At 58.7% G+C, this 57,671-nt stretch carries 51 protein-coding genes, 1 tRNA gene, 1 other RNA gene and 1 pseudogene (2 of these 54 cut by a window edge); 22 read left to right on the forward strand and 32 right to left on the reverse strand.

The annotated features are described in order from the left end of the window. The 7 genes from A8O26_RS19750 to rlmE form a co-directional block, all read right to left on the reverse strand. Positions 1-64: transfer RNA gene (locus A8O26_RS19750), tRNA-Leu, on the reverse strand (it extends 22 nt beyond the left edge of the window). A 22-nt stretch (positions 65-86) separates the two neighbouring features. After that, positions 87-473 (reverse strand): preprotein translocase subunit SecG, encoded by a 387-nt coding sequence (gene secG / locus A8O26_RS19755; RefSeq protein WP_016986497.1) that lies wholly within the window; start codon positions 471-473, stop codon positions 87-89. Between the two features lie 4 nt (positions 474-477). Then, the gene (gene tpiA, locus A8O26_RS19760) at positions 478-1,233 is read right to left on the reverse strand and encodes a triose-phosphate isomerase (RefSeq protein WP_016986498.1); all 756 of its coding nucleotides are present in this window, start codon (positions 1,231-1,233) and stop codon (positions 478-480) included. A gap of 65 nt (positions 1,234-1,298) precedes the next feature. Beyond that, positions 1,299-2,636 carry a phosphoglucosamine mutase gene (gene glmM, locus A8O26_RS19765; RefSeq protein WP_064119464.1) on the reverse strand — a complete coding sequence of 446 codons (1,338 nt, stop codon included), beginning with the start codon at positions 2,634-2,636 and terminating at the stop codon, positions 1,299-1,301. A 16-nt stretch (positions 2,637-2,652) separates the two neighbouring features. Further along, positions 2,653-3,504, reverse strand: coding sequence for a dihydropteroate synthase (gene folP / locus A8O26_RS19770; protein ID WP_064119465.1), 852 nt, complete (start codon positions 3,502-3,504; stop codon positions 2,653-2,655). Positions 3,505-3,512: 8 nt separating this feature from the next. Then, complete coding sequence (gene ftsH / locus A8O26_RS19775) at positions 3,513-5,420, reverse strand: ATP-dependent zinc metalloprotease FtsH (protein WP_016986501.1); 1,908 nt, start codon at positions 5,418-5,420, stop codon at positions 3,513-3,515. A gap of 202 nt (positions 5,421-5,622) precedes the next feature. Then, positions 5,623-6,252, reverse strand: coding sequence for a 23S rRNA (uridine(2552)-2'-O)-methyltransferase RlmE (gene rlmE / locus A8O26_RS19780; protein ID WP_064119466.1), 630 nt, complete (start codon positions 6,250-6,252; stop codon positions 5,623-5,625). A gap of 101 nt (positions 6,253-6,353) precedes the next feature. Here rlmE and A8O26_RS19785 point away from each other — a divergent pair, with 101 nt between their 5' ends. After that, complete coding sequence (locus tag A8O26_RS19785; RefSeq protein WP_064119467.1) at positions 6,354-6,662, forward strand: YhbY family RNA-binding protein; 309 nt, start codon at positions 6,354-6,356, stop codon at positions 6,660-6,662. A gap of 9 nt (positions 6,663-6,671) precedes the next feature. Here the strand turns inward: A8O26_RS19785 and A8O26_RS19790 are convergent, their stop codons facing one another. The 8 genes from A8O26_RS19790 to grpE form a co-directional block, all read right to left on the reverse strand. Continuing rightward, entirely contained in the window at positions 6,672-7,076 is a 405-nt protein-coding gene (locus tag A8O26_RS19790; RefSeq protein ID WP_064119468.1) for a hypothetical protein, read from the reverse strand. 28 nt (positions 7,077-7,104) lie between these two features. Next, a complete protein-coding gene (greA, locus tag A8O26_RS19795; RefSeq protein ID WP_064119469.1) occupies positions 7,105-7,581 on the reverse strand; it encodes a transcription elongation factor GreA in 477 nt (158 codons plus the stop codon). Then, positions 7,578-10,799: a carbamoyl-phosphate synthase large subunit gene (gene carB, locus A8O26_RS19800; protein ID WP_064119470.1), complete on the reverse strand. Its 3,222-nt coding sequence runs from the start codon at positions 10,797-10,799 to the stop codon at positions 7,578-7,580. The genes greA and carB overlap by 4 nt, the downstream gene beginning before the upstream one ends. Positions 10,800-10,924: 125 nt before the next feature. Continuing rightward, positions 10,925-12,061: a glutamine-hydrolyzing carbamoyl-phosphate synthase small subunit gene (gene carA, locus A8O26_RS19805; protein WP_007915228.1), complete on the reverse strand. Its 1,137-nt coding sequence runs from the start codon at positions 12,059-12,061 to the stop codon at positions 10,925-10,927. Positions 12,062-12,318: 257 nt separating this feature from the next. Next, a complete protein-coding gene (dapB, locus tag A8O26_RS19810; RefSeq protein WP_064119471.1) occupies positions 12,319-13,125 on the reverse strand; it encodes a 4-hydroxy-tetrahydrodipicolinate reductase in 807 nt (268 codons plus the stop codon). A gap of 9 nt (positions 13,126-13,134) precedes the next feature. Further along, positions 13,135-14,259: a molecular chaperone DnaJ gene (gene dnaJ / locus A8O26_RS19815; protein ID WP_064119472.1), complete on the reverse strand. Its 1,125-nt coding sequence runs from the start codon at positions 14,257-14,259 to the stop codon at positions 13,135-13,137. A 297-nt stretch (positions 14,260-14,556) separates the two neighbouring features. Beyond that, a complete protein-coding gene (gene dnaK / locus A8O26_RS19820; protein ID WP_064119473.1) occupies positions 14,557-16,473 on the reverse strand; it encodes a molecular chaperone DnaK in 1,917 nt (638 codons plus the stop codon). Positions 16,474-16,575: 102 nt separating this feature from the next. Beyond that, the gene (gene grpE / locus A8O26_RS19825) at positions 16,576-17,142 is read right to left on the reverse strand and encodes a nucleotide exchange factor GrpE (protein ID WP_064119474.1); all 567 of its coding nucleotides are present in this window, start codon (positions 17,140-17,142) and stop codon (positions 16,576-16,578) included. 241 nt (positions 17,143-17,383) lie between these two features. Here grpE and recN point away from each other — a divergent pair, with 241 nt between their 5' ends. Further along, positions 17,384-19,057 carry a DNA repair protein RecN gene (gene recN / locus A8O26_RS19830; protein ID WP_064119475.1) on the forward strand — a complete coding sequence of 558 codons (1,674 nt, stop codon included), beginning with the start codon at positions 17,384-17,386 and terminating at the stop codon, positions 19,055-19,057. Positions 19,058-19,132: 75 nt separating this feature from the next. On the opposite strand, the gene fur is transcribed toward recN, so the two are convergent. Next, positions 19,133-19,537: a ferric iron uptake transcriptional regulator gene (gene fur / locus A8O26_RS19835; RefSeq protein ID WP_064119476.1), complete on the reverse strand. Its 405-nt coding sequence runs from the start codon at positions 19,535-19,537 to the stop codon at positions 19,133-19,135. A gap of 97 nt (positions 19,538-19,634) precedes the next feature. Between fur and A8O26_RS19840 the strand changes: the two genes are divergently transcribed. After that, the gene (locus tag A8O26_RS19840; protein ID WP_016986508.1) at positions 19,635-20,162 is read left to right on the forward strand and encodes an outer membrane protein assembly factor BamE; all 528 of its coding nucleotides are present in this window, start codon (positions 19,635-19,637) and stop codon (positions 20,160-20,162) included. Between the two features lie 60 nt (positions 20,163-20,222). Here the strand turns inward: A8O26_RS19840 and A8O26_RS19845 are convergent, their stop codons facing one another. From A8O26_RS19845 to A8O26_RS19855, 3 genes are read right to left on the reverse strand one after another with little or no spacing between them, the layout of a single operon-like run. Continuing rightward, entirely contained in the window at positions 20,223-20,537 is a 315-nt protein-coding gene (locus A8O26_RS19845) for an RnfH family protein (RefSeq protein WP_064119477.1), read from the reverse strand. Next, positions 20,530-20,964, reverse strand: coding sequence for a type II toxin-antitoxin system RatA family toxin (locus A8O26_RS19850; RefSeq protein ID WP_016986510.1), 435 nt, complete (start codon positions 20,962-20,964; stop codon positions 20,530-20,532). The genes A8O26_RS19845 and A8O26_RS19850 overlap by 8 nt, the downstream gene beginning before the upstream one ends. 7 nt (positions 20,965-20,971) lie before the next feature. Continuing rightward, positions 20,972-22,375: a sodium-dependent transporter gene (locus tag A8O26_RS19855; protein WP_064119478.1), complete on the reverse strand. Its 1,404-nt coding sequence runs from the start codon at positions 22,373-22,375 to the stop codon at positions 20,972-20,974. 119 nt (positions 22,376-22,494) lie between these two features. On the opposite strand from A8O26_RS19855, the gene smpB reads away from it, so the two are divergent. Next, positions 22,495-22,977, forward strand: coding sequence for an SsrA-binding protein SmpB (gene smpB / locus A8O26_RS19860; RefSeq protein WP_007915208.1), 483 nt, complete (start codon positions 22,495-22,497; stop codon positions 22,975-22,977). A 119-nt stretch (positions 22,978-23,096) separates the two neighbouring features. Here smpB and A8O26_RS19865 read toward each other — a convergent pair whose 3' ends face one another. Further along, positions 23,097-23,864 carry an FCD domain-containing protein gene (locus A8O26_RS19865; protein ID WP_007915207.1) on the reverse strand — a complete coding sequence of 256 codons (768 nt, stop codon included), beginning with the start codon at positions 23,862-23,864 and terminating at the stop codon, positions 23,097-23,099. A gap of 262 nt (positions 23,865-24,126) precedes the next feature. On the opposite strand from A8O26_RS19865, the gene A8O26_RS19870 reads away from it, so the two are divergent. The 13 genes from A8O26_RS19870 to A8O26_RS19925 all read left to right on the forward strand — a co-directional run bounded on the left by A8O26_RS19870 (position 24,127) and on the right by A8O26_RS19925 (position 38,709). Beyond that, entirely contained in the window at positions 24,127-25,821 is a 1,695-nt protein-coding gene (locus A8O26_RS19870; protein ID WP_064119479.1) for a lactate permease LctP family transporter, read from the forward strand. Positions 25,822-25,971: 150 nt separating this feature from the next. Beyond that, entirely contained in the window at positions 25,972-26,796 is an 825-nt protein-coding gene (locus A8O26_RS19875; protein WP_064119480.1) for a (Fe-S)-binding protein, read from the forward strand. After that, positions 26,793-28,247, forward strand: coding sequence for a LutB/LldF family L-lactate oxidation iron-sulfur protein (locus A8O26_RS19880; protein ID WP_064119481.1), 1,455 nt, complete (start codon positions 26,793-26,795; stop codon positions 28,245-28,247). Before A8O26_RS19875 ends, A8O26_RS19880 begins: the two co-directional genes overlap by 4 nt. Continuing rightward, a complete protein-coding gene (locus A8O26_RS19885; RefSeq protein WP_064119482.1) occupies positions 28,247-28,918 on the forward strand; it encodes a LutC/YkgG family protein in 672 nt (223 codons plus the stop codon). Before A8O26_RS19880 ends, A8O26_RS19885 begins: the two co-directional genes overlap by 1 nt. Beyond that, positions 28,915-31,725, forward strand: a complete 2,811-nt coding sequence (locus A8O26_RS19890) for an FAD-binding and (Fe-S)-binding domain-containing protein (protein ID WP_064119483.1) — start codon at positions 28,915-28,917, stop codon at positions 31,723-31,725. The genes A8O26_RS19885 and A8O26_RS19890 overlap by 4 nt, the downstream gene beginning before the upstream one ends. Before the next feature lie 130 nt (positions 31,726-31,855). Beyond that, a complete protein-coding gene (locus tag A8O26_RS19895) occupies positions 31,856-32,134 on the forward strand; it encodes a hypothetical protein (protein ID WP_064119484.1) in 279 nt (92 codons plus the stop codon). Positions 32,135-32,229: 95 nt separating this feature from the next. Then, positions 32,230-32,618, forward strand: a transfer-messenger RNA (tmRNA) gene (ssrA, locus tag A8O26_RS19900). Positions 32,619-32,902: 284 nt separating this feature from the next. Further along, entirely contained in the window at positions 32,903-33,112 is a 210-nt protein-coding gene (locus tag A8O26_RS29490) for a hypothetical protein (RefSeq protein ID WP_081265222.1), read from the forward strand. Positions 33,113-33,414: 302 nt separating this feature from the next. Next, positions 33,415-34,452, forward strand: coding sequence for a helix-turn-helix transcriptional regulator (locus A8O26_RS19905; protein ID WP_064119485.1), 1,038 nt, complete (start codon positions 33,415-33,417; stop codon positions 34,450-34,452). A 26-nt stretch (positions 34,453-34,478) separates the two neighbouring features. Next, entirely contained in the window at positions 34,479-35,579 is a 1,101-nt protein-coding gene (locus A8O26_RS19910; RefSeq protein ID WP_064119486.1) for a hypothetical protein, read from the forward strand. A 66-nt stretch (positions 35,580-35,645) separates the two neighbouring features. After that, on the forward strand, positions 35,646-37,268 hold the full coding sequence (locus tag A8O26_RS19915; protein WP_064119487.1) for a hypothetical protein: 1,623 nt from the start codon (positions 35,646-35,648) through the stop codon (positions 37,266-37,268). Continuing rightward, on the forward strand, positions 37,265-37,537 hold the full coding sequence (locus tag A8O26_RS19920) for a YkgJ family cysteine cluster protein (protein ID WP_064119488.1): 273 nt from the start codon (positions 37,265-37,267) through the stop codon (positions 37,535-37,537). Before A8O26_RS19915 ends, A8O26_RS19920 begins: the two co-directional genes overlap by 4 nt. A gap of 245 nt (positions 37,538-37,782) precedes the next feature. Further along, complete coding sequence (locus A8O26_RS19925) at positions 37,783-38,709, forward strand: hypothetical protein (RefSeq protein WP_064119489.1); 927 nt, start codon at positions 37,783-37,785, stop codon at positions 38,707-38,709. Between the two features lie 40 nt (positions 38,710-38,749). Here the strand turns inward: A8O26_RS19925 and A8O26_RS19930 are convergent, their stop codons facing one another. Beyond that, positions 38,750-40,621: a hypothetical protein gene (locus tag A8O26_RS19930; RefSeq protein WP_064119490.1), complete on the reverse strand. Its 1,872-nt coding sequence runs from the start codon at positions 40,619-40,621 to the stop codon at positions 38,750-38,752. 409 nt (positions 40,622-41,030) lie between these two features. On the opposite strand from A8O26_RS19930, the gene A8O26_RS19940 reads away from it, so the two are divergent. Continuing rightward, a complete protein-coding gene (locus A8O26_RS19940; RefSeq protein WP_064119492.1) occupies positions 41,031-41,363 on the forward strand; it encodes a DUF6124 family protein in 333 nt (110 codons plus the stop codon). Positions 41,364-41,514: 151 nt separating this feature from the next. Here A8O26_RS19940 and A8O26_RS19945 read toward each other — a convergent pair whose 3' ends face one another. After that, positions 41,515-42,087: a GNAT family N-acetyltransferase gene (locus A8O26_RS19945; RefSeq protein WP_064119493.1), complete on the reverse strand. Its 573-nt coding sequence runs from the start codon at positions 42,085-42,087 to the stop codon at positions 41,515-41,517. A gap of 167 nt (positions 42,088-42,254) precedes the next feature. Here A8O26_RS19945 and rimJ point away from each other — a divergent pair, with 167 nt between their 5' ends. Next, positions 42,255-42,842 carry a ribosomal protein S5-alanine N-acetyltransferase gene (rimJ, locus tag A8O26_RS19950; RefSeq protein WP_064119494.1) on the forward strand — a complete coding sequence of 196 codons (588 nt, stop codon included), beginning with the start codon at positions 42,255-42,257 and terminating at the stop codon, positions 42,840-42,842. Positions 42,843-42,911: 69 nt separating this feature from the next. Further along, entirely contained in the window at positions 42,912-44,351 is a 1,440-nt protein-coding gene (locus A8O26_RS19955; protein WP_064119495.1) for an ArnT family glycosyltransferase, read from the forward strand. Between the two features lie 68 nt (positions 44,352-44,419). On the opposite strand, the gene A8O26_RS19960 is transcribed toward A8O26_RS19955, so the two are convergent. Further along, complete coding sequence (locus A8O26_RS19960; RefSeq protein WP_064119496.1) at positions 44,420-45,235, reverse strand: phosphatase PAP2 family protein; 816 nt, start codon at positions 45,233-45,235, stop codon at positions 44,420-44,422. After that, positions 45,232-45,903 carry a hypothetical protein gene (locus A8O26_RS19965; protein WP_064119528.1) on the reverse strand — a complete coding sequence of 224 codons (672 nt, stop codon included), beginning with the start codon at positions 45,901-45,903 and terminating at the stop codon, positions 45,232-45,234. The genes A8O26_RS19960 and A8O26_RS19965 overlap by 4 nt, the downstream gene beginning before the upstream one ends. Positions 45,904-46,293: 390 nt before the next feature. On the opposite strand from A8O26_RS19965, the pseudogene A8O26_RS30670 reads away from it, so the two are divergent. Both A8O26_RS30670 and A8O26_RS30675 read left to right on the forward strand, forming a co-directional pair. Continuing rightward, a pseudogene (locus A8O26_RS30670) lies at positions 46,294-47,220 on the forward strand (methyl-accepting chemotaxis protein); the annotation flags it as partial. A 144-nt stretch (positions 47,221-47,364) separates the two neighbouring features. After that, entirely contained in the window at positions 47,365-48,078 is a 714-nt protein-coding gene (locus tag A8O26_RS30675) for a methyl-accepting chemotaxis protein (protein ID WP_371042694.1), read from the forward strand. Positions 48,079-48,223: 145 nt separating this feature from the next. Here A8O26_RS30675 and A8O26_RS19975 read toward each other — a convergent pair whose 3' ends face one another. The 8 genes from A8O26_RS19975 to A8O26_RS20010 all read right to left on the reverse strand — a co-directional run. Beyond that, entirely contained in the window at positions 48,224-48,697 is a 474-nt protein-coding gene (locus tag A8O26_RS19975) for a helix-turn-helix domain-containing protein (protein ID WP_007911534.1), read from the reverse strand. A 53-nt stretch (positions 48,698-48,750) separates the two neighbouring features. Further along, positions 48,751-49,104 (reverse strand): type II toxin-antitoxin system HigB family toxin, encoded by a 354-nt coding sequence (locus A8O26_RS19980; protein ID WP_253756959.1) that lies wholly within the window; start codon positions 49,102-49,104, stop codon positions 48,751-48,753. Between the two features lie 156 nt (positions 49,105-49,260). Beyond that, the gene (locus tag A8O26_RS19985; protein WP_064119498.1) at positions 49,261-50,634 is read right to left on the reverse strand and encodes a DUF1329 domain-containing protein; all 1,374 of its coding nucleotides are present in this window, start codon (positions 50,632-50,634) and stop codon (positions 49,261-49,263) included. Positions 50,635-50,783: 149 nt separating this feature from the next. Beyond that, on the reverse strand, positions 50,784-52,742 hold the full coding sequence (locus tag A8O26_RS19990; RefSeq protein WP_064119499.1) for a DUF1302 domain-containing protein: 1,959 nt from the start codon (positions 52,740-52,742) through the stop codon (positions 50,784-50,786). Between the two features lie 49 nt (positions 52,743-52,791). Next, a complete protein-coding gene (locus A8O26_RS19995) occupies positions 52,792-54,081 on the reverse strand; it encodes a hypothetical protein (RefSeq protein ID WP_064119500.1) in 1,290 nt (429 codons plus the stop codon). Positions 54,082-54,321: 240 nt separating this feature from the next. After that, entirely contained in the window at positions 54,322-55,890 is a 1,569-nt protein-coding gene (locus A8O26_RS20000) for an FGGY-family carbohydrate kinase (protein WP_064119501.1), read from the reverse strand. A gap of 20 nt (positions 55,891-55,910) precedes the next feature. Further along, complete coding sequence (locus A8O26_RS20005; RefSeq protein ID WP_064119502.1) at positions 55,911-57,506, reverse strand: glycerol-3-phosphate dehydrogenase/oxidase; 1,596 nt, start codon at positions 57,504-57,506, stop codon at positions 55,911-55,913. A 5-nt stretch (positions 57,507-57,511) separates the two neighbouring features. Further along, positions 57,512-57,671 carry the 3' end of an FAD-binding oxidoreductase gene (locus A8O26_RS20010; RefSeq protein WP_064119503.1) on the reverse strand. It continues 1,436 nt past the right edge of the window, so only the last 160 of its 1,596 coding nucleotides appear in the window; its start codon lies beyond the right edge, outside the window; the stop codon is at positions 57,512-57,514.

A 57,671-nucleotide genomic window follows, 5' to 3' on the forward strand; every position in this document is an offset into this window, starting at 1 on the left:
ACCCCTACACCCTATGGGCACAACCACCTCAAGGTTGCGTGTCTACCAATTCCACCACCTCGGCAAAACTACGTTTGAAACCCTTCTTACTTCTGCTCTTGAGCTGGAGGCACGTCAGTCGCTGGAGTAGCCGACTTTTGCTCTTGAAGCACCGGGACATCATCAGAAGCCGGTTGTTGTTGCTTAGGTACTTCCAACACTGCTGGATTTGGGAGACCTGCTTGAGTCAGCTGGTGAGCCTTCTCTTTAGCAAAGTAACCTAACCCCAAGCTGGTTATGAAGAAACCGGCGGCAAGTATAGCAGTAAACTTACTAAGAAAGGTAGAGGAACCTTGGCTTCCGAACACAGTATTTGAAGCACCTGCTCCGAAAGACGCGCCAGCGTCCGCACCCTTACCCTGCTGCAGCAAAACCAGAGCAACTACGCCCAATGCACCCAGCAGATGAAAAACGACTACGACTGTTTCCAGCATTTTTTCAGTTTCCCGCGGCGCGACAAATCGCACCGAACTCATCTGCATTCAGGGAAGCTCCACCAATGAGCCCCCCATCGATATCCGGCATGCCGAACAGTTCGACCGCATTGGCCGCCTTCACGCTGCCGCCGTATAGAAGCCGCACACCTCGTGCGACTTCAGAATTCTCTGCCGCCAACTGCTCACGAATGGCTTTATGCACATCCTGAGCCTGTTGTGGCGTTGCAGTCAGCCCGGTGCCAATGGCCCAGACCGGCTCGTAAGCAATCACTGCCTTGGCAAAAGCACCAACACCCAGCTCCTCAATGATGCTGCCCAGCTGACGCCCGACAACCTCAAGAGTTTTTCCAGCTTCGCGCTGCTCAAGGGTTTCCCCAATACACAACACCGGAATCAAGCCACATGCCTGTGCCGCTGCGAACTTGCGATTCAGCATTCCGTCTCGCTCGCCCATTATCTGGCGGCGTTCGGAGTGTCCGACAAGAACCAGGGAACAACCTGCATCCACCAACTGACTCGGTGCAATCTCACCGGTCAATGCACCTTGCATCGATTCCACCGCAGAGTTCTGCGCGCCGACCGAAATCGACTTACCTTTCAAGCCATCAATCACTTGATTGATATACAAGCAAGGCGGGAACACTGCGACATCAACACCGCTTGGCAAGGCCAGATGACGAAGGCCGTTGATCAGCTCAGCGACGCTGGCGCGGGTACCGTGCATCTTCCAGTTACCAGCTACCATAGGGCGACGCATGCTGTACCTCGTCGGTCAAAGTGGGCGCAGATGTTACCCAACACAATCATGGCTTGCAAGCCGAATCAGGCAGAAACTTCAGTTACCAGTTTTGCCAGCTCTTCGGCGTAGTTGCGAACCTGAGTTTCGTCCTCACCTTCGACCATTACACGCACCAGAGGCTCTGTACCGGACTTGCGCAAAAGTACACGCCCACGCCCCGCCATTGCCTGGGTGACACGCGCGCTGGCCTCCTTGACAGCCGGATGCTCCAGCGGACTTTCGCCACCACCGAAACGCACATTGATCAGAACCTGAGGGCACTTGCGCAACGCTTGCCGGGTTTGCGCCAGGCCTTCATTACGCGTCTTGAGCGCCATCAAGACCTGCAGCGCAGCGATGATCGCGTCGCCGGTTGTGGTGTGATTGAAGCAAACGATATGCCCCGAATTCTCACCACCAACCAACCAATTACGTTCCAGCAACTCGGCGATCACATAACGGTCGCCAACGTTGGCACGAATAAACGGAATCGAAAGATCCGCCAACGCGAGCTCCAACCCCAGATTACTCATCAGGGTCCCCACCACACCGCCCTGCAATTTGCCGCGCTCATGCAGATCACGCGCGATGATGAACAACAACTCATCACCATCGACAATGGCGCCCGTGTGATCAACCATCAACACCCGATCACCATCACCGTCGAAGGCGATACCCAGATCGGCGTGCTCAGCCAGCACCGCTGCCTGCAACTGCCCCATATGGGTCGAGCCACAGTTCTCATTGATGTTCAGGCCATTTGGCTGAGCCGACAGCACGACGACTTCAGCGCCCAGCTCTCGGAACACGCTTGGTGCTACCTTATAGGTGGCGCCATGCGCACAGTCGATAACGATCTTGAGCCCGGAAAAGCTGGTCCCGGTAGGCACACTGCTCTTGCAGAATTCGATGTAGCGACCCGATGCGTCGTTGATCCGCGAAACCTTGCCGATCTTGCTCGACTCGACCACGGTCATCGGAGTATCGAGCAATTCCTCGATCATCAACTCCAGCTCATCCGGCAATTTGGTGCCTTTACCGGAAAAAAACTTGATGCCGTTGTCGTCATGCGGGTTGTGCGAGGCGCTGATCACGATACCGGCTTCAGCCTGGAACGTGCGTGACAGATAGGCGATCGCCGGCGTCGGCATAGGCCCCAACAGCATCACATCGGCACCCGCCGATGTCAGACCGGCCTCCAGTGCCGACTCGAACATGTAACCGGAAATCCGTGTGTCCTTGCCGACCAGCACCTTGCAGGCACCCATCTTGCGGAACGCCATGCCGGCAGCCCAGCCGAGCTTGAGCATGAAGTCAGGAGTAATCGGGTATTCACCGACTCGACCACGAATGCCGTCAGTACCAAAGTATTTCTTGCTCATAAGTGCTCCATCATTCTTATTCGGCTGATTCAACGGCTGCGATCATCCGCACCACATCTACCGTTTCCGCCACATCATGGACACGCAATATACGCGCGCCCTTGACTGACGCCAGTGCCGCCAGTGCCAGACCACCATGCAGACGCTCGCCCACAGGACGATTCAGCGCGTGGCCGATCATGCTTTTGCGCGAGACACCGACCAACAATGGCCGACCCAATGCATGCAGGGCTTCCATATGCTTGAACAAGCTTAGATTGTGCTGCAGGGTTTTGGCGAAGCCGAAACCAGGATCGAGAATGATTCGCTCGGCAGGAATACCCGCTTGCGCACATTGAGCCATGCGCTCGGCGAGAAACACCCCGACCTCTCGAGTGACGTCCTGATAATGCGGATTGTCCTGCATGTCGCCGGGCTCACCCAGCATGTGCATCAGACACACCGGCAGCCCTGTGGCTGCTGCAGCATCCAGCGCACCATCGCGTTGCAGCGAGCGGACATCATTGATCAGCCCCGCCCCCAATCGCGCGGTTTCGCGCATCACGGCAGGCGTCGAGGTATCGACGGAGATGATCACATCGAGCTCGCGATTGATCAGCTCAACGATCGGCGCCACACGCTCCAGCTCCTCCAGAGGAGAAACTGCACGCGCACCAGGCCGAGTGGATTCGCCACCCACGTCAATCAGCGTTGCGCCGGCCACAACCATCGCTTCGGCATGACGCAGGGCCACGTCGAGCTGGTTGTAACGACCACCATCGGAGAAGGAATCGGGAGTGACATTGAGAATGCCCATGACATGCGTCCGGGCCAAATCAAGAACCCGGTTGCCGCAAGGCAACCGGGTCAGGGACTGTACAGAAGTCATTTCAAACCTTAAACGTCAGCAGCCGGACCGCCAATCGGTGTTTCCGGACGCTCGTCACGAACTACCGGAGGTGGCGGTGTACCCGTGCCACCTGACCAGTCGCGAGGCTCACGCGGCGTACGACCCGCCATGATGTCGTCGATCTGTTCAGCGTCGATCGTTTCATACTTCATCAGGGCATCAGCCATGGCGTCGAGCTTGTCACGGTTGTCCGTGAGGATCTGCTTGGCCGTGCCGTAGCACTGGTCAATGATGCTACGCACTTCGGAGTCGATCAGCTTGGCTGTCTCACCGGAGAAGCTCGCAGCCTGACCACCACCGCCGCGACCGAGGAACACTTCGCCTTCTTCTTCGGCATACATCAACGGACCGAGTTTTTCCGACAACCCCCACTTGGTCACCATGTTCCGTGCAATCTGACTGGCACGCATGATGTCGTTGGAGGCGCCGGTGGTCACACCGTCGAAGCCCAAAGTCATTTCTTCAGCGATACGGCCGCCGTACAGCGAGCAGATCTGGCTGATCAACGCACGCTTGGACAGGCTGTAGCGATCTTCTTCGGGCAGGAACATGGTCACACCCAGCGCACGACCGCGCGGAATGATCGATACCTTGTAGACCGGATCATGCTCGGGCACCACACGACCAACGATGGCGTGGCCGGCTTCGTGATAAGCGGTGTTCTGCTTTTCTTTCTCGGACATGACCATTGATTTGCGCTCGGCGCCCATCATGATCTTGTCTTTGGCCAGCTCGAATTCTTTCATCTCGACGATGCGCTTGCCGCTGCGCGCAGCGAACAGCGACGCTTCGTTGACCAGGTTGGCCAGGTCAGCACCGGAGAAACCCGGAGTACCACGCGCGATCACGGCCGGCGCGACGTCGTCACCCATTGGCACCTTGCGCATGTGCACCTTGAGAATCTGCTCGCGACCACGGATGTCCGGCAGACCAACGACAACCTGACGGTCGAAACGGCCCGGACGCAGCAGCGCTGGGTCGAGTACGTCTGGACGGTTGGTTGCAGCGATAACAATGATGCCGTCATTCATCTCGAAGCCGTCCATCTCAACCAGCAACTGGTTGAGGGTCTGCTCGCGCTCGTCGTGACCGCCACCCATGCCGGCGCCACGATGGCGACCAACGGCGTCGATTTCATCGATGAAGATGATGCAAGGCGCGTGTTTCTTCGCTTGCTCGAACATGTCACGAACACGGCTGGCACCAACACCGACGAACATTTCGACGAAATCAGAACCGGAAATGGTGAAGAACGGCACCTTGGCTTCGCCAGCAATGGCCTTGGCCAGCAAGGTTTTACCGGTACCCGGAGGACCGACCATCAGCACGCCGCGAGGAATCCGACCGCCCAGGCGCTGGAACTTGCCCGGATCACGGAGGAACTCAACCAGCTCGCCGACTTCTTCCTTGGCTTCGTCGCAACCGGCAACGTCAGCCAATGTGGTTTTCACCTGATCTTCGGAGAGCAGGCGTGCCTTGCTCTTGCCGAAGCTCATTGGCCCGCCCTTGCCACCGGCACCGCCCTGCATCTGGCGCATGAAGAACATGAACACCGCGATGATCACCAGGATCGGGAAGCTGGCCACCAGAAGCTGGGTCCAGATGCTTTGCTGTTCAGGCTGCTTGCCTTCAACCACAACGTGATTGTCGACCAGATCGCCGATCAGGCCATTGTCCTGAATCGCCGGACGAATGGTCTTGAAGCTGTCGCCATCGTTGCGCTTGCCGGTAATCACATAGCCGTCAACGGCTACGCGCTCGACCTTGCCATCCTTGACCTGCTGGATGAAGTCGGAATAGTTGAGGGTCTGCGGCTCGTTAGGGCTGGAGAAGTTGTTCATCACCGTCACCAGGACAGCCGCGATGATCAACCACAGGATCAGATTCTTTGCCATATCGTTCAATTAACTACCCTCTGAAGCAAGCTCCGCTACTGGCGCGCGCTTCGCATGATATTCACCGGCCTAACTTACTACATTACCTACGGCTCTGGCAGGCGCCGTCTGTAACCCTTTGTGAAACACTTTCCACACAATATTCGTTAATGCTAGCCGGGCGAAATACTAAAAACCTATCACCCTGCCTAAAAACCTCGTTTTACTCGCTACGCCCGCGATAGCCCCAAGCCAGCATGTATTGCTCGCGGGATGTGCCACGAGAGGAATCCGGCTTGATCATCTGGATCTTGTCGAACTTCTTGCGAGCGTCCTTCAGGTAAATATCAAACCCTTCACCCTGAAAGATCTTGATCACAAAATTACCACCTGGCTTGAGGATCCGCTCCGCCAAATCAAGTGCCAGCTCGCAAAGGAACATGGCTTTGGGCATATCCACTTCAGGCGTACCACTCATATTGGGGGCCATATCGGAAATCACAAGGTCCACCTGCGAATTACCCACGGCTTCAAGAATGCGCCCGAGCACTTCGTCCTCGGTGAAGTCACCCTGAATGAAGGTAACGTCCGGAATGCTGTCCATTTCCAGGATGTCCGAAGCGATCAAACGCCCCTGACCACCGATCAGCCGGCTAGTGACCTGCGACCAGCCACCCGGGGCGGCGCCAAGGTCGACAACGCTCATGCCGGGACGGATCAGCCTGTATTTCTCCTGGATTTCCAGAAGCTTGTAACTCGCACGCGAGCGGTAACCATCCTTTTGTGCTTGCTTCACATAGGGATCGTTGACATGTCTTTTCAGCCAACCAAGGCTTGTCTTGGAACGCGCCATTGGGCACCTCGATGATTAGGGTCGTGATTAATTGGGCGGATCCACGAGCCCTCGGGTAAAATGGCCGCCATTTTACAGAATCCAGACGAAAGGGTCAGATTATGCCGCTCACTCCAGAGCAGAAGAAACAGTACAAATCCATTGGCCACCACCTCAAACCAGTTTTGACGGTGGCTGACAACGGTTTGACTGAAGGTGTTTTAGCCGAACTTGAACGCGCCTTGGCGGATCACGAGCTGATCAAAATCAAGCTCAACATCCTCGATCGCGAATCGCGCATCGCGCATATTGCAGAACTGTGCAAGGTCGGAAAAGCGGATCTGGTGCAGGTCATCGGCAAGATGGCACTGGTTTACCGCAAGAACTTCAGCGCCAACAAACAGCTGTCGAACGTTCATCGCTTCAAGTGATGACAAGGGTCAAGGGTGTGCTTCGCGCACCCTGCCACTCCATCCCGGCACCGGCTGCAGCACCAGCACCAATCCGGAAAAGCCCAGAATCAGAAAGCTGAATACCTGCCAGCGCTGCGCATCCGGCCAGCCGACACGCACTGCGACAAACATCGCACACGCATACAACGCCATCAACAGCACCTGCCCGCGAAAATCTCGCCATAGACTGGCAAGGCCCTCGGCCTGAACCAGCACCAAAGCCTGAAAAATCACGCATGCGGCGGCAAACCCCACCACCAGCACTTCAAATGCACTGGCCACTTCATCGATCAACAACGGTGCCAGGCCAATCTCGCCCAGCGCCGGTTGCAAACCGAGATGAATCAACCATAGACCGCCGACCCAAAGCATCTGGGTCAGCTGCCAAAGCATGGCACCCGCACGCAGCGGGCGCCCACCTTCAGATGTGACGGACTTCGACAATCTCGTACTCGATAACGCCACTTGGCGTTTTCACGGCAACCACGTCGCCCTCTTCCTTGCCGATCAGGGCACGGGCCAAAGGCGAGCCGACGGAAATCTTGCCGAGTTTGAAGTCAGCCTCATCCTCACCCACGATGTGGTAAGTGACGCTTTCATCCGTCTCGACGTTGGCGATTTCGACGGTAGTGCCGAAAATCACCTTGCCGGTATGCGGGATGGACGTGACATCAATGATGACCTGATTCTGAATCCGGCCTTCGATGTCACGAATCCGCGCTTCAACCATGCCTTGCTGTTCGCGCGCCGCATGGTATTCAGCGTTTTCTTTCAAGTCTCCCAGCTCGCGGGCCGTACCGATGTCCTGGCTGAGCTTCGGACGGACGACCTTGGTCAGGTGAGCGTGTTCTTCTTCCAGGGCTTTGGCGCCCTGGACGGTCATTGGGTATTTGATCATGCCTTCAATCCTGCGTGTAGATCCTGCAAGCGGCGTACGGTCTTCTCGGGACCGAACTTCAGCGCTTCACAGATAGCTTCGCCAGCAGCAATGGTGGTGGTGCAGTAAATCTTGTGCTGCAAGGCATTACGACGAATGGAGTACGAATCAGCGATCGACTGACGGCCTTCGGTGGTGTTGATGATCAGCGTGACTTCGTCATTCTTGATCATGTCGACCACGTGCGGACGACCCTCGGTCACCTTGTTCACACGGCGCACTTTCAGGCCTGCCGCTTCGATCAGCTTGGCAGTACCGGCAGTGGCAACCACTTCGAAGCCCAAGTTGATCAGATCACGGGCCACGCCTGCAACCAGTGGCTTGTCGTCATCGCGCACGCTGATGAACGCGGTGCCGCCAGTCGGCAGCACTTCGCTGGCGCCCATCTGGGCTTTGGCGAATGCTTCACCGAAGGTGTCGCCGACGCCCATCACTTCACCGGTCGACTTCATTTCTGGGCCGAGGATCGGGTCAACGCCAGGGAATTTGGCGAATGGGAACACCGCCTCTTTCACGCTGTAGAAGTTCGGGATGATTTCTTTGGTGAAGCCGATTTCTTTCAGGGTCTTACCGGCCATCACGCGGGCAGCGATCATCGCCAGGGAAACACCGATGCACTTCGACACGAACGGTACGGTCCGGGACGCGCGCGGGTTGACTTCGATGACGTAGATGTCTTCGCCTTGCAGCGCCAACTGCACGTTCATCAAGCCGACAACGCCCAGTTCCAGGGCCATTTTCTTGACCTGTTCGCGCATCTCGTCCTGGATGTGCGCCGGCAGCGAGTACGGCGGCAGCGAGCACGCGGAGTCACCAGAGTGAACGCCAGCCTGTTCGATGTGCTGCATGATCGCGCCGATGACTACATCTTTGCCGTCGCAGACCGCATCCACGTCCATTTCGATGGCGCAGTTGAGGAAGTGGTCGAGCAGCACCGGGCTGTCGTTGGACACTTGCACCGCGTCACGCAGGTAACGCTTGAGCTCGTCTTCTTTGTAAACGATTTCCATCGCGCGGCCGCCCAGTACGTAGGACGGGCGCACCACCAGCGGATAACCGATCTTCGCAGCCGCACGAACAGCTTCGTCTTCGCTGCGCACGGTGGCGTTTGGCGGCTGACGCAGGTTCAGACGCTCAACCATTTGCTGGAAGCGCTCACGGTCTTCGGCACGGTCGATGGCATCAGGGCTGGTGCCGATGATCGGCACGCCAGCAGCTTCCAGAGCGCGAGCCAGTTTCAGCGGAGTCTGGCCGCCGTATTGGACGATCACGCCTTTCGGCTTCTCGACGCGGCAGATTTCCAGCACGTCTTCCAGGGTTACCGGCTCGAAGTACAGACGGTCGGAAGTGTCGTAGTCAGTGGATACGGTTTCCGGGTTGCAGTTGACCATGATGGTTTCGTAGCCATCTTCGCGCAGAGCGAGGGCAGCGTGAACGCAGCAGTAGTCGAACTCGATGCCCTGGCCGATACGGTTCGGACCGCCACCCAGAATCATGATCTTGTCGCGACCCGACGGCGCGGCTTCGCACTCTTCCTCGTAAGTCGAGTAGAGGTAAGCGGTGTCAGTGGCGAACTCGGCCGCGCAGGTGTCAACGCGCTTGTAGACCGGGAACACTTCGAGTTTTTGACGGTGCGTGCGCAGGTTTTTCTCGGTGACGCCCAGCAGCTTGGCCAGACGCTGATCGGAGAAGCCTTTGCGCTTGAGCTTGAACATCAGGTCGCGGTCGATAGAGGACAGACCGAGGGTCTTGACCTTCTCTTCGTCCTTGATCAGATCTTCGATCTGCACCAGGAACCATGGGTCGATCATGTTCATTTCGAAGATTTCTTCGACGGTCAGGCCGGCGCGGAACGCGTCCGCCACGTACCAGATACGCTCGGCGCCCGGCACGGTCAGTTCGCGCTTGAGCACGCTCATGCTTTCCGGGTTGCTCAGATCGAGTTTCTCGTCCAGACCGCAGACGCCGACTTCCAGACCGCGCAGCGCTTTCTGCAGGGATTCCTGGAAAGTACGACCGATGGCCATGACTTCGCCGACCGACTTCATCTGAGTGGTCAGGCGCGCGTCAGCATTAGGGAATTTCTCGAAGGCGAAACGTGGCAGCTTGGTCACGACGTAGTCGATCGACGGCTCGAAGGACGCCGGGGTCTTGCCGCCGGTGATGTCGTTCGACAGTTCGTCGAGGGTGTAACCCACAGCCAGCTTGGCCGCGACTTTGGCGATCGGGAAACCGGTGGCTTTCGAAGCCAGTGCCGAGGAACGCGATACGCGCGGGTTCATTTCGATCACGACCATGCGGCCAGTGTTCGGGCAGATACCGAATTGAACGTTGGAACCGCCAGTCTCGACGCCGATCTCGCGCAGTACCGCCAGCGAGGCGTTACGCAGGATCTGGTATTCCTTGTCGGTCAGGGTCTGAGCGGGAGCGACGGTGATCGAGTCACCGGTGTGCACGCCCATCGGGTCGAAGTTTTCGATCGAGCAGACGATGATGCAGTTGTCCTTTTTGTCGCGGACAACTTCCATCTCATATTCTTTCCAGCCGATCAGCGATTCGTCGATCAGCAGCTCTTTGGTCGGCGACAGGTCCAGACCACGGGCGCAGATTTCTTCGAACTCTTCACGGTTGTAAGCAATACCGCCACCGGTGCCGCCCATGGTGAAGGACGGACGGATGATGCACGGGAAGCCCAGGGTTTCGAGAACCGCGTAGGCTTCTTCCATGCTGTGGGCAATACCGGAACGCGGGCACGCCAGACCGATGGATTTCATCGCCTTGTCGAAACGCGAACGGTCTTCAGCCTTGTCGATGGTGTCGGCGTTGGCGCCGATCATTTCTACGCCGAACTTCTCCAGAACGCCTTCGCGCTCCAGGTCCAGGGCGCAGTTCAGAGCGGTCTGGCCGCCCATGGTTGGCAGCACCGCATCCGGACGCTCTTTTTCGATGATCTTGGCAACGGTCTGCCATTTGATCGGTTCGATGTAGGTGGCGTCGGCCATGTCCGGGTCGGTCATGATGGTGGCCGGGTTGGAGTTCACCAGGATGACGCGGTAACCCTCTTCGCGCAGGGCTTTGCAGGCCTGGGCGCCGGAGTAGTCGAATTCGCAGGCCTGGCCGATAACGATCGGGCCAGCGCCGAGAATCAGGATGCTTTTAATGTCTGTACGTTTTGGCATGGGTTTGTCACTCAAATCCGCAGGTCAGTCGGCAAGCCGTCTTGATCGATTTCTGAAGTCCCGAAGGGGCCACCGGTGTCGGGGCCGCCCTCGAGGGCTTCTCTCTACAGTCTCAAGGCGAACGCTTAGCGTCGCTTGGCCATCTCGTTGATGAAGCGGTCGAACAGTGGCGCGACGTCGTTCGGGCCCGGGCTCGCTTCAGGGTGACCCTGGAAGCTGAACGCGCTCTTGTCGGTGCGCTCGATGCCTTGCAGGGTACCGTCGAACAGCGACTTGTGGATCGCACGCACGTTGGCTGGCAAGGTTTCTTCATCTACCGCAAAACCGTGGTTCTGGCTGGTGATCATTACGACGCCAGTGTCCAGATCCTGCACCGGGTGGTTGGCACCGTGGTGGCCGTGGCCCATTTTCAGGGTCTTGGCACCGGAGGCCAGCGCCAGCAGTTGGTGACCGAGGCAGATACCGAATACCGGAATTTCGGTTTCCAGCACTTCCTTGATCGCCTTGATCGCGTAGTCGCATGGCTCCGGGTCACCCGGGCCGTTGGACAGGAACACGCCGTCCGGCTTCAGTGCCAGCACATCAGCGGCTGGGGTCTGGGCAGGCACCACAGTGACGCGGCAGCCGCGCTCGACCAGCATGCGCAGGATGTTGACCTTGACGCCGTAGTCGTAGGCAACCACGTGGTAAGGCAGCTCGGAAGCGTCGATGGTCGCGTGGCTGTCGGTTTTCAGATCCCAGACAGTGGAGCGCCATTCGTATTGAGTCTTGGTGCTGACGACTTTCGCCAGATCCATGCCCTTCAGGCCCGGGAAGCCTTGCGCAGCGGCGATTGCCGCTTCTTCGGAGATGTTGTCGCCGGCCATGATGCAGCCGTTCTGTGCGCCTTTTTCACGCAGGATGCGGGTCAGGCGACGGGTGTCGATACCAGCGATTGCCACAACGTTGTTGGCTTTCAGGTAGTCGGACAGGGACATCGTGTTACGCCAGTTGCTCGCTACCAGCGGCAGGTCACGGATGACCAGGCCAGCGGACCAGACGCGATCGGACTCGGCGTCTTCCGGCGTGGTGCCGGTGTTGCCGATGTGCGGGTAAGTCAGGGTAACGATCTGTTGGGCGTAGGAAGGATCGGTAAGGATTTCCTGATAGCCGGTCATTGCGGTGTTGAACACCACCTCACCAACGGTTTGACCGTCGGCACCAATGGCTTCGCCGCGAAAAATGCTGCCATCAGCAAGGGCAAGTATGGCTGGCTTAGTCAAGAAGACCTCCCGTAAATAACGCATGAAAGGGCGATCGCAGGTTGTAAAAAAGCGGAGTGACGTATGGACACGTCACCCCGCTTCTTCACTGAATTATTCTGCGCGCTTTTAGTGGACACACTAAAGCTGTAGCTTACAGAAAAAGGCTTTTTTGGTCCACCGCTAAAGAGCCTAAAAGGCCGGAGAATGCGACAGGACGTCGGCTAGCGGAGAAAAACCAGCGCAAACAGGGCGTTTGCGCCGGGTTCAACAATGAATCAGCGCAGGTCGAGCACGTCTTGCATGTCGTACAGACCTGGCTCGCGAGCATCCAGCCACAGCGCGGCACGTACCGCACCCTTGGCGAACGTCATGCGGCTCGACGCCTTGTGCGTGATCTCCAGACGCTCACCTTCGCAGGCGAACAACACGGTGTGATCACCCACCACGTCACCACCACGCACGGTAGCGAAACCGATGGTTTCACGCTCACGGGCACCGGTGTGACCTTCACGACCGTAGACCGCGACTTTCTGCAAATCACGATCCAACGCACTGGCGATCACTTCACCCATGCGCAACGCCGTACCCGACGGCGCATCGATCTTGTGGCGGTGATGGGCTTCGATGATTTCGATGTCGGCCTCATCACCCAACACCCGCGCCGCCATATCCAGCAGCTTCAGCGACAGATTGACGCCGACACTGAAGTTGGCCGCAAACACGATCGGAATGTCCTTGCCCGCCTCGGCCAGCAACTGCTTCTGCGCGGCGTCCAGCCCGGTGGTGCCGATGACCATGGCCTTGCCGGCCTTGCGGCAGAAGGCGAGGTTTTTCAGCATCACTTCCGGCAGCGTGAAGTCGATCAATACGTCGAACTCTTCCGCCACGGCCTCGATATGCCCGGACAGCGGCACACCGATGCGACCCAGCGACGCCAGCTCACCGGCATCGACGCCGATCAGTGTGCTGCCAGGACGAACCACGGCGGCGGTCAAACCGGTCAGCGGCGCGCGCTGCTGCACGGCCTCGACCAGAATCTTACCCATGCGCCCAGCAGCGCCCATCACAGCTATACGTCGCATGCCGACTCCTTACAGATCGCCGAAGAAGCGCTTCACACCGTCGAACCAACCGGTGGTTTTTGGCGAATGGCTGTTGTCGTCCGCCAGCGAGCTGCGGAATTCTTCCAGCAATTCACGCTGACGACGGTTCAGGTTGACCGGCGTCTCGACCGCCACACGGCACATCAAGTCGCCCGCACCACCGCCACGCACCGGCGCCACGCCTTTACCGCGGACACGGAACTGCTTGCCGGTCTGCGTGCCTTCAGGGATTTTCAGTTTGACGCGCCCGTCGAGGGTCGGAATTTCCAGCTCGCCGCCCAGCGCCGCGTCGACGAAGCTGATCGGCACTTCGCAGAACAGATGCTTGCCATCGCGCTGGAAGATATCGTGCTCGCGGACATTGATGACCACATACAGGTCGCCCGTCGGACCGCCCTGCGTACCCGCCTCGCCTTCGCCGGACAGACGAATGCGGTCGCCGGTATCGACACCAGCCGGCACCTTGACCGAGAGGGTTTTGTACTCTTCGACACGACCGTCACCGTGGCAGGAATCGCACGGATCGGAAATGATCTTGCCTTGGCCATGGCAGCGCGGGCAGGTTTGCTGCACCGAGAAGAAGCCCTGCTGCATGCGCACCTGGCCGATGCCGCCGCAAGTCGGGCACGTCGACGGCGAAGAGCCTTTCTTGGCGCCCGAGCCATCGCAGGGCTTGCAATTGACCAATGTCGGAACGCGGATATTCACGGTCGTGCCGCGTACCGCTTCTTCCAGATTCAACTCCAGGGTGTAGCGCAAGTCGCTGCCACGCTGAGCGCCGCCACGGGCACCGCCGCGACCGCCACCGAAGAAATCACTGAAGACATCGCCAAAGATGTCCGAGAAGTTCTGGCCGCCGAAACCGGCGCCACCGCCGCCCATGCTCGGGTCGACGCCGGCATGACCATACTGGTCGTAGGCCGCACGCTTGCTCGAGTCGGACAGCACTTCATAGGCCTCGTTGGCCTCTTTGAACATTTCTTCCGACGCTTTGTCGTCGGGATTACGGTCCGGGTGGTGCTTCATTGCCAGACGACGGTAGGCCTTCTTCAGGTCCGCATCGCTTGAGCCGCGCTCAACACCCAACACTTCGTAATAGTCACGCTTTGCCATAAGTCTTCTGCACTCTTGAGGACGTTCGACAAACCCCTCCTGAGGATCGCCAAACTCGTTGAGCCCCAATACAGGCCCGGACCCAACTCACGTCAATTCAACGATCCTGGTCTTTGTTTCTTGCAGTACTTTCGGCACGAAAAGCAGGAGCATTCTCGGCCATACCGCCAACACACAAGGCTTGTCGCATGCTGTAAAAATTCGCGTATTCCAGATACGCCAACGCGGGAGCTAGCTCCCGCGCGGCGACATCCTACCAGTCACTGCCTAAAGGCAGTCAACCGGCCGACCAACAACTTACTTGTGGTCTTTGACTTCTTCGAACTCAGCGTCGACCACGTCGTCAGCCTTTTCAGCTTTCTCGTCGTGCGGCGCTGCGCCTTCAGCAGGCTGAGCCTGTTCGGCGTACATCTTCTGAGCAACCGGAGCGGAGACTTTCGACAGCTCTTCAACCTTCGCTTCGATAGCAGCCTTGTCGTCGCCTTTGACAGCAGCTTCCAGAGCAACCACAGCCGCTTCGATCGCAGTCTTCTCTTCGGCGGTGACTTTGTCGCCCGCGTCAGCAATCATTTTGCGCGTCGAGTGAACCAGTGCGTCGCCCTGGTTACGGGCAGCGGCCAGCTCTTCGAACTTGCGGTCTTCCTCAGCGTTGGCTTCGGCGTCACGCACCATGCGCTCGATTTCTTCGTCGGACAGACCGGAGTTGGCCTTGATCACGATCGACTGGGTCTTGCCGGTCGCCTTGTCTTTCGCACCCACGTGCAGAATGCCGTTAGCGTCGATGTCGAAGGTCACTTCGATCTGCGGCACGCCACGTGGAGCAGGTGGAATGTCGGCCAGGTCGAACTTGCCCAGGGACTTGTTCTGGGTGGCTTGCTTACGCTCGCCCTGCAGCACGTGAATGGTCACAGCGCCCTGGTTGTCGTCGGCAGTCGAGAACACTTGCGATTTCTTGGTAGGAATCGTGGTGTTTTTCTCGATCAGCGCGGTCATCACGCCACCCATGGTTTCGATACCCAGGGTCAGCGGGCTGACGTCGAGCAGCAGAACGTCTTTCACGTCACCGGCCAGAACGGCGCCCTGGATCGCAGCACCCATGGCAACAGCTTCGTCCGGGTTAACGTCTTTACGCGCTTCTTTACCGAAGAAGTCGGTAACCAGCTTCTGAACCAGCGGCATGCGGGTCTGACCACCGACCAGAATCACGTCGTTGATCGCGCCAACGTCCAGACCGGCGTCTTTCATGGCGATGCGGCAAGGCTCGATGGTGCGCTGAACCAGGTCTTCAACCAGTGCTTCGAGCTTGGCACGCGAGATCTTCACGTTCAGGTGCTTAGGACCGGTCGCATCTGCAGTGATGTACGGCAGGTTGACGTCGGTCGACTGAGCGGACGACAGCTCGATCTTGGCTTTCTCAGCGGCTTCTTTCAGGCGCTGCATGGCCAGCGGATCACCTTTGAGGTTCATGCCGCTTTCTTTCTTGAATTCGTCAACGAGGTAGTCGATCAGACGAATGTCAAAGTCTTCACCGCCGAGGAACGTGTCACCGTTAGTGGCCAGTACTTCGAACTGGTGCTCGCCATCAACTTCAGCGATCTCGATCACGGAAACGTCGAACGTACCGCCACCCAGGTCATAAACGATCACGGTGTGATCGCCCTTGGCCTTGTCCATACCGTAAGCCAGAGCAGCTGCGGTTGGTTCGTTGATGATACGTTTTACGTCCAGACCGGCGATGCGGCCGGCGTCTTTGGTCGCCTGACGCTGGCTGTCGTTGAAGTAGGCCGGAACGGTGATCACCGCTTCGGTCACTGGCTCGCCGAGGTAGTCTTCGGCGGTCTTCTTCATTTTCTTCAGAATTTCAGCCGAGATTTGTGGCGGCGCCATTTTCTGGCCGTTCACTTCAACCCAGGCGTCGTTGTTGTCAGCCTTGACGATCTTGTAAGGGACCATCTGGATGTCTTTCTGCACAACTTCTTCGTCGAAACGACGACCGATCAGACGCTTTACTGCGTACAGAGTGTTGTGCGGGTTGGTCACAGCCTGACGCTTGGCCGACTGACCTACCAGGATTTCGCCATCGTTGGCGTAAGCGATGATCGACGGCGTGGTACGCGCGCCTTCAGCGTTTTCAATAACTTTTGCTTTGCCGTTTTCCAGCACGGAGACGCAGGAGTTGGTAGTCCCCAGGTCGATACCGATAATTTTGCCCATGTTCACTCTCCCGAAACTTTGGATTTGGATGCCGCAGCAGTGGTGGCTGACTGCGGTAGCACTTAAACGCTTGACTTCTAAATGGGGGCCTTGCGGCTAATTTCAAGCCTTCTCGTCAATCGAAGGCGAAATTGGCGCTGGCGCCTTGCTGACCACAACCATGGCCGGACGCAACAGGCGACCGTTAAGCTGATAGCCCTTCTGGAACACCTTCAGAACGCTGTTCGGTTCTACGTCGGCGCTTTCCTGCATGGCCATCGCCTGATGCTGAACAGCATTGAACGGCTCGCCATGCGGATCGATCGCTTCAAGCTGATAACGCTTGAGGGTGTCGTGGAACATTTTCAGCGTCAGCTCGATGCCTTCACGCATCGGGCGGATGTTTTCGTCGTCCGGGTTCGACAGTTCGAGACCGCGCTCCAGACTGTCAACGATCGGCAGCAGGTCGCCGGCGAATTTTTCCAGCGCAAACTTGTGCGCCTTCTCGACGTCCAGTTCGGCACGGCGGCGGACGTTCTGCAGATCGGCAGCTACGCGCAGAGATTGATCTTGCGCTGCGGCCAATTGCTCTTCGAGCACTTGCACACGGGTCGCCAGGTCATCACTCGAACCTTCCGGCGCCTGAGGGGCATCTGGGTTTTGCGTATCTACTGTCTGTTCGTCAGCCATAGAATTCTCCTTTCAATTTCGTCCGCGAGCCTGACTCGCGCTTCTGCCCCGATATATGGGGCCGCAAAATCAGGCTTCAAGGGCTTCCACGCATTAACCCTACAAAAAAGTGCCGATTGTCTCATTCCTCAATGCACTAAGAAGAATTGCGGTTCAAGCGAATCGAGCTAAGGGAGGGCATTGTCAGCCTGAAACAAAACACTGTATAAATAACCAGACCTAAAGCCTGGGAGCGGCCTTTATGCTGGTGCACCTGTCCGTACATAACTACGCCATCGTTGAACATCTCGATCTCGAACTTGATCGCGGGATGAGCGTGATCACAGGGGAAACCGGCGCCGGCAAGTCGATCATGCTCGATGCGCTGGGCCTGACCCTTGGTGATCGTGCCGACAGCGGCGTGGTCCGTCCCGGCGCCGACAAGGCCGACATCCTCGCGACCTTTGACCTGATCGACATTCCCGAGGCCAGCGCCTGGCTGGCGGAGCGCGATCTGTCGAACGACGGCCCGTGCATCCTGCGTCGCGTCATCACCAGCGAAGGCCGTTCGCGCGGCTATATCAATGGCACGCCCTGCCCGCTCGGCGATCTGAAAGCCCTCGGCGAACTGTTGATTGATATCCACAGCCAGCACGAACACCAATCCCTGCTGAAAACCGACACTCATCGCCGCTTGCTGGATGAATACGCCGGCGCCACCGATCTGGCCCGTCAGGTTCAACTGGCCGCCCAGCGCTGGCGTCAGACTCGCCAGGAGCTGGAGCGACTCTCCAATTCCGGCGACGAACAACGCGCTCGCCATCAATTGCTCAGCTATCAGCTCGAAGAACTGGAAAACCTCGGTCTCGGTGATAACGAACTGGAGCAACTGGAGCAGGAACACAAGAATCTGACCAACGCCGAAACCTTGCTGGGCATTTGCCGGCAGGTGGTCGAGCAATGCAGTGAAAGCGATTCTGGCAATGTCCTGAATGCGCTGACCGCCAGCCTTAATCGGCTGTCGAGCGTTAATAATTCGATTGGCGCGCTGGGTGAAGCCAGCAGCCTGCTGACCAGCGCGCAGATTCAGGTCGAAGAAGCCGTCGGCGAACTCAATCGCTTCCTTGATAACTTCGATGCCGACCCGGCGCGCCTGCAATATCTGGAAGAACGTCTCGACGCTATCTATACCCTGGCGCGCAAGCACCGGATTCAGCCCACCGAAGTCGGCGAGATGCAGCAGAAATTGCTGGATGAGATCGAAACCCTCAACGCCAATGACGAATCCATCGAGCGTCTGGGCGAAGAGCTGGCCTCTTATGCACGCCACTATCAGGAAAAGGCCCGCGAGCTGAGCGACTTGCGTCATCAAGCCGCCGGCAGCCTCGCCAGCGCGGTGGAGCAGGAGATTCAGCGACTGGGCATGCCTGGAGGCCGATTCACCATCGAATTGAAGGCCAACAGCAGCGACGAATTGCTGCCCAACGGCCTGGAACAGGTCGAATTACTGGTCAGCGCCAACCCGGGCCAGCCGCTGAAGGCGCTGGCGAAAGTCGCTTCCGGTGGTGAACTCTCACGGATCAGCCTGGCGATTCAGGTCATCACCGCACAGACATCCCGCGTTCCGACGCTGGTGTTCGACGAAGTGGACGTGGGTATTGGTGGCCCGACGGCGGAAATTGTCGGCCAACTGCTGCGTCGACTCGGCGATCGCGGTCAGGTTCTGACGGTGACGCACTTGCCGCAGGTGGCAGCGCAGGGGCACCAGCATTTGTTCGTGCACAAGGTACGCGGCGAACAGGCCACGCACACCGCCGTGTCCAAACTGAGCAAGAACGACCGTATAGAAGAAGTGGCGCGGATGCTCGGCGGCATCGATTTGACCAAGGAGTCACTGGCCCACGCGAAAAAAATGGTCGTCACCGCCAAGGTTTAAGAACGGCAGAAAGCACGAAGGCGACCCTTGGGTCGCCTTCGTTCGTTTCGCGAATGTAAAATTCGCGCGACATGCTTACTTTTTCTTGCGCACGTACAGCACCAGGTTGTGATCCACCAACTCGACACCGTGCTCCTCGGCAATTGCCTTCTGGAGCTTTTCAATTTCGATGCTGACGAATTCGACGACTTCACCGGTTTCCACGTTGACCATATGGTCGTGGTGGCCACCGTCAGCCAGTTCGAATACCGCGTGGCCACCGTCGAAGTTGTGACGGACCACGAGGCCAGCGGCTTCGAACTGGGTCAGAACACGGTAAACCGTGGCCAGACCGACGTCCTCGCCAGCTTCCATCAACGCCTTGTAGACGTCCTCGGCACTCATGTGACGCTGCTCGGTAGAGTCGAGCATTTGCAGGATCTTGACCCGTGGCAGGGTCACTTTGAGGCCGGCTTTGCGTAGTTCGCTATTTTCAACCATGGTCAGCTTTCTCGCGATGCTGCTTCGCAGCTTCTCTTAATGCGGGTATGATCGGCGTTTACGTTGTCCCAGCCAAGATAGTGGAAGTCGCCCACCGATGCAAAACACCAAGCTCTTGCTAACCAGTTTCACCTTTGTGGGACTGCTCGCACTCGCCGGTTGTTCATTCCCCGGGGTTTACAAAATCGACATCCAGCAGGGCAATGTCGTCACGCAGGACATGATAGACCAGTTACGCCCGGGAATGACCCGGCCGCAAGTACGGTTTATCATGGGTAACCCTCTGCTTGCCGACACGTTCCATGCCGATCGCTGGGATTATCTGTACAGCCTGCAACCGGGTGGCGGTGAACGCCAACAGGAACGCATCAGCGTTATTTTCAACTCAAACGACCAGCTTGTCAGCCTGTCCGGTGACTTTATGCCGGGCGTAAGCCGTGACGAAGCTATTCTCGGCAAGGACAGTGGCACTACGGTGACCGCTCCTGCTGAAAACGCCGAGAAGCCAAAACCGGAAAAACCGGTCAAGCCAGGTTCCTTGCTGGATCAGATCCAGAAGGACGTCGATGGTGTAGAAACCGTTCCGGTTCCGACACCAGAGCCGCTGGACACCTCGCCGCAATAATTTGCGAGGCAATAAAAAACCCGGAGATTCCGGGTTTTTTATTGCCTGCGATTTGATTTTTTACGCGTTTCGAGCCTTGGCTTCGGCAGCCTTGGCCGCACGCAAGCGTCGCACCTCTTTCGGATCAGCCAGCAACGGGCGGTAAATCTCGATGCGATCTCCCGCCTGAATCACCCGCGTATCCGGCTCAGCAACCACTTTGCCAAAGATACCCAGCGGACAATCCGTCAGATTCAGCTCGGGAAACTCGCTACCGACGCCCGACGCCAGCACCGCAGCGCGAACGCTCACACCCTCATTGACGCTGACTGAGCGCAGCACCTGACGATCCACGGCCGCGTAAACGACTTCTATCTCGATCACCGGCTCAACCATGCATCTGCTTGGCGCGCTGGCAGAACGCGTCCACCAGGGTATTGGCCGCCTGATTGAACAGCGGCCCAAGCGTGGCGCGCACCAACGGCCCGGCATAGTCGAACGACAGGTCCAGACTTATCTTGCAGGCCTTCTCGTTCAACACCTTGAACACCCAGACACCGTGCAGTTGATTGAATGGACCTTCTTCAAGATTCATCTCGATCGACTGCCCCGGCACCAGCGTATTGCGCGTCACGAAATGCTGACTGAGGCCGCCCTTGGCCACGCCAACACTGGCGCGCATATGCTCCGGCGAGCTTTCCAGCACCTCGGCCGACGAGCACCACGGCAAAAATTCCGGGTAGCGCGCCACGTCGTTGACCAGGTCGTAAAGAAATTGCGCCGGGTACGGCAGCAATGCCGATCGTTGAATATGTGTCGTCATGTGAGCGTTACTTCCAGAGCTGAGCGGCAAACACTACAAGAATGCCGATGGGCGCCACGTAGCGCATCAAAAACAAAGACAGGGCAAACAGTGCCGGGTTGCGGATCGACAACTCGTCGCGTACCGCTTCACGCCCCATCACCCATCCGGCAAACAGCACGAAACACAGGCCACCGAGCGGCAACATGATCCGCGAGGTGAAGAAATCGATCACACCAAAGAAGTCCAGACCGCTCTGCGCACCCCATTGGTAGAGATGGAACATCCCGCCTTCGTTCACGAAAAATTTGGCTTCCTTCCAGATATTGAAGGAGAACACCGTGCCCAGACCGACGAACCAGCAGATAAACGCCAGCCAGAAAGTCACCCACGCGCGGCTGACTTTGGTGCGCTCAACCAGATAGGCAACCATCGGCTCGAGCAGGGAAATCGCCGAGCTCCAGGCAGCGATCGCCACCAGCACAAAGAACACCACGCCCATCAACTGACCGAAGGCCACGTTACCAAACGCAAATGGCAGGCTGACGAACATCAGGCCAGGCCCTTCGCTAGGGTTCAGGCCGCCGGCAAACACAATCGGGAACAGAGCCAGACCGGCAACCAGCGAAACAAACGTATCAAGCAGTGCCACACCGACAACTGTGCCGGACAACGACGAGCTCTTCGGCATATAAGCACCGTAGATCATGATCGAGCCAACACCCACGCTCAGCGAGAAGAACGCGTGCCCCATCGCTGGCAACAAGCCGTCGAGAACCTTTTCCGGGTGGAAGTCGAACATGAAATGCACGCCTTCCATGAAATGCCCGGTGGTCATGCTGTAACCCAGCAGCACCAGAATCATCACGAACAGCAACGGCATCATGATGCGCAGGCTGCGTTCAAGCCCGGCGACCACGCCTTTGGCGATCACATACGCTGACAACAGCATAAAAATCGTGTGCCAAAGTGTCAGACGCCATGGATTGGAGATGACATGGCCGAAATAAGCACCGACCTGATCGGCCGTGGCGCCCTGGAAGTCGCCGCGCCCCATGTTGACGATGTAGTCCAGCGACCAGCCGCCGACCACACTGTAGAAAGACAGGATCAACAACGCCGTGATCATCCCGGCAAAGGCCCCCCACGACCACTTGCCCGAGTGCCCGGCTTCCAGCGCCAGCACCTTCAAGGCGTTCGCCGGGCTTTGCCGGGCGCGCCGGCCGATCAGGGTTTCAGCGAGCATGACCGGGATGCCGATCAGCGCGATACACGCCAGAAACATCAGCACAAAGGCGCCGCCGCCGTAGACCCCGACCATGTAGGGGAACTTCCAGATACTACCCAGTCCCACGGCCGAACCGGTCGCGGCGAGTATGAAAACCCAGCGGCTAGCCCAACTGCCGTGGACAGAAACCTTGTCTGTCGACATCGTTTATCACGCCCAAGCGTTAGAAAAAGAGGCCGCATTGTCCGGGATTCACTCAACCTGCTCAAGCACGCAGCATCACCGTAGCCGACAGCCGTTTATCTCCATATAATGCCGCCCCTATGGCTAAACAGAAGAAACACCCAACAGGGACCATCGCGCAGAACAAAAAGGCGCGACACGATTACTTCATCGAGCACAAGTTCGAGGCTGGTCTGGTCCTGGCCGGCTGGGAAGTAAAAAGTCTGCGGGCAAGCAAGCTACAGCTGGTCGACAGCTATGTCCTGCTCAAAGATGGCGAAGCGTGGTTGCTCGGCAGCCACATCACGCCTCTGATGACCGCAAGCACCCACGTCATCGCCGACCCGGTGCGCACACGCAAATTGCTGCTCAACCGCCGCGAGCTGGAAAAGCTCGCCGCCGCCGTGCAGCAAAAAGGTTACGCCTGCGTCTGCCTGTCCTGGTACTGGAGCAAGCACATGGTCAAGTGCGAGATCGCTCTGGGCAAGGGCAAGAAGGAATACGACAAGCGTGATACCGAGCGCGAGCGCGATGCCGGTCGTGAACTGCAGCGTGCGGTGCGCAACAAGGGCAAGGAAGACTGATTTCTTCTGCCTTTAGAGCGTATTCGCGAGCCTGCTCGTCCCCACAATTGGAATGCATTTCAATGTGGGAGCGAGCCTGCTCGCGAAAGCTATTGCAGCATCAACACAGAAATAACTGATCACATGCCCTTGCGCCGCTCCGCCCGAGCCATGCGCTGAACCTCCTGCCGCACCTCTTCCAGCACTTCCTGGACATACAAAATATGTCGGCTGGAAACCTCACGCGCCTGCTCCGCACGACCTTCAATAATCGCCAGATACAATTCCCGATGCTGAGTGATCAGCATGTCGCGCGTTTCCGTGCGCTGCTTGTACATGCCGCCGATGTTGGTGACCACGTTGCGCTTGAGCAGATCGAACAATCCACGAATGGTGTGCAGCAACACCGCGTTATGACTGGCCTCGGCAATCGCCAAGTGAAATTTCGCATCCGCCGCGCCCTCCTCCGCCCGACTGACTTCGTCGTGGCGCGAATAGCAGTCCTGTAACTCTTCGAACGCTGCCGTCAGCCTTTCACGATCGACATCAGTCGCGCGTAAGGCTGCGTAATAGGCACACGATGCCTCCAGAGTGTGCCGAAACTCGAGCAAATCGCGCTGCGCCTCCGGATTGCTTTCGAGCAGTTGCAGCAGCGGATCACTGAACGTCGAACCGAGGCTTTCCACCACATAGTTGCCGCCACCCTGGCGACTGACCAACAAACCTTTCGCCGCCAGTTTCTGGATCGCTTCACGCAGCGACGGCCGTGATACGCCAAATTGTTCGGCCAGCGTGCGCTCGGCCGGCAGCCGTTCACCGGACTTCAGCGTGCCCTCAAGGATCATCCCCTCAAGGCGCTCGACAATATCGTCAGACAAACGGCGCTGACGTATCTGATCAAACCCCATAACTCATTTCTCCACGATCCCGACCGCTCGCCGGGCTCTCTATTCTGGCCTATCGGCGCCTTGTCGACACCTACCAGACGCCACTTGCCGAAACCGGATCAGATGCGACCTGCACCGCTTGTTCGACAAAAGTTTTAGGGCGGCAAATTGACACACCGCCTTCAAGGCTTTTACCCTAGCCAACAGCGATTGTAAATTGGTCTTACCAATTATCCAAGAACGCTGACAGTGCCTGACCAACAACAATTAGGGGCCACCCCATATGCAAACCTGGCAACAGTTCTACAGCCCGCTCGGCAGTCTCGGCGTGTCCGCACTCGCGGCCGTCATCCCCATCGTTTTCTTTTTCCTCGCGTTGGCGGTGTTCCGCCTCAAGGGCCATGTGGCCGGGAGCATCACTCTCGCGCTGTCGATTGCCGTGGCGATCTTCGCGTTCCAGATGCCGGTCGACATGGCCTTCGCCGCCGCCGGGTATGGTTTTGCCTACGGTCTGTGGCCGATTGCCTGGATCATTGTCGCAGCGGTATTCCTCTACAAACTGACGGTGAAAAGTGGTCAGTTCGAGGTTATTCGCAGTTCGGTGTTATCGATTACTGACGACCAGCGCCTGCAAGTGCTGCTGATCGGTTTCTGCTTCGGCGCATTCCTGGAAGGTGCCGCCGGTTTCGGCGCCCCCGTGGCGATTACTGCCGCGCTTCTCGTTGGCCTGGGCTTCAACCCGCTGTACGCCGCCGGCCTGTGTCTGATCGCCAACACCGCGCCGGTCGCGTTCGGCGCACTGGGGATTCCGATCATCGTTGCCGGCCAAGTGACCGGGATTGACGCGTTCAAGATCGGCGCCATGACCGGTCGCCAATTGCCACTGCTGTCGTTGTTTGTGCCGTTCTGGCTGGTGTTCATGATGGATGGCCTGCGCGGCGTGCGCGAGACCTGGCCCGCGGCGCTGGTTGCCGGCCTGAGCTTCGCCGTCACCCAATACTTCACCTCGAACTTCATCGGTCCAGAGTTGCCAGACATCACTTCGGCGCTGGCCAGCCTGATCTCGCTGACTCTATTCCTGAAAGTCTGGCAGCCAAAACGCACCGCCGGCGCGCAAATCGCCGGCGCCACGTCGAGCGCAGCGATCACCGCCAGCGTCGGCGGTTTCGGTCAGAAACGCACCACCGTGGCGTCGCCTTACAGCCTCGGGGAAATTTTCAAAGCGTGGTCGCCGTTCCTGATCCTCACCGTGCTGGTGACCATCTGGACCCTCAAGCCTTTCAAAGCGATGTTCGCCGCCGGTGGTTCGATGTACAGCTGGGTGTTCAACTTCGCGATTCCGCACCTTGATCAGCTGGTGATCAAAACCGCACCGATCGTTGCAGCTCCGACGGCCATTCCAGCAGTGTTCAAACTCGATCCGATTTCCGCGACCGGCACGGCGATTTTCTTCTCCGCGCTGATCTCGATGCTGGTGTTGAAGATCAATTTCAAAACTGGTCTTACCACTTTGAAAGAGACCTTCTACGAACTGCGCTGGCCAATCCTGTCGATCGGCATGGTGCTGGCGTTCGCCTTCGTCACCAACTATTCCGGCATGTCTTCGACCATGGCCCTGGTATTGGCAGCCACGGGTGCGGCGTTCCCGTTCTTCTCACCGTTTCTCGGTTGGCTGGGCGTGTTTCTCACCGGTTCGGATACTTCCTCCAATGCGCTGTTCAGCTCGCTGCAAGCGACCACCGCGCACCAGATCGGCGTCAATGACACCTTGCTCGTGGCGGCAAACACCAGCGGCGGGGTGACCGGCAAAATGATCTCGCCACAATCGATCGCCGTCGCCTGCGCCGCGACCGGGCTGGTGGGCAAGGAATCGGATCTGTTCCGCTTCACCCTCAAGCACAGCCTATTCTTTGCAACGATTGTCGGTCTGATCACGCTGGCTCAGGCCTACTGGTTCACCGGCATGCTGGTGCACTAAACCTACAAGAAACATTGAAAAAACCGACGCCGATCCGTGATTTCGGCGTCAGCAATTCACCACCCGGTCTGTAAGGCTGCTGAAAGCAACGTTCTCTATATTCAGCAGCCGCAACAGACGGATAACCGGGCCCACCCGGAGACACGCCTGATGAGCGAGCTTTTTTACAACGCCGTGCCAAACGCGACCCGCGTGGCACCGCCACTGCCCGAACCTCGGCAATACCCTAGCGAGAAACCGTCGCGGGTCTATCTGTTCGGCACGTGCGTGGTTGACCTGTTCTACCCCGAAGCCGGGATGGACGCGATTCACTTGCTGGAGCGCGAAGGGATTCGGGTGGAGTATCCGCAAGGACAAAGTTGCTGCGGCCAACCGGCCTACACCTCGGGTTACACCGAGCAGGCGCGGACCGTGGCGCGTTCGCAACTGGCGCTGTTTGCCGGAGATTATCCGGTGGTGGTGCCGTCGGGTTCCTGCGCCGGCATGCTGCGCGAGCATTACGCCGACTTGTTCAAGGACGAGCCGGACACGTTGAAACAGGTTCAGGCCCTCGCGGCCCGCACCTATGAACTGGCCGAGTTCCTGCTGTTCGTCTGCAAGGTGCAGCTCAAGGACAGCGGCGCACCGGTGAAAGTCGCGCTGCACACTTCGTGTTCGGCACGCCGCGAAATGAACACCCACCTGCACGGCCGCGAGTTGTTGGCGCAGTTGAGCAACGTGGAACGGGTCAACCACGACCACGAAAGCGAATGCTGTGGCTTCGGCGGAACATTCAGCGTCCGTATGCCAGACATTTCCGGCGCGATGGTGGCAGACAAGACAAAAGCACTGAAGGATTCCGGCGCGCACAAGGTGTTGAGTGCCGACTGTGGCTGTTTGATGAACATCAACGGCGCATTGGAGAAACAAAAAGAAGCGCTACGCGGGCAACATCTCGCCAGCTTCTTGTGGCAACGAACCGGGGGTGCGCGATGAGCACTTCCGCGATTATTCCTACGGTCGCCGTAGAAGAAGATTTCCGCACTCGGGCGCACAACGCCTTGGGTGATCAGCAGTTGCGGAACAACTTCCGTACTGCGATGGATTCACTGATGACCAAGCGGGCAGCGGCTTTCAGCGATGCCCACGAAAGAGAACATTTGCGCGCACTGGGCAATTCGATCAAAGCCCGCGCGCTGTCCAAGTTGCCCGACCTGCTCGAGCAACTGGAACAGAACCTGACCCGCAACGGTGTGACAGTGCACTGGGCGGAAACGGTGGACGAGGCCAATGGCATCGTCTTATCGATCATCCGCGCTCACGAGGCGCGGCAAGTGATCAAGGGCAAATCGATGGTCAGCGAAGAGATGGAGATGAACCATTTCCTCGAGGCTCAAGGCATTGAATGTCTGGAGTCCGATATGGGGGAGTACATCGTCCAGCTCGACCACGAGAAGCCTTCACACATCATTATGCCGGCGATCCACAAGAATGCCGGTCAGGTCGCGTCCTTGTTCCACGACAAACTTGGCGTGGAATACACCAAGGACGTTGACCAACTCATTCAAATCGGTCGCAGAGTCCTGCGGCAGAAATTCTTCGAAGCGGACATCGGCGTCTCCGGCGTCAACTTCGCCGTGGCCGAAACCGGCACCCTGTTGCTGGTGGAAAACGAAGGCAACGGGCGCATGACCACCACCGTGCCGCCGGTGCATATCGCCGTAACCGGCATCGAAAAGGTTGTCGAAAATCTCCGCGACGTGGTTCCGTTGTTGTCACTGCTGACCCGCTCGGCGCTGGGCATTCCGATCACTACTTACGTCAACATGATCTCCGGCCCGCGCAAGGAACATGAACTCGACGGCCCGCAGGAAGTGCATCTGGTCCTGCTCGACAACGGTCGCAGTCAGGCTTTCGCCGACAGCGAATTGCGCCAGACCCTGAACTGCATCCGCTGCGGCGCCTGCATGAATCATTGCCCGGTGTACACCCGCGTCGGCGGTCACACCTATGGCGAGGTGTATCCCGGGCCGATCGGCAAAATCATCACCCCGCACATGGTTGGCCTGGCAAAAGTGCCGGATCACCCGAGTGCGTCATCGCTGTGCGGAGCCTGCGGTGAAGTGTGCCCGGTAAAAATTCCTATCCCGGCGATCCTGCGGCGCCTGCGCGAAGAAAACGTCAAAGCCCCGGACAGCCCACATCAAGTGATGCGCGGTCAGGGCAGCAAATATTCGCGCAAGGAACGCTTTATCTGGAACGCCTGGGCCAGGCTCAACAGCTCGCCCACCTTGTATCGACTGTTCGGTTTCTTCGCCACGCGCCTGCGTGCGTTGACCCCGAGCAACGTCGGCCCATGGACACAAAACCACAGCGCGCCAAAACCCGCCGCCCGCTCACTGCACGACATGGCCCGCGAGCATCTGGCCAAACAGGGAGACCGCTGATGAGCGCCAAGCTAAATATCCTCGCCAAGCTGCGGAAAAGTCTGACTGGCGCCACGCCGATTGCCGACAACTTCGATGTCGATCTGGTGACACAGCCTTACACCTACAGCGCCGAACAACGCATCCCGCAACTGCGTAAATTGATGGAAGCGGTGCACACCGAAATTCACCTGACTTCGGGCGAAGAATGGCCGGCGCTGCTTGCGCAATTGTTGCGCGATCGTCAGTTGCCGAGCCTGTTGATCGCGCCGACTACAGCGCATGGGCAACGCATCACACAGCATTGGGCGAACAATCCCGACCTGCCGACGCTGAAATCCTACGACCGACCGATGGAAGAATGGAAAGCCGAGTTGTTCAACGACACCCCGGCCAGCCTTACCGGCACCCTAGGCGCCATCGCCGCGACTGGCAGCCTGATCATGTGGCCAACCCGTGAAGAACCCCGGCTGATGAGTTTGGTGCCGCCGGTGCATTTCGCTCTGCTCAAGGCCAGTGAAATCCGCGACAACTTCTATCAGGTGCAACACGAATTCGAGTGGGCGCAAGGCATGCCAACCAACGCGTTACTGGTCTCCGGCCCGTCGAAAACTGCCGACATCGAGCAAGTGCTGGCTTACGGCGCTCACGGCCCGAAAGATCTGGTGGTTCTGATCCTGGAGGACCAATGACGCTTCCAGTGAATTTCCTGCGTGATGCGCAGCAACTGATTCCAGCCGAGCGCCGCTTTGATGATCCATTGTCGACATTGGCCTTTGGCACCGACGCCAGTTTCTATCGGCTGATCCCGAAACTGGTGATCCGTGTCGAGTCTGAAGATGAAGTGGTCGCGCTGCTGAAACTGGCTCAGCGCGATCATGTTCCAGTGACCTTCCGTGCGGCCGGCACCAGCCTTTCCGGTCAGGCGATCAGCGATTCGGTTTTGATTGTGCTTGGGGATAACTGGAACGCCCGCGAGATTCGCGGCGAAGGTACGCAGATCCGCCTACAACCCGGCGTGATCGGTGCACAGGCCAACGCATGGCTGGCACCGTTCGGGCGCAAGATCGGTCCGGATCCGGCGTCGATCAACGCCTGCAAAATCGGCGGCATTGTTGCCAACAACGCCAGCGGCATGTGCTGTGGCACCGCACAAAACACCTATCACACCCTGGCCGGAATTCGCCTGGTGCTGGCCGATGGCACGCGCCTGGATACCGAAGACCCGGCGAGTGTTGCGGCATTCCAAGTCAGCCACGGTGATCTGCTCGAACGCCTGGCGACGTTGGGCCGCGAGACTCGCGCCAACGCCGAACTGGCTGCACGAATCCGCCACAAATACCGTCTGAAAAATACCACCGGCCTGTCACTCAACGCCCTGGTGGATTTCGACGAGCCTGTGGATATCTTGAGCCACCTGCTAGTCGGCTCCGAAGGCACCCTCGGCTTCATCAGCGCGGTGACTTACGACACCGTGATCGATCACCCGAACAAGGCCTCGGCGCTGATTGTGTTTCCGGATGTGGAGACCTGCTGCAACGCCGTCACCGTGTTGAAAAGCCAACCGGTATCCGCCGTAGAGTTGCTTGATCGGCGCAGCCTGCGGTCGGTGCAGGACAAGCCCGGCATGCCCGCTTTCGTACAACAGTTGTCGAACAATGCCTGCGCGCTGCTGATCGAATCCCGCGCCGCGTCTTCCACTTTGCTGCAGGAGCAACTGGCACAGATCATGGCGTCGCTCAGCGGTTTCCCTGTGGAAAAGCAAGTCGACTTCACCGAAGACCCTGCCGAGAACGCCAAGCTCTGGGCGATCCGCAAAGACACTTTCCCTGCTGTCGGCGCCGTGCGCAAAACCGGCACCACGGTGATCATCGAAGACGTGACCTTCCCGGTCGAACAACTGGCCATCGGCGTGAACCGCTTGATTGAGCTGTTCGACAAACATGCCTACGACGAAGCGATCCTTTTCGGACACGCGCTGGAAGGCAATCTGCACTTCGTCTTCACCCAAGGCTTCAACAATCCGGAAGAAGTCGCACGCTATCAAGCGTTCATGGACGACGTCGCGCAACTGGTCGCCGTGGAGTTTGGCGGTTCGCTGAAGGCTGAACACGGCACCGGCCGCAACATGGCGCCGTTCGTGGAACTGGAATGGGGCAGCGACGCTTATCAACTGATGTGGCAGCTCAAACGTCTGCTCGACCCAAATGGCATTCTCAACCCCGACGTGGTGCTCAGCGAAGACCCACAGATCCACCTCAAACACCTGAAACCGCTGCCGGCGGCCGACGAGATTGTGGATAAGTGCATCGAGTGCGGTTTCTGTGAACCGGTCTGTCCGTCGAAAGGCCTGACCCTCAGCCCGCGCCAGCGCATTGTGATCTGGCGCGATATTCAGGCGAAAAAACGTGCCGGCGTCGACACCACCGAACTGGAAGAAGCCTACGAATACCAAGGCATCGAAACCTGCGCCGCGACCGGTCTGTGCGCGCAACGTTGTCCTGTAGGGATCAATACCGGCGAGCTGGTGAAAAAACTGCGGGGTCGACACGCGACGCATCAGAAAACCGCTGACTGGATCGAAGGAAATTTCGCCAAGACCCTGCAAGGCGCACGCTTCACCCTGCACGTGGCCAACGGTGCGCGGATGCTGCTCGGCGCACCGCGTCTGGCGAAGCTTTCGGCAACGATTACCCGACTGTCCAAGGGTCAGGTGCCGTTGTGGACGAATGCGATGCCGCAACCGGAGAAGGCCATTCGCTTCAGTCCCAGCGTTTCGGACGAGCGCCCGCGTGTGGTGTATCTGGCCGCGTGCGTATCGCGAGTCATGGGCCCGGCAGCCGGTGATAAAGAGCAGATGTCGCTCTATGACAAAACCCGTGGACTGCTGGAAAAGGCCGGTTACCAAGTGGTGTTCCCGGACAATCAGGACAACCTCTGCTGCGGCCAGCCCTTCGCCTCCAAGGGCTACGCCGAGCAGGCCGAACACAAACGCCAGGAGTTGATCAGCGCACTGCTGCATGCCAGTCGCGGCGGGCTCGATCCGATCTACTGCGACACCAGCCCGTGCACGCTGCGGCTGGTGCAGGACGTAGGAGAAACCCGTCTGGATCTGTACGACCCGGTGCGCTTCATCCGTACGCATCTGCTCGATCGACTCGAGTTCTCCCCGCAAGACGCACCGATTGCCGTACACGTGACCTGCAGCACGCAACATCTGGGCGAAAGCCAGGCGTTGATTGACCTGGCGCGCAAGTGCAGCAACAACGTGGTGATTCCGGAAGGCATACATTGCTGTGGGTTTGCCGGCGACAAAGGCTTCACCACACCGGAGCTGAACAGCCACTCGCTGCGCACGCTGAAGGATGCGGTGCAGCATTGCAGCGAGGGTATTTCCACCAGCCGCACCTGCGAGATCGGCCTGACGCAACATGGCGGGATTGACTACCACGGCCTGGTCTATCTGGTGGATCGCGTGACCCGGGCGAGGGCCTGTTGAAGAAAAATAGAACCCTTGAGTTCGACTGTAGTCCACAGAATAACCCCGACAGATCGGGGTTTTTCTTCCATACGGTTGCCCGTCCTGACGGCCAGCGAAGTCTGGACCCACTCGGTTCAAGGAGATACACATGAAACGTTCTGTACTGTTAGGTCTGTTCGTTACTGCATCGATGATGGCTTCCACTTCGTTCGCCGCAGACAAGCCTGCTGACCTGTGTGATGCGAATATTCAGACCATCAACAATGCCAAGGGTCAGCTGTCAGCGAATCCGGAACTGAGCCAGCGCGCTAACACCAGTGTGAGCAAGGCCGAGGCGCTCAAGGCTCAAGGCAAAATCGACGATTGCATTGCGGAAACCTCGCAAACCATCGTGGAACTGCGCAAATCCACCGGCACCAACAACTGATTACGTCCCGGCCAACCTTCGGGTTGGCCTTGCGGGCTGATTGGCGTACACTGCGCAGGCTTGTTGCTCAAACAGATGTACTGAGCAATGAGTTCGGGGCCGTTTAGGATTCGACGCCGGTTGCGAAACTTTAGGTGCATGCCGACTTGGTAACAGAAGTCGTAAATCCACTGTTGCAACTACTTATAGTTGCCAATGACGACCAATACGGTGTTGCTCTCGCTGCTTAATTGCAGCTGACAATGCTCCTGGTACCTTCGGGTCCAGCAATCATCAGGGGATGTCTGTAAACCCAAAATGATTGTCATATAGAACAGAATCGCCGTGCAGTACGTTGTGGACGAAGCGGCTAAAACTTACACAACTCGCCCAAAGCACCCTGCCCTTCGGGTCGCTGAGGGTTAACTTAATAGAAACGGCTACGCATGTAGTACCGACAGCGGAGTACTGGCGGACGGGGGTTCAAATCCCCCCGGCTCCACCAACTCAATAAAAAAGACGTCCACGGACGTCTTTTTTTGTGCCTGAATTTCGGCTAAATCAACGGTTTGTAACTCTTTCGAGAACCATAACGGTTTTTTGAGTGCCAGCCATCTCGGTATTCCCCGACCTGAAGGGATTGATCCCAAAGCTCATTGCAATAACCTCTCAGGCCAAGCTGGCCGATACGGAACATACGTTCGAGAAAGTATCACCTCAGCAAGCACGACACAGGTTGTCGCCCGCCACTGCCATTCTGACTGCACTTGGTAATCATTAGGTGCAGCCATGCCGATCGCCCCCTCGCCCTTTACCCTCGTCTGCCACTACTGCTCCTGGAAAAAGACCTTTCTTCCAAGCAGTAACGTGCTGGTGCTGAACCGCGACTGGTTCACTCACTGCCCCATCTGCAGCACCCCTTCACCTCACCGTCGCACGGCCACCTCCAAGGAAGTGCTCAAGACACGGCTGGAAGAATTCCTGACGGTCCATGGCTGAATCTTCGCTGGCACGACACAGGTTGTCGCGCCAGCCCCGACAATGCCTCACATCTTCAAGAGGGCTCAACGATGAAAAATCTGCTCGCCACCATCGGACTCTTCGTGGTGCTGACCAAAGGCTACGCGTTCTACCGCGAATACAGTGAAATGAAGCGCGAACGCGAAGCGCAGCGACCTGCCGCACACTGAAACAAACCTCTGAACAATTGATGGCACAAAGCCATTTGATTGAGTAGGATTCACGCCAACTTGATGCCAGCCTGCTGGCGTTCAGTAGAGACATAAAACCAGGAAGTCACCATGTCCCAAGCGAAGGATACGCTGCTCAGGCTATTTGCATTGCTACGCCTGATTCCCACCGAACCTCAGCGTATTGCAACCCCGACCCTGCTCGAAAAGCTTCGTGACAGAGGGTTTTCGGTCACCCTGCGCTCGATCCAGCGTGACTTGAACCGGTTGTCGATTCCGTTCTCCTTGCAGTGTGACGACAGCGAAACACCCTTCCGCTGGAGCTTCACCCGCGAGGCTCCCCTCAAGCTGGAAGACATGGATGCGCCTACCGCACTGGCGCTGTTCCTCTCGGAAAGCCACTTGAGCCCGATCCTTCCGCAAAGCGTTCTGGACCAGTTGGGCCCGCAGTTCCGCCGAGCCCGCAACTTCCTCAATGGCTTGGGTGGCAACGGCCTGGCCGACTGGGCCAAGCGAGTTCGCTCACTGCCCAACGGCAAGACCCTGCTTCCGGCGCAAGTCAGCGCACACACCTGGGCCCAAGTGTCAGCCGGACTGCTGGAGCGCAAGCAGCTGGAAGTGATTTACAACAGTCGCAGCAAGGGTGAACTCAAGCGTTTTCGCCTGCACCCGGCGGGCCTCGTATCGCGCCATGCGGCGAGCTACCTGCTGGCCTCTGTGGATGGTTATAGCGACCTGCGCCAATTCGCCTTGCACCGGATCACCGAAGTGAGCGTGCTCGAAGAGGCCGGTCACGAACATGAAAGCTTTGACGTGGATGCGTACATCGCCAGCGGCGTTTTCAGCTATCGAGAGGCCGCGGCCCAGGTCGAGCTGATCGCGGATGTACGCCCGCAGATCGCAGCCCTGCTCAACGAAACGCCGTTGAGCCAGCAACAGACTTTGAGCAGCGTTTCCGAACAGGGCTGGCACCGCTTGCACGCAACCGTGCCGCTGGACCGCGAAACGCTGTGGTGGATCTTCGCCCTGAATGAAAACATTCGCCTGCATGCGCCCCAAGTGTGGGTGGACGAAGTGCGCGAGCGATTGAATTCGATGCAGGCGCTGTACCAGAACAATCACGCAACCCCGCAACTGCAACCTGCCTGACCTCCAACAATCAAAAGGACATTGCCATGCCACTTCCCCTCATCCTCGGCGCTGCCGCGCTGGTCAGTGCTGCCTACGGAGCCAAAAAAGGCTACGACGGCTACCAGAAGCACTCGGAAGCCGATGACATCGTCAACGCTGCCAAAGCGCGTTATGCCAACAAAAAGGATGCGTTCGACGTACAGGAAAAAGCCACCAACGCGGCACTGGAGGCGCTGGGTCGGGAAGAACTTGAGATCGGCAAGAAGTTCGACGAGTTCAAGACCCTCGCCAACGATTTGCTGGACAAGCTCAACGCAGGCCGCCAGGACAAGCTGAAGATCAATATTCCGAAGCACAAGCTGCAGAGAGTCGAGAGCTACAGCTACACCGCTGTTGGCGTACTGGGCGCCACCGCAGGAGCAGGCATTGCCGGCGCAGCGGCCGGATTTGCCGTATATGGCGGCGTCATGGCACTGGGCGCAGCCTCCACTGGCACCGCCATCTCCTCGCTGGCCGGGGTAGCGGCGACCAACGCAACGCTGGCGGCAATCGGCGGCGGCTCACTCGCCACTGGTGGCCTGGGCATGGCTGGCGGTACTGCAATCCTGGGCGCCGCAGTAGCAGGCCCGGTACTGGCTATCGCCGGCTGGGCTTACGACAGCCATGGCGATGAAGCGCTGAAGAATGCCCGCAAGGCTGACCGCGAAGTGGACAGTGCGACCACCAAACTGCAGAACGCCCAGCAACAGCTGAGCAAGGCAGAAGACTACGCCTTCGACATCAATGACGTGTTGAAGTCGGTGTACGGACAGTTCGACAAGTACTTCGAACACCTCAAGTACGCAGCCCGCCGTATTGAAGACATTCGCTCCCGCAAACTCGACCCGCACGCTGAAATGACCAGCATGAGCGAAAACATCCTGCGCGCTATCAACAACGGTTTCGCCCTCGCCGCCATCCTGGTCGACCTGATCACCACCCCGCTGTTCAAGGTCAAGGAAGTGAACGGCAATGTGGTCAAGGACAAGAACGACGTCCCAGTCATGGCTACCGATGCCGATGGTTCGATGATCCTCAACAGCACCAAGCTGGACGAGCAGATCAGCGAAACCAAGACCAAGGCTCAAGGCGTAGAGCCCGCCTGATGCTCTGGGCGGGGCCGAAAGGCCCCGCCTCCGCTTCGCCTTCACTCATTCGTCATGGATGCCTTTATGCACGCCGCAGCGCAAGAATTCCCCTGGGCCGAAGAGCTCGAAAAAACTGTAATCACCAGCCTCACGACCAGCTTTGGCCTGGACTTTCTGCTGTTCAAGGACAAGCAGGGCGGCGAGGTGGACACCATCCACAACGTGCGCAACGGCGTATGGGCGACCGACGCAGAAAAGCAGTATTTCGAGCAGCGTGGCGAGTACGATTCCACGCCCTACCACCAACACGCGAATTACATCGCCACTGGCCAGAAAGACAAAGCCAGCCAGGCGGCAGGCACACTGAACGACCCTTACCGCAACACGGTGATGGCCGCTCATGAACAGCGCAACCTGGACCACGTGATCAGCGCCAAGGAAATCCACGATGATGCCGGGCGGGTGCTGGCCGGGCTTAGTGGTGTAGAGCTGGCCAACCAGAGCAGCAACCTGCAGACCACCCACGAGACGGTCAACAAGTCGAAGAAACAGACGCCGATCAACGAGTACCTGAACAAGCTGCCGGGCCTGATCTCTAACCATGAGAAGTCGCTGGCGGGCGACCGCGCGCGCCTGACGAAAATGCCGCGTGAAACGCCGCAGCAGCAACATGAAGCCAGTGCGCTGGAAGCCAGGATTGGCAAGACCGAAAGCAAGATCAAGGAACTCAAGGCCATAGACCCCGATGCCATGCTCAAGCGTGATGCCGAGGCACGGGCCCCTTACGATCAGCAGATCAACAAGGCCTATTACACCAGCAGCAAATTTCTCCACCAAACTGCCCATGCCGCCGGTTCGGCAGGCCTGGCCATGGGTACCCGGCAGATGCTCGGGCTGATGATGGCGGAAGTGTGGTTCGAACTGCGCGAGCAACTGCCGGCCCTGCTGGACAAGCTCAAGCACACGTTCAGCCTGGAGGCCTTCGTCGAGAGCATCAACAAGTCGCTCAAGGGCATCTGGAAGCGGGTGCAGGCGCGTTTCAACGACTTCCTGGTGGCGTTCAAGGATGGCGTGTTTGCTGGGGTGCTCGGGAGCCTGACTACCACCTTGTTCAACATCTTCGCCACCACTCAGGCGATGGCGATCAAGATCATCCGCGAGCTGTGGGGCCAGTTGGTCAAGGCCATCAAGCTGATGGTGTTCAACCCTGATCACCTAAGCTTCGTGGAGCAGTGCCAGGCAGTGACGTCGTTGCTGTCGGTGGGCGTTGCCACGGTGGTCGGCACCATGGCTTACACCCAACTGGTGCCGTTCCTCAGTTTCCCGTTCGGCACCGAGCTGGCGGCGTTTGCCGGTGCCCTGGTTACGGGTCTGGTGACCCTTGGCCTGAACTACTTCCTGCTGCACAGCGCGATGGCGCGCAAGCTCTGGGCCTTCATCGAATCTCTGACGCCGCACGCCGGCACGGTGCGCGAGTTCCAGGCAATCAACGCGGAGCTCGACCGTTACCTGCTGGAGCTGAGCCGGCTGGAGTTCAACCTGGACGTGGAGGAATTGCAGGCCTTTACCCAAGAGCTTGAGGAGTGCAATGACGAGATCCGGCGCAGTGCGATACTGCAGAATGCTGTGGCGGCACGCGGGATAGAGTTGCCGTTCGAGATGGGTAACGCGACCAGCACGCGCAACTGGCTGGCGTCACTGGTATGACGCTGCCGGCGTTTCCCTGTACGCAGTGCGGCCTGTGTTGCCGCAATGTGCACCTGGCGGAACAGACGCAGTACCTGGATCGCGGAGATGGGACTTGTCGGCATTACAGTGATGCCGACAAGCACTGCCTTATCTACGATGCCCGGCCGGATATCTGCCGCGTCGACCGACAGTACCAGATGCACTACGCCCAGCAGTTCAGTTGGGAGGCGTTTGTAGAAATGAATGTGGAGGTTTGCGAGCTGCTGCAGCATCAGGCGCAGGAGTGAGCCAAGCCTCCTCATTCACAAAAGCACTGCGCCCCCCTGTAGGGCGCAACTGATTTCTATGGGAGCCTGCACTAACCTCAATTGGTTGGCTCCGCCGACAGCGGCTAAAACGATGCTACCCCGCGAAATGCCCGTATACGGGATGGGCAGAGATCGCCGCCGGATTCCAATCCCTCCCGGTTGGACGGCCCCATGCCTGCGGATCTATCCTTCGAGCCACATAGGCCACTACCCGAAGGACCCTCATGAACATCTGGCTCGGCGCCGCACTGGCGACCCTCGTCTCACTGTCTGCCCACGCCCACGCCACCACCGACGTCCCGCCACGGATCCAGCAAGTGGTCTACAAAAGCGGCTATGGCAGCGTCCAGTTCAAGCAGTCGATCAAGGGCTATAAAACGGCGGAGTACAAACTCAATGCCAAGGCCGGGCAGATCCTGACTGTGGACTTCAAGCCCTCCAACAGTTCCGCCTATTTCAATATCACCGCCAAAGGCGTCGATTACGCGCTGTTCAACGGCTCGATCATGGGCAATCACTTCATCGGCTCGTTGCCCGCCGATGGCGATTACACGGTGCAGGTCTATCTAATGCGCAACGCAGCCCGGCGCAGTGAGGTGGCCAACTACGAAATTTCGCTGATCCTCGCCAACGGCGACGCGGTGGATAACAACCCACCTTTCGAGCAGAACCTGGCGTTGCAGGGCATCGACTTTCATGTGAAAGCGGATCGGGTCGATGGCAAGCCCATCGTGCGTATCGAGCCCAAAGGCCTGGAAATCGATAACTCGGCGATCACCCGCCCCCTCAAGGGCAGCATCATCCGCGCCGAAGTCGCCGACCTCAATAACGATGGCTCGCCCGAGGTCTATATCTCTACGCGCGCGCCCGGTCGCGGTATGCCGGGTGAACTGATCGCCTACTCCGCCAACCGGAAAAAATCCCTGAGCGAAATCTATTTGCCGCCGATCAGCGAAAATCCAAAAGCGGCCGAGGGGTATCAGGGCGAGGATTCGTTTGCGGTGGTGGAGAACAGGCTCGTGCAGCGCTTTCCGGTGTACGACAGCGCCGAAGCAGGGGCGGGGCGGACGGGGAAGATGCGGCAGATCCAGTACAAACTGGTGGCGGGAGAGGCTGGCTGGGTGTTGCGTGAAGAGAAAATAGAAGATTAATCAGCCCGGATTGAATCCGGGATGACACTCTCCCCCTTTTCTACCAGGACAACGCCTGTACAACCTGGTCCGCTTCAGTCCTGGATCGGCCACTGTCCGTCACAGGGGCCCGCAAAATCGACCGTTGCTCTTTACGATCGACAATCCAGAAGGTCATCTTCTTCGGTATTTTGTCCGGGATGCCGGTGAGCGGATTTACCCTGGAGTCGTCCGGGTCCGAAGGCCAAGCCGTCACATCGAACTCCCACTTGTGGCCGGTGGGCTTGGCGTCGCCCGGTGTCGCGGACCTGGGTGAAAAACCGCTCTTGTGAATATTGCCGGCCTGCAGGCCAAGGGTTTTCGACAGGAAGGAACGCAGCGTCAACTCCAGTTCCTGATCCGAGGACTGAGGCAACCCCACGGTCAGGCCAAGTTGTGCACCAGTCTGCAGATTGTCGTAGTAGAACCGACCCTGCGTATCCAGTCGCAACCGGTAGTCACCCACGCGCAAGGGCAGATGCGTGCCTTGGCGGCGGTTGACGAGGGCATTTTCGTCCTTCGGTACTGACCAGCCCAGCGTCGCATCACTTTCCTGCCATTCGATGAACTGGCGGTTCAGCGGCACGGCGTCTTCAATTCGGCCCTGCCGATAGGCGATGTCGGCGGCGTAATCCAGCGCACTGCGATAGAGCAGTTCATCGACGTGGGCGTTCTCCCAGGGCGGCACGGCCACACTCAGCGCACGGCGAGCGGCGTCGAGGTTGCCACGTCGATATTGAGACACGCCAATGTAGGTCTGCATACGCGCGATCTCGTCCGGGAAGTACGCATCGGGCAACGCCTGCTCCGCGAGTACAGCCGCTTTGTTGACGCCGTCAGGCAGAGAAGCGGCTATTTCGATATCCCTGATCTGCTGTTCAAGCGGCCGTTCGCGAAACAGCGGCGGCGCGCTGGGCCATTTCAACGCGGCGAACAATTGCTGCATTTGCGCAGTGGCTTGGGCCTCGTCGTGCAGTCCGAAGGTGATGTCGATGTCAATGCGCCAATCGCCGCGGAAAGCCAGCCAATGAACATTCATGCAAGCCTGGTCTTTACACAACCATTCATCTCCCCGTTTAAAGGAGGTCAGACCGTCGAAAGGCAGATCGGGCATTGCGGCTTCCAGTGCGCTGGGCTCATGTCGCTGACGATACGCCACCTGCTGCTCCTGACGCTCGGCTTCGCCCTGCTTGTGTTGAGCTTCGTCGTAGGAGAGAGCGATCTCGGCAATCAACGGACCGTTCGGCAACGCCTGTGTATAAACAACGATGCTATTGAAATCACGTTTGGCTGCTGGCTCGAACTTGGTCAGGTTCCACTGCCCCACCGTGAGGGGCATCGAGAAGTCAGCGAGGCTGTATCGCAAGCGTGGTTCCTGCGCAGACAAGCGCCAGAGAGCGGGATCAGGGCTGGTGACGGCAACCAGTTTTTCTTGCAGGCGTGCGACCTGGTCTTTTTCGCCCGCCATGATGCTCGCTTTGATCGCCTGGCCCAGCATGCCCGTGCTCCGGGCGTCGCGCTTGACCGGCCTGCCGTTACTGGTGGCTTGCTGCTCCCAGTAGGCAATCTGCTCTTCTGCGGCGCTGCGGGCCTCGTCATATCGAGCCTGTTTGTACAGCAGATCTACAAGCAGCTCGCCCGCGTCCAGTTCGGTGAAATCGAAACCACCGCGCTTGCGACCCGCCACCATGGCCGCTCGGGCAACCTCCGTGGCCTGCGCCAGCGAGCCTTCCTTGTCCAGACGCAGAGCTTCGCGCATCAGCTCGGCCGGGGTTGACGCCTGTGTCTGGGCTTGTACCGATGGCACCGTGCACACGGCCATGCCGCAAGTAAGCAGGAGGGCGACAGTGAGGCGCGCGTATTGGCGTCGTAGTGAACGCTGTCGATTCAACATGCTTTCTACTCCTTGTAGAGAAATCTTCCGGATGTGGCGACGCGTGTTCTATATCAGAGAGGACTTGGCCATGACTCTCGCTGGAGAGCGAGGGCTGCCGATTGAACGTCGCGCACATTAGTTCTCCTGCAAAACATTATCAAACCGGATTTCGGTTTTATTCGCGCCGTTGACAGTCGCCCTCATTGCACGCTGATACCGCACGCAAAAAACCGGCGACACCATGAGCGACTGAGAGAAGCCTTCGCTTCCTACATTCCAGGTCCTAGGAAATTTCCCGCAATACGCGTCGGCTTTCATGAACTGGTGGACAGTTTTTTGCGGCGCTACCCTCCACGACTCGCCGCCCTCCAGCGGACGGTTTGACAGACCGCCCCCGCAGAGATTGTTCATTCCACGGAGCTACGTCATGAAAAAGATCACCCGACTTTCCCTTGTTGGACCGGCATCCGCCGACGCGCAAACGCCCGGCCATCAAACGCACGCCAGCGCCAGCGGCTCAACCGGTCGAAATCGCCGTCGTACCATCCCCCTCAAGCAGATGTTCAGCGTGCGCGACGATGTCGACACGATCAGTCTGCTCTCGCACGCCAGTGATCTTCTCGATTCCCTTACGCAGATCAGCGCAAACTTTGCCGATGAATGCGACGAATCCCAACGCCATATCGCGGTGGCGATCAGGCAACTGAGCGCGTTGGCCGAGATTGTGGTCTGTCGGGCCCGGGACCAGGTTGTGCAATAGGGAACGCCTGCTCCATCAGGCCCTGAAATTCGCCATTAACGGGCGACAACGGCACTGACCGCACCGTCGCCTGGGCGATCCATCGAGATGAATTTTTCTTCACTGCCGGGCTTCTGCCAAACCGGTAAAGTCCACTCGCTCATTCAAGAAACTACGGTTCGCCCGCGCTCTCCCGCGGGCTTTTTTTTGCCTGGCGTTTGCCGTCGAAGCGATACACATAAGTATCTTGCACACCGTGGCGTGGAGAATGGCGGGCCTGTGGATGGATTCGGATCAAGCTGAACCCGGCCGCCTCGGCCAGACGCTGGCTACGCGCGTTGGCCGAAGACGTCGTCAGATAAAACCTTGAATCCGGCAAGCGCCTGACCAATCGGGCCAGGGCGGCGCGCATGTAGCCTTTACCGGAATGCTCAGTGTTGACCCAGTAACCGACCACCAAGCGCTCGCGCTGACGCGGTTTCAAGCCGATGCAGCCAAGGATGGATTGCCCGTCGGCACCGACGATGAACAATCGGCGCTCACCGGTCTGACTGCTGAACTCATCACGAGCACGCAGCAAGGACTCCAACGATTGCGCCTCGCTGGTCTGGGGCCGCGCCCACGGCAGGAACTCTGCGTGCTGTGGATAACTGACATTCAGCGCGTGCTGGAGCGCCTTGCACATCGCCGGATCCGGGGACCTCAACGTCAACGACTCGGCGCCGACGGAAAACGCAAACTCCATTGCCCACTCCCTGAAAACACGTCGAAAGCGCTTATGTAAGCGCAGCCTTCCTATCTGCATGTGCAACCAGCTGGCAAAACTTATAGGGCCTGTCGGTTCAGAACCCGTTTGTATTTTCGCCCGCATCGGTCAATTCTGTGCTTTGACACCCTTGACCGGAGCGCCCGATGCCGCTGTTGACCCTGCCCTGCCCTCGCCTGACGCTGGCGATACTTGCTCCGGAACAGGCGCACCTCGAAAGTGCTTTTTACCAACGCAATCAGCGCCACCTTGCGCCTTGGTCACCGATCCGCACCACTGACTATTTTTCTACCGAACAAATCCGCCGACGTCTCGACATTCAAGCCAGCGCATTCGAGGCCGGGCTGGCGATGCACTTCGCGCTGTTGACGCCGGACGGCCAGCAGATGATCGGCGCGTGCAACTTCAGCGGCATCATTCGTGGAGCGTTTCAGGCCTGTTATCTGGGCTATCACATCGACGAAGCCCATCAGGGCCAGGGCTTGATGCGCGAAGCGCTGGAGGCCGGCATCGGCTACATGTTCGAAACCCAGAACCTGCACCGGATCATGGCCAACTATATTCCCGGCAATGACCGTAGCGCACAGTTACTGGAAAAACTCGGATTCGAGCGTGAGGGTTACGCCAAGGCCTATCTGAACATTGCCGGGCGCTGGCAGGATCACGTGCTGACGGCGCTGGTCAATCCGGTCTTCGAGACCCCGGACAAACGCTGGTCACGGCGACTGTCGTGAGTTTCACAATTTGTTAAGCATTGGCGAAGTATGCTCGGGCCTCCCGCCCCTTCCGGTTGCCTGAAAGCCATGTCGCGTGCCGCCACTTCGCTGTTTCTCCTTGCCGCCCTGCTGTTTTTCTTCGCGTTGGGCGGCCATCAATTGCAAGGCTCCACCGAAGCCCGCGTCGCCGGGATCGCCATGGAAATGCATCTGGACGATGACTGGGTCACGCCTCGTCTGTTCGGTGAACCGTTTCTGGAAAAACCGCCGCTGAGTTTATGGCTGGATGCCGGCGCCATGCGTGTCTTCGGCGTATCGCCGTGGGCAGTGCGGCTGGCCTCAGCGGTGGCCGGTTTGCTCAGCGTGATGGTGCTGTACGGCATGTTGCGCCGCTTTGGGCGGCCGAAAATGCTCGCGTGGACGGCGGGAATTCTGCTGGCGACCATGGCCAGTTACTGGAGCAACGTGCGCGGCGTCGGCGAGGATGCGCTGCTGGCGCTCGGCGTGACGATGGCATTGCTGGCGTTTTTCCAGGCGCAACGGGCATCGACTCTCGGCAACTCGCTGTTGTTCGTTGTCGGGATTGCCATCGCCACGTTGAGCAAGGGTGTGCTGGGCCTGGCAATGCCCGGGGTGGTGATTTTCGCGTACCTGCTGGCTGACAGCCTGATGGACAAGCGCTTGAAAATCGCTGACTGGTTGCGACCGGGTCTGCTGACAGTGGTTGGTTTGATTCCGCTGCTGATCTGGCTGGTGGTGCTCTATCAGCACGGCGGCGCACAAGCAGTCAGAGAAGTATTGCTGACCAACAGTGTCGGCCGATTCAGTGGCTCGTTCGTCGAGGCCGGGCACTACGAGCCGTTCTATTACTACCTCGCCAAGCTGCCGGAAGCTTTTCTGCCGTGGAACATTCTGGTGTACCTGGGGCTGTGGCATTTTCGTAAAGAGCTCAAGGCCAATCGTTACCTGTTGTTCTTCAGCCTGTGGATCGTCGCGCAGTTCATCATGCTGACGCTGGCGTCGAGCAAACGCACGGTGTACTTGATGTCGATGACGCCGGCCGCCGCGGTGATCGCAGCGGAGTATGCGGGCGTGCTGTTCGATCGCTTGAAGCAGTATGAATCCGGCAATGGATTCGTAGGCCGAATCGCCCGTCACCGTCAGACATTGGCAGTGGGTGTACTCACGCTGGTGATCGGCAGCTACCTCGCCGCCGCGCAGTGGGCGCTGCCTCATGCCGACAAAAAGCTTTCGTTCCTGCCGTTGAGCGCAGAGATTCAGGCGCTGCAAACCGCAGGGCATCAAGTCGCACTGTTTCAGGCCAACGAGCGGGTCGGTGGCGCCACGGTCTTCTATACCCAGCAAGTACTCAAAGGTCTGGATACCGAAGCGCAGTTGCGAGACTTCCTCGCGGCCTCGGCGTCTCACGTGGTGGTAATGGCCGGCGACAGCGAACCCGCGCCGCCACTGAAAGTGCTCAAAACCATGATGGTCGGGCGTCAGGCGTATTACTTCGTCGGTTATTGAGGGACCTGCGCAGCCCCATAAAAAAACCCGCCGATGATTGGCGGGTTTTTCATTTGATCCGCACGGGCTCAGATAGAGACCTCAGCACTGAAAGCTTTCTGCTCACGCTTGCCCAGCACCGGCACCTCCAGCCGCGCGCGTCCGTAGAAGGCCAACGCCGTCAGCAAACACGCCAGCCAGACAAAGATTCCGGCCCAGAAGGTGTGGGACATGTAGTGCCAGCCTTGCAGGACGCGAGTAGTGCCATAAACGAACCCCAGCAACAGTGAGCCCCACAAGATGGCACTGGAAAAACGCCATTGATAACGTCTCGCCACGAAATACAGCGCCAGCATGGTAAAGCCGCCCGACGCATGACCACCCGGCCAGCACCGGCCACTACCGGCTTCATGGAACAGTTGAAAATTGCTGTACCACTCGATGTGGGCCATTTTGCCGCCGTACAGCGTGGTCTCGATCGGGCAGTAAACGCTGGTGTGGGATTTGAGGAAATGGATCACCCCGGTGCATACCGCGAATGCGACCACCACAAACAGAAAATCCCGACGGTGATCAGCGGCAAATCGCAGCACTGGCGCGACTTTGCTGCGCTCCAGCATTGCGCCGAGGCGCGGACGTTTCTGCGGATTGACCAACGGCCAGATCACCGACAGCAGCGCGCCGATCAGGGCGATTTCCGCCGTCCAGTTCGGAATGATCCGCGCCCATTTGTGGGTGAGCTTTTCGAAGAAATGGATTTTGTCGAGCGGGAAGGTCTGGGTCAGCGGATCGAACAGCAGGTTGCTGAAGGCGATGTCGATTTTGGTCATGTCGAACATCAGGAACACCAGCGCCGCACAGGCGAGCGGAATACCAAAATTGTAAGCGTAGAAACGGGATTTCATCGGGTGGTCACCGTGCGCCAGTCGGAGGCTTCAATAAAGCCGAGCATCTTGGGAGCCGCCGGGCTGGCAGCGGAAACAAACAATGACGAGCCGTAACCCATGTCCGAGGCCGAAACTTTGAGGTCTTTCTCGATTTGCGCCATGCATTCGCTGTGGGTCACCAGTACCAGGTTGCGACCGGGAACCTTGTGGGCCAACGCGTCCTGCAACATGCGGCCCCGGCAGTTGATCAGCCAGTCGTCACCGCTGGCGGCATGGTTGAACATGTAACCGGCCGTCTGCACCGTGCGCATCGACGGGCTGTTATAGATGTCGGCGTTGTTCAGGCCCAGTTGTTCGAACCTTGCACCGACCGCCACCGCGACACTGCGCGAGCGGTCGGTGATGCCATCATTGCCACTCAGGCACGCGGCTTTCGAGTGATCGCAACGCTCGACATGGCGCACCAGCACGATCACGTCGCCGTTGGCCCAACCTGCCGCCAGTGCCTGCGCCCCCGAGGCATTGCCGTGGGCCAGATCCGGCACCGCCGCCGGCGCGAGCAACCACAGGGTCAAGGGGATTACTAATACCGATGCCGCCAACACCACCCAGGTGTTGCGAAACCGCGCCAAAAAGCTCAGATCGATCGAGCGTTTGACGCCGAACAGACTCAGTCTCAATTCCACAAAAACCGCCTCGCCACTCTGCATCACGGGTTGATTCGATGCGGCGAAGGTACAGAGGCGCGCGTGGGCAGCCAGTGAAACCCATGTGAAAAAAGTCTTGGGATCCGTTGTTACAAATTCCGTAGGACAAAATCCTTTCAGCTCTCGGATTTGCGGCCGATACAGTCCTGCTAACACCCTTGCTGGCTCAAAAAAACAACAATCTTCCAGCCTAACTGACGACTAAGAAACCTAACGTTTCTGGAGGATTTTGTGATGAATAGCTGGTTCGGCAACATCAGCGTGAACATGAAACTGGGCCTGGGCTTCGGCCTGGTGCTGGCCCTGACCTGCGTGCTGGCCCTGACAGGCTGGACCAGCCTCGGTGGCCTGATCGACCGCAGCAACTGGATGAGCGACATCACCCAGCTCAACGCCGGTCTGACCAAACTGCGCGTGGTGCGTCTGCAATACATGCTGACCAATGGCGATGAAACCGCTGCACAGAATGTGCAGACCACCCTTGAAAGCTTCGCCGCGCAACAGCAGAAGCTGATCAATAGCTTCAAGAGCCCGGAAAACGTCAAACTGCTCAAGGAGCAGGCCGCGACCATCGCTGAATACCAGACGTCGCTGAACAAAATGCGCAATGCCTACCGCACCGGTAACAGCGCCCGCGACAGCATGAGCGTGAGTGCCGAGACCGCGTACAACCAGATCGAATCGATCAGCAAACGCGTGCAGCAGATGGACATGAGTGAGCAGCGTTTCGAACAGTTCCAGGCGATCACCGCCGCCAAGGAAGCGTTCATCCTCGCGCGCTACGAAGTGCGCGGCTACACCGCCACCACCAATGCCGACACCGAGCAGAAAGCCGTTGGCCAACTGGACGTGGCGATTGCCAGCCTCAAGCAACTGAACGTGCATTTCGCTGATTCTCAGCAAGACGCCCTGCGTCAGCTGGAAACCGCACTGGTCAACTACCGCAGCGCGTTGATGGCTTATAAAAACGCCAACACCGACGCCGTGCAGGCCCGTAAGGAAATGACCGATCAAGGCACCGCCATCGTCACCACCAGCGAGCAGCTGTATCAGATTCAGCTCGACCGTCGCGACATCGAAAGTGCCCAGGCGCGCACCTTCCAGTTGATCAGCACCCTGCTGGCGCTGCTGGTAGGCGTGATTGCTGCGGTGATCATCACCCGTCAGATCACCCGTCCGCTGCAAGAAACCCTCGCCGTGGTCGAGCGCATCGCCAGCGGCGACCTGACCCAGAACGTCACCGTCACCCGCCGCGACGAACTCGGCGTGCTGCAACAAGGCATCGCCCGCATGGGTGTGACCCTGCGCGACTTGATCAGCGGCATCCGCGACGGCGTCACCCAGATTGCCAGCGCCGCTGAAGAACTCTCCGCCGTGACCGAACAGACCAGCGCCGGTGTGAACAGCCAGAAAGTCGAGACCGATCAGGTCGCCACCGCCATGCACGAAATGACCGCCACCGTGCAGGAAGTCGCGCGCAACGCCGAAGAAGCCTCGCAAGCTGCCGCTGCCGCTGACGGTGAAGCCCGTGAAGGCGACAAAGTGGTGAACGAAGCCATCGCGCAGATCGAACGTCTGGCCAGCGAAGTGGTGCGTTCGACCGAAGCCATGAGCGTGCTGCAACAGGAAAGCGACAAGATCGGCAGCGTCATGGACGTGATCAAGGCTGTGGCTGAACAGACCAACCTGCTGGCGCTCAACGCTGCGATCGAAGCCGCCCGTGCCGGTGAAGCCGGTCGTGGTTTTGCCGTGGTTGCCGACGAAGTTCGTGGTCTGGCCCAGCGCACGCAGAAATCCACCGAAGAAATCGAAGGCCTGGTCGCCGGTCTGCAGAACGGTACCCAGCAAGTATCGGCCGTAATGAGCAACAGCCGCGCCCTGACCGACAGCAGCGTAGCCCTGACCCGCAAGGCTGGCGCATCGCTGGAAAACATCACCCGTACGGTGTCGAACATCCAGTCGATGAACCAGCAGATCGCCGCTGCTGCCGAACAGCAGAGCGCCGTGGCTGAAGAGATCAGCCGTAGCATCATCAATGTGCGCGACGTGTCGGAACAGACCGCCGCAGCGAGTGATGAGACGGCGGCGTCGAGTGTTGAACTGGCGCGCTTGGGTGGTCAGTTGCAGCAGATGGTCAGCCACTTCCGCGTTTGATCTTCTTACAGCGCTGAAGCCAAAAACCAATCGCGGGCAAGCCCGCTCCCACAGGGTTCTGAGTCGTTCACAGATGTTGTGTTCGACTCATGACGTGTGGGAGCGGGCTTGCCCGCGATTGCGTCAGGCCTTTCACCGTTTCACGTCAAACCACACCGTGCATAAAAAACTCGACCGGCACTTTAAAGAACTCGGCGAATCCCTTTATCTGGGCAACGGTCATTTTTCGCTTGTTATTCAATATCTCTGAAACAGCACTCTGGGTCGCAATCTCAGACAAGTCCTTCTGTTTGACGCCTCTTTCCGAAAGCAGAAACGCCAGCGCTTCAGATTGGGACGAATAAGCAATCAACACCGTTTCATTCTCGTACTCATAAACCCGATCAGCCACAAACTCCGCAAACCGTGCCGCAGCATGATCCTCGGTGTTTGCGTGGGAATAAAGCTCATCAATCAGGGCCATTCGCACTTGCAGATCGTCATCATTTTTTATCGGATCATGGCAGGCAGACAACAACTTGGACAAAGTCGCTAGCTGATCGCCCAGCCCCTCAAGCATGGGTGAAATATCGGCTATGAAGGAATCCAGTCCTGTCGCTTCGACTTTATTACGCTTCATTGAGATCACCTTTATTTTCGTTAAACATAAATAGCGTATTTCATTCTGGCCAACTACTTGACATCACCCTTCCACCATTTGTCATATCCGGCATGGGGAAGAATGTCCTTGATATAGATAGTGCCAGTCTTCGTGTTGATCCATGTAATGACACGGCACTCGTTTTTCTTGATATCAAAAACGTAAATATCAAGCGGACCTTTCTTGCTCGTCAGCCTCAGCTTCGAGTGAGGGATACGATCAACGTTCCAACCTGAGGCGCTGGCCCAGTCTTGACGAAGCTTCTCAAACGACTCGAAGCGCAGCGATGCTCTGTCGAAGATGGTTAGCCACAAGGTGAGAGGATCTCTCCACTGGCCATGAGTCTCAATGGCCCGCGCAACCGCCGCTTTTGTGATCACTCCCATACAATTTTCGGTTCTGGAATCCCTACATGCAGCCAAATTATCTCAAATACAGATATCTGTAAAGTAGATATTTTCAACTCCACAGAACAAACCCGAAGCCAAATGTATCAGTGGCTTCGGGCTTTTTCTGTCAGTGGTGGACTTAGACTTCGGCCATCACCGCGTCCCACGCTGCCGCAACGCCGACGGCATAAAGTACGCGTCCTCCGGCACCGGCTGCGCAAAATCCACCGTCTCCGCTTCCTCGTTATCAAGGTTCTGCACGTAGTAACGCCGTGCCTGCAAATCGTGGAAAACATCCAGCGCACTCCACGTTGTGGGCAGGTCGTAGAAGTTTTTCAGATAAGCCATCGACACGCGCCACAACTCCCCGCGCCCGTCATATTGATCGACCAGTGCCGCGCCCCAGCTGTCTTCATCGAGAAACAGCACACGCTTGGAATAGATGTGCCGCGAACCCGGTTTCAGGTTGCCTTCCACCACCCAGACCCGGTGTAGTTCGTAGCGGGTGTATTGCGGGTTGAGGTGGCCCGGGGTGAGCAGTTGCGCGTATTTCACGTCGGGGCTGCCGACTTTGTAATTGTTGTAGGGGATGTAGATTTCCTGTTTGCCCTTGAGCTTCCACTCGTAGCGATCCGGCGAGCCGTTGAACAGGTCGGTGTCGTCGGCGGTGCGCAGGCCATCAGAGGACGCGATCGGCGTGTCGTAGGCGAGGTTCGGCGCGCGGCGCACGCGGCGTTGGCCGGCGTCGTAGATCCAGGCTTGGCGTGCGTCCTTGAGTTGATCGAGGGTTTCGTGCACCAGTGCGGCACCGCCGGCCAGTCGCGCCGGGCTTTTCACGAAGGCGAGATAGTAGAACAGGATGTTTTTCAGGTCGGCGAACTGGCCGTTCGGGCGGTAGTAGTTGAACAGCGCTTCCTGCTGCGAGGTCACCAGCGCGAAGCTGCCGTTGCGCTGGACCGGCGCTTCGGAGGCGCGGCGCACGACGTAGATGCCGCGATAGCGGGTGATGTGGTTCCACAGCACTTCGACGCCGTCCTTGGGTACCGGGAACGGTACGCCGCCGTAAGCATCGGAGAAACCGCTGCCGCCTTCGAGCAACTTGGCCGAGGTCGCATTTTTCAGGGTGTTGTCGTACAGCCACTGCGGCGCTGAGCCGGAGCGACGGGATGGGTAAATCGGCATCTGAAAGGTGTCGGGATAGCTGTTGAACAGGGCGATCTGGCCGGGGCTGAGGTGCGCTTTGTACTGGTCGAGATTGGCTTTTGTGATGGTGAACAGCGGTTTGTCGGCGGCGTACGGATCGGGGTGATGCTGGCCCGGTTTGTAGCCGGCGGGCGCCTGGGTGATACCGCCGGTCCACGCTGGGATGGTGCCGGCGGCGTTGCCCGCGCGTTCGGCGCCCATGGGGGTCAGGGTGGTTTTCAGTTGTTCGGCTTGTTGCGGGGTGATGGCGGCGAACGCGCTACTGGCCGCCAGCCCCATGACGAGCGCCAGCGTGGTCTTGGTCAATCGTGAAGTGTGAAACATGATCTTCTCCAGAATGCAGAAACCTGTGGGAGCGAGCTTGCTCGCGAAAGCGGTGTGTCAGGCGACACCTGTGTTGAATGTGCCGGCCTCTTCGCGAGCAAGCTCGCTCCCACAGGGGAATGAGGTGTCCCAGAAATCTCGTGTGAAACTCACAAGAAATACTTGAGGTTGAACCCGACGTTGTCGCGGTCGCGAATGCCGTTGTTTTGCCCGCCGCCATAGAACTCGGTGTATTGCAGTTCGGCTTCGAGCTTGTTCTGGTAGTTGGCCTTGACCCCCAGCGTGTAGGCCTTGCGACCTTCGATGGTGTTGCCGGCCTGATAGCTGTTGCCCTCGAAATCGTCCTTGTAAACGATGTAGGGCGAGACGTTGACCCCGGCGTACACGTCGTTCCAGGTGCCGTTGAGCATTGCCGTGTAGCTGTAGGAATTGCGATTGACCTGATCGTCGCGATCACCGCCAGACACATAGGAATAGTTACCGGTGCCGGCGTAATAACGACGGCTGCCGTCATACGCGGTGTATTGCAGGCTGCTGCCGCGCAGGTGCTCGGCGGCCAGTTCGAAGATGCCGAACAGCGAGTCGAACGACGCTGTCGGGCCGAAGTTGTAGATGGTCCCCAGCGAAGTGTTGAAGGCTTCGACACGTTCGGCGTTATTGATCTGACTATCGAGAGTCACACTCTGCCCGCCGACGTTGATCGACTGGCCTGTCACTGCCACCGCCGCACCGTTGGCCAGGTCACCGATCAAGTCGTTGGTGGCCGCGACACCGATCGGCAGGTTCGGCCGATAGGCAATTTCGCCGAACACCGACGCCTCACCCAACGTGGTATTGAAGCTGAAGCCGTACATGCGGATGTCTTCGGCGTAACGCCGATGCGCCTGGATATTGCCCATCACATCAGCGGTGGCCAGACCATTGGCCAGCGCCCCGGCCTGATTGCCGGCGACGCCGGCAAGCAGGTTAGTCAGTGCATCCATGTCGATGCCTTTGTAGCCACCCAGATCCGCCGCGATGGTCGGCTCCTTGGCGTGGTAGTTGACCATGTACAAGCCGAACTCGGTGCTGTTGAGCTGTTCGGCGATGTAGCGAAAGGCAAAGCCGAACTGGCCATCGTTGCGCGCGTTGTAGTCCTTGCCGATGCTCGCCACTTTCAGCGTGTTGCCGTAAGCAGGAGTGACACCGTTGGCGTACAAGCCGGTGGTTTGCAGGGCGGAACTCAGCAAAGGGTTGTTGCCGAGTGCGCTGTACAAACCGATGACGTTGCCAAACCCAGGCACTGGCGTATCGAGCGCGGTGCCGCTGAAGTTGTTGTAACCGGTGTTGCCGCCATCGGCGAACAGGTCGGTTTGCGAGTAGAACGTGCCGACCGGATCGATGCGGGTTTCCTTCCAGTTGGTCTGGTAGAAACTCTCCATCGTCAACGAGTCGGTCAGGCCGATGTTGAAGCTCAGCGCCTCGACCGGCACCAGCACTTCCTTGACTTCGGCGCCGGGCAAGCGGTACTTGGCGGCGTCCACCGGGTTGGTGGTGTTGATCCCGCCGCGATAGAAAATCCCCTCGCCCCAATTGAACACCTGCCGACCGACGCGCGCCGTCACCGGCATCTGCGCAACGTCCCAACTGCCATGCACATAGGCGTCGAGCATCTCGATGCGGCTACCGGCGATGTCGCGGGTCTGGCTGGTGAAATGGTCGTCCTGCGGGTAGCTCTGGCTCGGTTGCGACGGGCTGTTGTTGTCGTAGTAGTCGTTGCGTTTGTCCATCAGTTGCGTGTCGTAGAACGCGGTGCCGCGCACGAACAAACCGTAGTTCTGATAATTGGCTTCAAGTTCGGAGGTGATCTTGTACACCTCGGAAACCAGCCCGGTGTCGAAGTTGCGATTGCCGTCGTTGGTGTTGACGTCATCGTTGGTTTTATCGCGGCCCTGTACTCGCCACAAACGGCCATAGGACAAGGTCGTGTCCACGGAACCGGTGACCTGTTTGTCCATGACGCTGAACTCCACCGCGTGCGCCGCATCGACCGCGCACAGTTGCAGCAACCCGGCCAGGCCGACACCGGGAAGCGCGGCGCCCGTCAGGCGCAATCGAGTGTTGATCATGTGTTCCTCCTTCCCTGTTTTTTATTGTTTTGTTGTCCTGCCGCGAGGGCTAGGGCGCCAATCCCGCGCTGACGTAAATCCGGCTGTGCGCGCCGAAATGGCCGAGCAATTTGAACAGCTGCTGATTGAGTGCCGGATGGTCGAAATCTTCGTGATGCAGCTGATTGCCGCCGCTGAAATCACTGGTAGTCGGTGTCGTCTCAAGCCACTGCCCGATGGCCGCATCTAACGCTGCGGAGTCGTTGACGGACTCGGCGCTGACCACTTCGCGCAGGTAGTCGACCGAGTACGGCGGATAGCTTTTGTCCTTAGCGAGATCGGCATAAGCAGCAAGCATCGGATGAGGTTGACCGGCGCGTAGCAGTCGACGCAGCCAGGTCGACTGATACTTCTCGACCTCCATGTGCCGCGTGGCGACGCGTTCGATGGAGGCCTGTTTATCCTCCGCGAATCCGGCGATGGCCTTGCCTTCCAGCAACAGAAGACTGGCGAGATCGACGCCCGGCAACGGCTTGGCGTGATAGGGCTGGGTCAGGTCCTGAATGTGGTGCAGGCCCCAGCCGAGAAAGCGATAACCCCAGTACGGATGACCGCTGGCAAACGCCAATCGCGCCAGGCCCATGTATTGATACGCGCGCCAGTCCGGCCAACTGCGTTCGAGGAAACCGGCAGCGGCATAGACCACCGCGCTTTCATGGAAGAAGCCCATGTGGAACGGCGCCTGCGAGCTGTATTGGAAACGCGCATCACCAAAGGGTTGCGGGCCGAAGCCGTAGCGCGCACCGACATCACCGGGGTTGTCGCTGAACAGGTTGATGTCGTGGCCGTAATCCGGTTCGTCAGCGGCACTGGCGAGCACGGCCAGTGGTGCAACTTTTTCGTGCTCGGCGACAACGATGAAGCGCTGGCGATTCCAAGGTGACAGGGTCTGTTCGACCATGACTTGATCGGCTTGCAAGTGCTCACGCTCAGGCAGGTCTTTGCCGGGCAATGGCTGGATGACCATCGCCAGATGAATCTCGGGGTTGATGCGCAACGCGGTGAGGAAGTCGTGGCGCGGATTGTCACTCGGCACCGCCGGCAATTTCAGGTTATCGGGGCGTGGCGGGTATTGAGTGAAGTGCTCGCGGGCGAAGTTTTCCTGTTGTTCCAACAGCGCCAGCACGGCCGGGTATTGCTCGCGGAGAAAATGCTCCAGAGGCTCGACTTCCACCGGCGGCGCATCGCGCAACGCCGGCAGCTCCTGCAACGCCAGATAGCTGCCGACCGTATGGTTCGACCAGCCCCAAGCGCTCGGGGCCGTTGCACAAAGCAGCAACAGGAGGAAAGTCAGCTTCATTGCTTTTCGTTCTTATTGGCGGTGCCGTGGGGGATGAGCCTAACAACCGTCCCCGCTGGTGACACTGTCCGATCTCACCAGAAAAACTCTCCGATGGCGCCAAGTAAGAGGATCCGATTCCACTGCAGAACCTTGTGGGAGCGAGCTTGCTCGCGAAAGCGGTGGGTCAGACAAGACAATAGTGACTGACACTCCGCATTCGCGAGCAAGCTCGCTCCCACAGGGATTGGCGGTGTTCTTTCAGGCGGGGTAACCGGTGATTTTGCGGATGCTCTGATACAGCGGTTTGAGTTGCCGATACATGCGCAGATAGACCCCTTTGTACAGTTGTTCGTAGATTTTCTGCGCCTCGGGTTGGGGGTGGAAGACCGCGCCTACTCGGGTCATCGCCGCGATCGCCGAGGGGAAATCCGCATGCAAGCCCAACCCCACCGCACAACAAATCGCCGCACCGAGACCCGAGGCTTCGTACACATGCGGACGCTCCGCCGGCAGGCCAAAAATATTCGCCGTCAGTTGCATCGCCGCATCACTCTGCGAACCACCCCCGGCCACGCGCAAACGCTTGATCGAGACCTTCGAACGCCGCTCGATATTCTCCATGCCCTGACGCAACGCATACGCCAGTCCCTCAAGAATCGCCCGGTAAATATGCGCGCGAGTGTGCACGTCGCCGAAGCCGATCATCGCGCCTTTCGCTTCCACACCTGGCTCGCGAATCCCCGGCGACCAATACGGTTGCAGCATCAAACCCATCGATCCCGGTGGAACCGCTTCCACCAGCGCATCGAACAGTTGCTCCGGCTCGATGCCCTGCTCTTTGGCCTGTTGCATTTCGCGCAAGCCGAACTCGTTCTTGAACCAGCTGACCATCCAGTAACCGCGATAAATCATCACCTCGCAGTTGTACTGATCCGGCACTGCCGAGGGGTACGGCGGGATCAGCGGGACGATTTCCAGATAGCGCGATCGGGTACTGGTAATGGTCGCTGTGGTGCCATAGGACAGGCACACCGTGCTCGCATCGACCACGCCGGCACCGACCACTTCGCAGGCCTTGTCAGCCCCCGCAGCAATCAGCGGCAAGCCTTCGGGAATACCGGTGTGGCCAGCAGCCTCGGCGGTGATGTAGCCGAGGGTTTCACCGGGCTTGTGCAGGCTCGGCAATTGCTCGGGACGCACTGCCAGCGCCTGCCATTTCCAGTCACTCGGCGCGGCCCATTTCAGGCGTTTGAAGTCGAACGGCAGATAGCCGACGCAGCAGCCCACCGAGTCGACGAAACGCCCGCACAGTCGATGGGTGAGAAACCCCGAGAGCAGTAAAAACTTGTCGGTCGCCGCCCACACGCCCGGTTGATGGCGAGCGATCCAATTCGCCTCCGCCTGGGCGCGAAAATAATCCACCGTACCCTGCGCGCCGACCAGTTTGAACAGCCAGCCCCACGGCCCTTTGATCCCGCCTTCGACTTCACTCTGCCGTTGATCAAGCCACAGAATCGCCGGGCGCAATGGCTTGCCCTCGGCATCGACATTGATCACCGTACCGCGCTGCGTGGTCAGGGAAACACCGGCTATCTGCGATCGATCAATGCCGGTCTGCGCCCATACCTGCTGACACGCCTCGCCGAGCTTCGCCCAGTAATACTCCGGATCCTGCTCGGCCCAGCCCGGTTGCGTCGAGTAATACGCCTGCAACTCGACCTTGCCTTTGCCGAGCAGATTGCCGTGCAGATCGAAGAGCAGCGCACGCACGCTCTGGGTGCCGTTGTCGATGGCCAGCAGGTAACGCTTGTTCGGGTGGTTATCCATGGAGCTCTCTTCAAGGGGCGTCAAGGCGTGGCATCCGGCAGACCGTGATGGCGTTGCCACAACGCCTGATAACGCTGCACTTCCTGTTGCCAGTGTTCGTCGCTCCAGGCCAGTCGCGGCTGGCAAAGTTGGCGGATGGCGGTGAAATATTCTTCGCCACCGCGCGGCAACAGCAGACCGAGACGTGTGCGGCGCAGGAGCAGATCGTCAAGGTGCAAGACCATTTCAGACTCACAGGCGAAAACCAGTTCCGCCCATAAGGTGTCCGTGGCGCCGACCGAGTCGTGGCCGATTTCGGTGAGCAACCGTGCCAGCCTCGGCAAGTCGCGGCCATGCCGTCCGGCCAGACGTCGCCATTGTTGGCGACTCAATTCAGCAATCGGCAGCGCAGGCACAGCGGCAAACACCGGCGCGGCGTCATCGACAAAAGGACGATCCAGCATGCTCGCGCAGGCCTTGAGCACTTCGATGGCTTGCGGGCGAAAGGTGGTCAGTTTGCCGCCGGCCAGGGTCACGCAACCGGGCTCCTGCCACAGCACATGTTCACGGGTTTCGTTCGACGGTTTGTCGTGATGATTACCCGCCGCACTGCTGACCACCGGGCGCACGCCGGACCAGGTCGACAGCACGTCATTGGCCGTGACTTCTGCACCGGGGAATTGCTGTGTGCAGGCAGCCAGCAGATAGTCGAGTTCTTCACAGCTGATGCTCGCGCTCTGATCCAGATCGTCGCGATGGTCGAGGTCTGTAGTGCCGACCACCGTCGCGCCCTCCCAAGGGAAAACGAACACCGGTCGGCGGTCGCGCTCATGCAGAAAAGTAAACGCCTGCGCCACCGGCAAACGCCAACCCGGCAGCAATAAATGACTGCCGCGCAACGGCCGCAATTGCCGTGGTGCCTCCGTCGGCCGCAAGCGTTCAGCCCATGCGCCGGTGGCCACGGCGAGCACGCCACAACGCAATTGCAGGGTCGCGCCGGCCTCGCAATCCTCGGCCTGAACGCCGCACACCCGGCCGTTTTCTCGAAGCAGATGTTCGACGCGAACGCTGTTCACCACGACAGCACCGTCGGCCCTTGCCTCGCTCAACACGCGCATCACCAGCCGCGCATCATCGGTCAGCGCATCGACAAAACAGGTGCCGCCGAGCAAGTCGTTTTCCTTCACCCCCGGGGCCAGATAACGCAGCTGTTGCGCATCATGAAAACGATGGCTGCGCCGTCCCGCCAAGGCGTCGTAAACGCTCAGCAAACCACCCAGCACCCGAGGCCCGGGAAAGCTGCCGCGATAGTGCGGCATCATGAAACTCATCGGCTCGACCAGCCCCGGCGCTTCGTCGAGCAAGCGCTGGCGCTCGCGCACCGAATCGCGGGTCAGGCGCCATTGCCCTTTGGCGATGTAGCGCAAACCGCCATGAACCATTTTCGAAGAACGGCTTGAGGTGCCCCAGGCAAAATCACGCTGTTCGAGCAACAGGCAACGCCAACCGCGACGTGCCGCTTCACGCAGGATGCCGGCACCGCTGATGCCACCGCCGATGACGATCAAGTCCCAGGTTTCATCTGCCAGTGTTGGCAGAATCTGCTGACGCCATGCGGCGTTCCAGTCCGGACTCATGAACGTCATTCCGACAACAGCGTGCCGGGGTTGAGGCGCCCGGCCGGATCGAAGTGTTTGCTCAGCGCCTGCAAGGTATCCATCGCCAGTGCGCCCTTCTCGCGCAGTAGATACGGCGCGTGATCCTTGCCGACGCCGTGCTGGTGACTGATGGTGCCGTGGTTG

The organism is Pseudomonas fluorescens (assembly GCF_001648775.1).
GTDB lineage: Bacteria > Pseudomonadota > Gammaproteobacteria > Pseudomonadales > Pseudomonadaceae > Aquipseudomonas > Aquipseudomonas fluorescens_M.

Bases quoted from the DNA above. Each gene is read 5' to 3' on its own strand.
- secG (WP_016986497.1), bottom strand. From the start codon at position 473: ATGCTGGAAACAGTCGTAGTCGTTTTTCATCTGCTGGGTGCATTGGGC.
- tpiA (WP_016986498.1), bottom strand. From the start codon at position 1,233: ATGCGTCGCCCTATGGTAGCTGGTAACTGGAAGATGCACGGTACCCGC.
- glmM (WP_064119464.1), bottom strand. From the start codon at position 2,636: ATGAGCAAGAAATACTTTGGTACTGACGGCATTCGTGGTCGAGTCGGT.
- folP (WP_064119465.1), bottom strand. From the start codon at position 3,504: ATGACTTCTGTACAGTCCCTGACCCGGTTGCCTTGCGGCAACCGGGTT.
- ftsH (WP_016986501.1), bottom strand. From the start codon at position 5,420: ATGGCAAAGAATCTGATCCTGTGGTTGATCATCGCGGCTGTCCTGGTG.
- rlmE (WP_064119466.1), bottom strand. From the start codon at position 6,252: ATGGCGCGTTCCAAGACAAGCCTTGGTTGGCTGAAAAGACATGTCAAC.
- A8O26_RS19785 (WP_064119467.1), top strand. From the start codon at position 6,354: ATGCCGCTCACTCCAGAGCAGAAGAAACAGTACAAATCCATTGGCCAC.
- A8O26_RS19790 (WP_064119468.1), bottom strand. From the start codon at position 7,076: ATGCTTTGGCAGCTGACCCAGATGCTTTGGGTCGGCGGTCTATGGTTG.
- greA (WP_064119469.1), bottom strand. From the start codon at position 7,581: ATGATCAAATACCCAATGACCGTCCAGGGCGCCAAAGCCCTGGAAGAA.
- carB (WP_064119470.1), bottom strand. From the start codon at position 10,799: ATGCCAAAACGTACAGACATTAAAAGCATCCTGATTCTCGGCGCTGGC.
- dapB (WP_064119471.1), bottom strand. From the start codon at position 13,125: ATGCGACGTATAGCTGTGATGGGCGCTGCTGGGCGCATGGGTAAGATT.
- dnaJ (WP_064119472.1), bottom strand. From the start codon at position 14,259: ATGGCAAAGCGTGACTATTACGAAGTGTTGGGTGTTGAGCGCGGCTCA.
- dnaK (WP_064119473.1), bottom strand. From the start codon at position 16,473: ATGGGCAAAATTATCGGTATCGACCTGGGGACTACCAACTCCTGCGTC.
- grpE (WP_064119474.1), bottom strand. From the start codon at position 17,142: ATGGCTGACGAACAGACAGTAGATACGCAAAACCCAGATGCCCCTCAG.
- recN (WP_064119475.1), top strand. From the start codon at position 17,384: ATGCTGGTGCACCTGTCCGTACATAACTACGCCATCGTTGAACATCTC.
- fur (WP_064119476.1), bottom strand. From the start codon at position 19,537: ATGGTTGAAAATAGCGAACTACGCAAAGCCGGCCTCAAAGTGACCCTG.
- A8O26_RS19840 (WP_016986508.1), top strand. From the start codon at position 19,635: ATGCAAAACACCAAGCTCTTGCTAACCAGTTTCACCTTTGTGGGACTG.
- A8O26_RS19845 (WP_064119477.1), bottom strand. From the start codon at position 20,537: ATGGTTGAGCCGGTGATCGAGATAGAAGTCGTTTACGCGGCCGTGGAT.
- A8O26_RS19850 (WP_016986510.1), bottom strand. From the start codon at position 20,964: ATGACGACACATATTCAACGATCGGCATTGCTGCCGTACCCGGCGCAA.
- A8O26_RS19855 (WP_064119478.1), bottom strand. From the start codon at position 22,375: ATGTCGACAGACAAGGTTTCTGTCCACGGCAGTTGGGCTAGCCGCTGG.
- smpB (WP_007915208.1), top strand. From the start codon at position 22,495: ATGGCTAAACAGAAGAAACACCCAACAGGGACCATCGCGCAGAACAAA.
- A8O26_RS19865 (WP_007915207.1), bottom strand. From the start codon at position 23,864: ATGGGGTTTGATCAGATACGTCAGCGCCGTTTGTCTGACGATATTGTC.
- A8O26_RS19870 (WP_064119479.1), top strand. From the start codon at position 24,127: ATGCAAACCTGGCAACAGTTCTACAGCCCGCTCGGCAGTCTCGGCGTG.
- A8O26_RS19875 (WP_064119480.1), top strand. From the start codon at position 25,972: ATGAGCGAGCTTTTTTACAACGCCGTGCCAAACGCGACCCGCGTGGCA.
- A8O26_RS19880 (WP_064119481.1), top strand. From the start codon at position 26,793: ATGAGCACTTCCGCGATTATTCCTACGGTCGCCGTAGAAGAAGATTTC.
- A8O26_RS19885 (WP_064119482.1), top strand. From the start codon at position 28,247: ATGAGCGCCAAGCTAAATATCCTCGCCAAGCTGCGGAAAAGTCTGACT.
- A8O26_RS19890 (WP_064119483.1), top strand. From the start codon at position 28,915: ATGACGCTTCCAGTGAATTTCCTGCGTGATGCGCAGCAACTGATTCCA.
- A8O26_RS19895 (WP_064119484.1), top strand. From the start codon at position 31,856: ATGAAACGTTCTGTACTGTTAGGTCTGTTCGTTACTGCATCGATGATG.
- A8O26_RS29490 (WP_081265222.1), top strand. From the start codon at position 32,903: ATGCCGATCGCCCCCTCGCCCTTTACCCTCGTCTGCCACTACTGCTCC.
- A8O26_RS19905 (WP_064119485.1), top strand. From the start codon at position 33,415: ATGTCCCAAGCGAAGGATACGCTGCTCAGGCTATTTGCATTGCTACGC.
- A8O26_RS19910 (WP_064119486.1), top strand. From the start codon at position 34,479: ATGCCACTTCCCCTCATCCTCGGCGCTGCCGCGCTGGTCAGTGCTGCC.
- A8O26_RS19915 (WP_064119487.1), top strand. From the start codon at position 35,646: ATGCACGCCGCAGCGCAAGAATTCCCCTGGGCCGAAGAGCTCGAAAAA.
- A8O26_RS19920 (WP_064119488.1), top strand. From the start codon at position 37,265: ATGACGCTGCCGGCGTTTCCCTGTACGCAGTGCGGCCTGTGTTGCCGC.
- A8O26_RS19925 (WP_064119489.1), top strand. From the start codon at position 37,783: ATGAACATCTGGCTCGGCGCCGCACTGGCGACCCTCGTCTCACTGTCT.
- A8O26_RS19930 (WP_064119490.1), bottom strand. From the start codon at position 40,621: ATGTTGAATCGACAGCGTTCACTACGACGCCAATACGCGCGCCTCACT.
- A8O26_RS19940 (WP_064119492.1), top strand. From the start codon at position 41,031: ATGAAAAAGATCACCCGACTTTCCCTTGTTGGACCGGCATCCGCCGAC.
- A8O26_RS19945 (WP_064119493.1), bottom strand. From the start codon at position 42,087: ATGGAGTTTGCGTTTTCCGTCGGCGCCGAGTCGTTGACGTTGAGGTCC.
- rimJ (WP_064119494.1), top strand. From the start codon at position 42,255: ATGCCGCTGTTGACCCTGCCCTGCCCTCGCCTGACGCTGGCGATACTT.
- A8O26_RS19955 (WP_064119495.1), top strand. From the start codon at position 42,912: ATGTCGCGTGCCGCCACTTCGCTGTTTCTCCTTGCCGCCCTGCTGTTT.
- A8O26_RS19960 (WP_064119496.1), bottom strand. From the start codon at position 45,235: ATGAAATCCCGTTTCTACGCTTACAATTTTGGTATTCCGCTCGCCTGT.
- A8O26_RS30675 (WP_371042694.1), top strand. From the start codon at position 47,365: ATGCACGAAATGACCGCCACCGTGCAGGAAGTCGCGCGCAACGCCGAA.
- A8O26_RS19975 (WP_007911534.1), bottom strand. From the start codon at position 48,697: ATGAAGCGTAATAAAGTCGAAGCGACAGGACTGGATTCCTTCATAGCC.
- A8O26_RS19980 (WP_253756959.1), bottom strand. From the start codon at position 49,104: ATGGGAGTGATCACAAAAGCGGCGGTTGCGCGGGCCATTGAGACTCAT.
- A8O26_RS19985 (WP_064119498.1), bottom strand. From the start codon at position 50,634: ATGTTTCACACTTCACGATTGACCAAGACCACGCTGGCGCTCGTCATG.
- A8O26_RS19990 (WP_064119499.1), bottom strand. From the start codon at position 52,742: ATGATCAACACTCGATTGCGCCTGACGGGCGCCGCGCTTCCCGGTGTC.
- A8O26_RS19995 (WP_064119500.1), bottom strand. From the start codon at position 54,081: ATGAAGCTGACTTTCCTCCTGTTGCTGCTTTGTGCAACGGCCCCGAGC.
- A8O26_RS20000 (WP_064119501.1), bottom strand. From the start codon at position 55,890: ATGGATAACCACCCGAACAAGCGTTACCTGCTGGCCATCGACAACGGC.
- A8O26_RS20005 (WP_064119502.1), bottom strand. From the start codon at position 57,506: ATGAGTCCGGACTGGAACGCCGCATGGCGTCAGCAGATTCTGCCAACA.